This window comes from Vibrio sp. PBL-C16 (genome assembly GCF_034321865.1).
Classification (GTDB): Bacteria; Pseudomonadota; Gammaproteobacteria; order Enterobacterales; family Vibrionaceae; genus Vibrio; species Vibrio alginolyticus.
The window spans coordinates 2,364,184-2,421,854 of sequence record NZ_JAXLNY010000002.1 but is presented as its reverse complement, the minus strand read 5'-3'; the positions used below and the strand labels follow the sequence as shown (position 1 = coordinate 2,421,854).

The 57,671-nt window shown below is 45.0% G+C and carries 49 protein-coding genes and 1 pseudogene (2 of these 50 only partly in view); 34 read left to right on the top strand and 16 right to left on the bottom strand.

Features of this window, described 5'->3' with window-relative positions; genetic code table 11:
* From UQW94_RS19375 to tadA, 4 genes are all read left to right on the top strand, one after another.
* Positions 1-478 carry the 3' end of a hypothetical protein gene (locus tag UQW94_RS19375; RefSeq protein ID WP_149192386.1) on the top strand. 833 nt of this gene lie to the left of the window's left edge, so only the last 478 of its 1,311 coding nucleotides appear in the window; the start codon falls outside the window, past its left edge; its stop codon occupies positions 476-478.
* Entirely contained in the window at positions 468-881 is a 414-nt protein-coding gene (locus UQW94_RS19370; protein WP_017635696.1) for a type IV pilus modification PilV family protein, read from the top strand. Before UQW94_RS19375 ends, UQW94_RS19370 begins: the two co-directional genes overlap by 11 nt.
* 394 nt (positions 882-1,275) lie before the next feature.
* Complete coding sequence (locus UQW94_RS19365) at positions 1,276-2,835, top strand: AbgT family transporter (protein ID WP_005383758.1); 1,560 nt, start codon at positions 1,276-1,278, stop codon at positions 2,833-2,835.
* A gap of 251 nt (positions 2,836-3,086) precedes the next feature.
* Positions 3,087-3,596, top strand: coding sequence for a tRNA adenosine(34) deaminase TadA (tadA, locus tag UQW94_RS19360; protein WP_416153106.1), 510 nt, complete (start codon positions 3,087-3,089; stop codon positions 3,594-3,596).
* Between the two features lie 588 nt (positions 3,597-4,184).
* On the opposite strand, the gene mltF is transcribed toward tadA, so the two are convergent.
* The gene (mltF, locus tag UQW94_RS19355) at positions 4,185-5,762 is read right to left on the bottom strand and encodes a membrane-bound lytic murein transglycosylase MltF (RefSeq protein ID WP_031777268.1); all 1,578 of its coding nucleotides are present in this window, start codon (positions 5,760-5,762) and stop codon (positions 4,185-4,187) included.
* Positions 5,763-6,061: 299 nt separating this feature from the next.
* On the opposite strand from mltF, the gene purL reads away from it, so the two are divergent.
* Both purL and UQW94_RS19345 read left to right on the top strand, forming a co-directional pair.
* On the top strand, positions 6,062-9,955 hold the full coding sequence (gene purL, locus UQW94_RS19350; protein WP_322142493.1) for a phosphoribosylformylglycinamidine synthase: 3,894 nt from the start codon (positions 6,062-6,064) through the stop codon (positions 9,953-9,955).
* 295 nt (positions 9,956-10,250) lie between these two features.
* On the top strand, positions 10,251-10,559 hold the full coding sequence (locus UQW94_RS19345) for a DUF3622 domain-containing protein (protein WP_025998700.1): 309 nt from the start codon (positions 10,251-10,253) through the stop codon (positions 10,557-10,559).
* Positions 10,560-10,649: 90 nt separating this feature from the next.
* Here the strand turns inward: UQW94_RS19345 and UQW94_RS19340 are convergent, their stop codons facing one another.
* The 3 genes from UQW94_RS19340 to UQW94_RS19330 form a co-directional block, all read right to left on the bottom strand.
* Complete coding sequence (locus UQW94_RS19340) at positions 10,650-11,090, bottom strand: hypothetical protein (RefSeq protein ID WP_005381599.1); 441 nt, start codon at positions 11,088-11,090, stop codon at positions 10,650-10,652.
* Positions 11,091-11,208: 118 nt separating this feature from the next.
* Positions 11,209-13,395: a TonB-dependent receptor domain-containing protein gene (locus tag UQW94_RS19335; RefSeq protein ID WP_213866987.1), complete on the bottom strand. Its 2,187-nt coding sequence runs from the start codon at positions 13,393-13,395 to the stop codon at positions 11,209-11,211.
* A 264-nt stretch (positions 13,396-13,659) separates the two neighbouring features.
* A complete protein-coding gene (locus UQW94_RS19330; RefSeq protein ID WP_222712424.1) occupies positions 13,660-14,727 on the bottom strand; it encodes a succinylglutamate desuccinylase/aspartoacylase family protein in 1,068 nt (355 codons plus the stop codon).
* Positions 14,728-15,057: 330 nt separating this feature from the next.
* Between UQW94_RS19330 and UQW94_RS19325 the strand changes: the two genes are divergently transcribed.
* A complete protein-coding gene (locus UQW94_RS19325) occupies positions 15,058-15,597 on the top strand; it encodes a DUF3332 domain-containing protein (RefSeq protein WP_005381596.1) in 540 nt (179 codons plus the stop codon).
* Positions 15,598-15,661: 64 nt separating this feature from the next.
* Here UQW94_RS19325 and UQW94_RS19320 read toward each other — a convergent pair whose 3' ends face one another.
* Positions 15,662-17,134 (bottom strand): aminoacyl-histidine dipeptidase, encoded by a 1,473-nt coding sequence (locus tag UQW94_RS19320; protein WP_005381594.1) that lies wholly within the window; start codon positions 17,132-17,134, stop codon positions 15,662-15,664.
* A 1,024-nt stretch (positions 17,135-18,158) separates the two neighbouring features.
* On the opposite strand from UQW94_RS19320, the gene UQW94_RS19315 reads away from it, so the two are divergent.
* From UQW94_RS19315 to pgpA, 14 genes are all read left to right on the top strand, one after another.
* Entirely contained in the window at positions 18,159-19,448 is a 1,290-nt protein-coding gene (locus tag UQW94_RS19315) for an NCS2 family permease (RefSeq protein ID WP_213901722.1), read from the top strand.
* Positions 19,449-19,711: 263 nt separating this feature from the next.
* A complete protein-coding gene (tet(34), locus tag UQW94_RS19310; RefSeq protein WP_005381590.1) occupies positions 19,712-20,176 on the top strand; it encodes an oxytetracycline resistance phosphoribosyltransferase domain-containing protein Tet(34) in 465 nt (154 codons plus the stop codon).
* A 91-nt stretch (positions 20,177-20,267) separates the two neighbouring features.
* Entirely contained in the window at positions 20,268-21,515 is a 1,248-nt protein-coding gene (frsA, locus tag UQW94_RS19305; protein WP_005381586.1) for an esterase FrsA, read from the top strand.
* 115 nt (positions 21,516-21,630) lie between these two features.
* Complete coding sequence (gene crl, locus UQW94_RS19300; RefSeq protein ID WP_005381584.1) at positions 21,631-22,020, top strand: sigma factor-binding protein Crl; 390 nt, start codon at positions 21,631-21,633, stop codon at positions 22,018-22,020.
* 121 nt (positions 22,021-22,141) lie between these two features.
* The gene (gene proB, locus UQW94_RS19295) at positions 22,142-23,281 is read left to right on the top strand and encodes a glutamate 5-kinase (protein WP_005383771.1); all 1,140 of its coding nucleotides are present in this window, start codon (positions 22,142-22,144) and stop codon (positions 23,279-23,281) included.
* A gap of 17 nt (positions 23,282-23,298) precedes the next feature.
* On the top strand, positions 23,299-24,549 hold the full coding sequence (locus UQW94_RS19290) for a glutamate-5-semialdehyde dehydrogenase (protein ID WP_322142492.1): 1,251 nt from the start codon (positions 23,299-23,301) through the stop codon (positions 24,547-24,549).
* A 206-nt stretch (positions 24,550-24,755) separates the two neighbouring features.
* Positions 24,756-25,205: a transcriptional regulator NrdR gene (nrdR, locus tag UQW94_RS19285; protein ID WP_005381578.1), complete on the top strand. Its 450-nt coding sequence runs from the start codon at positions 24,756-24,758 to the stop codon at positions 25,203-25,205.
* Positions 25,206-25,212: 7 nt separating this feature from the next.
* Positions 25,213-26,340, top strand: coding sequence for a bifunctional diaminohydroxyphosphoribosylaminopyrimidine deaminase/5-amino-6-(5-phosphoribosylamino)uracil reductase RibD (gene ribD, locus UQW94_RS19280; protein ID WP_285385684.1), 1,128 nt, complete (start codon positions 25,213-25,215; stop codon positions 26,338-26,340).
* An 8-nt stretch (positions 26,341-26,348) separates the two neighbouring features.
* Positions 26,349-27,002 carry a riboflavin synthase gene (locus UQW94_RS19275; RefSeq protein ID WP_005381574.1) on the top strand — a complete coding sequence of 218 codons (654 nt, stop codon included), beginning with the start codon at positions 26,349-26,351 and terminating at the stop codon, positions 27,000-27,002.
* A 173-nt stretch (positions 27,003-27,175) separates the two neighbouring features.
* The gene (gene ribBA / locus UQW94_RS19270; RefSeq protein ID WP_258649173.1) at positions 27,176-28,285 is read left to right on the top strand and encodes a bifunctional 3,4-dihydroxy-2-butanone-4-phosphate synthase/GTP cyclohydrolase II; all 1,110 of its coding nucleotides are present in this window, start codon (positions 27,176-27,178) and stop codon (positions 28,283-28,285) included.
* Between the two features lie 169 nt (positions 28,286-28,454).
* Complete coding sequence (gene ribE / locus UQW94_RS19265; RefSeq protein WP_005381572.1) at positions 28,455-28,925, top strand: 6,7-dimethyl-8-ribityllumazine synthase; 471 nt, start codon at positions 28,455-28,457, stop codon at positions 28,923-28,925.
* Positions 28,925-29,392, top strand: coding sequence for a transcription antitermination factor NusB (gene nusB / locus UQW94_RS19260; protein ID WP_005381571.1), 468 nt, complete (start codon positions 28,925-28,927; stop codon positions 29,390-29,392). The genes ribE and nusB overlap by 1 nt, the downstream gene beginning before the upstream one ends.
* 78 nt (positions 29,393-29,470) lie before the next feature.
* Positions 29,471-30,436: a thiamine-phosphate kinase gene (gene thiL, locus UQW94_RS19255; RefSeq protein WP_213874901.1), complete on the top strand. Its 966-nt coding sequence runs from the start codon at positions 29,471-29,473 to the stop codon at positions 30,434-30,436.
* 91 nt (positions 30,437-30,527) lie between these two features.
* Positions 30,528-31,034, top strand: a complete 507-nt coding sequence (gene pgpA / locus UQW94_RS19250) for a phosphatidylglycerophosphatase A (protein ID WP_031780838.1) — start codon at positions 30,528-30,530, stop codon at positions 31,032-31,034.
* Positions 31,035-31,081: 47 nt separating this feature from the next.
* On the opposite strand, the gene dxs is transcribed toward pgpA, so the two are convergent.
* The 3 genes from dxs to xseB are packed head-to-tail and all read right to left on the bottom strand — an operon-like array spanning position 31,082 to position 34,116.
* Complete coding sequence (dxs, locus tag UQW94_RS19245) at positions 31,082-32,947, bottom strand: 1-deoxy-D-xylulose-5-phosphate synthase (protein WP_167415051.1); 1,866 nt, start codon at positions 32,945-32,947, stop codon at positions 31,082-31,084.
* A 20-nt stretch (positions 32,948-32,967) separates the two neighbouring features.
* Complete coding sequence (gene ispA / locus UQW94_RS19240) at positions 32,968-33,852, bottom strand: (2E,6E)-farnesyl diphosphate synthase (RefSeq protein WP_005383621.1); 885 nt, start codon at positions 33,850-33,852, stop codon at positions 32,968-32,970.
* Between the two features lie 21 nt (positions 33,853-33,873).
* On the bottom strand, positions 33,874-34,116 hold the full coding sequence (xseB, locus tag UQW94_RS19235; RefSeq protein WP_005381566.1) for an exodeoxyribonuclease VII small subunit: 243 nt from the start codon (positions 34,114-34,116) through the stop codon (positions 33,874-33,876).
* Between the two features lie 263 nt (positions 34,117-34,379).
* On the opposite strand from xseB, the gene pomA reads away from it, so the two are divergent.
* The 7 genes from pomA (at position 34,380) to rlmM (ending at position 41,274) form a co-directional block, all read left to right on the top strand.
* Positions 34,380-35,141, top strand: coding sequence for a flagellar motor protein PomA (gene pomA / locus UQW94_RS19230; protein ID WP_005381564.1), 762 nt, complete (start codon positions 34,380-34,382; stop codon positions 35,139-35,141).
* A 14-nt stretch (positions 35,142-35,155) separates the two neighbouring features.
* The gene (locus tag UQW94_RS19225) at positions 35,156-36,103 is read left to right on the top strand and encodes a flagellar motor protein MotB (RefSeq protein ID WP_005383619.1); all 948 of its coding nucleotides are present in this window, start codon (positions 35,156-35,158) and stop codon (positions 36,101-36,103) included.
* Between the two features lie 211 nt (positions 36,104-36,314).
* Complete coding sequence (gene thiI, locus UQW94_RS19220; RefSeq protein WP_005383617.1) at positions 36,315-37,763, top strand: tRNA uracil 4-sulfurtransferase ThiI; 1,449 nt, start codon at positions 36,315-36,317, stop codon at positions 37,761-37,763.
* Positions 37,764-38,273: 510 nt separating this feature from the next.
* The gene (locus UQW94_RS19215) at positions 38,274-39,194 is read left to right on the top strand and encodes a transcriptional regulator GcvA (protein ID WP_005383616.1); all 921 of its coding nucleotides are present in this window, start codon (positions 38,274-38,276) and stop codon (positions 39,192-39,194) included.
* A complete protein-coding gene (locus UQW94_RS19210) occupies positions 39,175-39,798 on the top strand; it encodes an alpha/beta fold hydrolase (RefSeq protein ID WP_005383614.1) in 624 nt (207 codons plus the stop codon). Before UQW94_RS19215 ends, UQW94_RS19210 begins: the two co-directional genes overlap by 20 nt.
* Entirely contained in the window at positions 39,788-40,186 is a 399-nt protein-coding gene (locus UQW94_RS19205; RefSeq protein ID WP_031780837.1) for a DUF423 domain-containing protein, read from the top strand. Before UQW94_RS19210 ends, UQW94_RS19205 begins: the two co-directional genes overlap by 11 nt.
* Positions 40,183-41,274, top strand: coding sequence for a 23S rRNA (cytidine(2498)-2'-O)-methyltransferase RlmM (gene rlmM, locus UQW94_RS19200; protein ID WP_017820611.1), 1,092 nt, complete (start codon positions 40,183-40,185; stop codon positions 41,272-41,274). Before UQW94_RS19205 ends, rlmM begins: the two co-directional genes overlap by 4 nt.
* Before the next feature lie 109 nt (positions 41,275-41,383).
* On the opposite strand, the gene xni is transcribed toward rlmM, so the two are convergent.
* From xni to queF, 5 genes and pseudogenes are all read right to left on the bottom strand, one after another.
* The gene (gene xni, locus UQW94_RS19195; RefSeq protein WP_054579049.1) at positions 41,384-42,166 is read right to left on the bottom strand and encodes a flap endonuclease Xni; all 783 of its coding nucleotides are present in this window, start codon (positions 42,164-42,166) and stop codon (positions 41,384-41,386) included.
* 58 nt (positions 42,167-42,224) lie between these two features.
* Complete coding sequence (ppnN, locus tag UQW94_RS19190) at positions 42,225-43,601, bottom strand: nucleotide 5'-monophosphate nucleosidase PpnN (RefSeq protein WP_005383611.1); 1,377 nt, start codon at positions 43,599-43,601, stop codon at positions 42,225-42,227.
* A gap of 291 nt (positions 43,602-43,892) precedes the next feature.
* A pseudogene (locus tag UQW94_RS19185) lies at positions 43,893-45,459 on the bottom strand (diguanylate cyclase).
* A 98-nt stretch (positions 45,460-45,557) separates the two neighbouring features.
* The gene (locus UQW94_RS19180) at positions 45,558-47,840 is read right to left on the bottom strand and encodes a tetratricopeptide repeat protein (RefSeq protein WP_017635678.1); all 2,283 of its coding nucleotides are present in this window, start codon (positions 47,838-47,840) and stop codon (positions 45,558-45,560) included.
* A gap of 164 nt (positions 47,841-48,004) precedes the next feature.
* On the bottom strand, positions 48,005-48,850 hold the full coding sequence (queF, locus tag UQW94_RS19175; RefSeq protein ID WP_322142491.1) for an NADPH-dependent 7-cyano-7-deazaguanine reductase QueF: 846 nt from the start codon (positions 48,848-48,850) through the stop codon (positions 48,005-48,007).
* Positions 48,851-48,958: 108 nt separating this feature from the next.
* Here queF and syd point away from each other — a divergent pair, with 108 nt between their 5' ends.
* Together syd and UQW94_RS19165 are read left to right on the top strand one after the other, a co-directional pair.
* Positions 48,959-49,504: a SecY-interacting protein gene (gene syd, locus UQW94_RS19170; protein ID WP_025768899.1), complete on the top strand. Its 546-nt coding sequence runs from the start codon at positions 48,959-48,961 to the stop codon at positions 49,502-49,504.
* A 2-nt stretch (positions 49,505-49,506) separates the two neighbouring features.
* Complete coding sequence (locus UQW94_RS19165) at positions 49,507-50,283, top strand: Zn-ribbon-containing protein (RefSeq protein ID WP_322142490.1); 777 nt, start codon at positions 49,507-49,509, stop codon at positions 50,281-50,283.
* A gap of 111 nt (positions 50,284-50,394) precedes the next feature.
* On the opposite strand, the gene UQW94_RS19160 is transcribed toward UQW94_RS19165, so the two are convergent.
* Genes UQW94_RS19160 through metN form a run of 3 tightly spaced genes read right to left on the bottom strand, consistent with a single transcriptional unit; the run spans position 50,395 to position 52,938 of the window.
* Positions 50,395-51,204 (bottom strand): MetQ/NlpA family lipoprotein, encoded by an 810-nt coding sequence (locus UQW94_RS19160; RefSeq protein WP_005381966.1) that lies wholly within the window; start codon positions 51,202-51,204, stop codon positions 50,395-50,397.
* 32 nt (positions 51,205-51,236) lie between these two features.
* Positions 51,237-51,914, bottom strand: a complete 678-nt coding sequence (locus UQW94_RS19155) for a methionine ABC transporter permease (RefSeq protein WP_005381964.1) — start codon at positions 51,912-51,914, stop codon at positions 51,237-51,239.
* Entirely contained in the window at positions 51,904-52,938 is a 1,035-nt protein-coding gene (gene metN, locus UQW94_RS19150) for a methionine ABC transporter ATP-binding protein MetN (protein WP_053306522.1), read from the bottom strand. The genes UQW94_RS19155 and metN overlap by 11 nt, the downstream gene beginning before the upstream one ends.
* A gap of 341 nt (positions 52,939-53,279) precedes the next feature.
* Here metN and gmhB point away from each other — a divergent pair, with 341 nt between their 5' ends.
* From gmhB to treC, 4 genes are all read left to right on the top strand, one after another.
* Positions 53,280-53,831: a D-glycero-beta-D-manno-heptose 1,7-bisphosphate 7-phosphatase gene (gene gmhB, locus UQW94_RS19145; protein ID WP_005381961.1), complete on the top strand. Its 552-nt coding sequence runs from the start codon at positions 53,280-53,282 to the stop codon at positions 53,829-53,831.
* 74 nt (positions 53,832-53,905) lie between these two features.
* Entirely contained in the window at positions 53,906-54,853 is a 948-nt protein-coding gene (gene treR, locus UQW94_RS19140) for a trehalose operon repressor TreR (RefSeq protein ID WP_322142489.1), read from the top strand.
* Positions 54,854-55,029: 176 nt separating this feature from the next.
* Complete coding sequence (gene treB, locus UQW94_RS19135; protein WP_005381959.1) at positions 55,030-56,454, top strand: PTS trehalose transporter subunit IIBC; 1,425 nt, start codon at positions 55,030-55,032, stop codon at positions 56,452-56,454.
* A gap of 87 nt (positions 56,455-56,541) precedes the next feature.
* Positions 56,542-57,671 carry the 5' portion of an alpha,alpha-phosphotrehalase gene (gene treC, locus UQW94_RS19130; RefSeq protein WP_322142488.1) on the top strand. 556 nt of this gene lie beyond the right edge of the window, so only the first 1,130 of its 1,686 coding nucleotides appear in the window; its start codon is at positions 56,542-56,544; its stop codon lies off the right edge, out of view.

Genomic DNA, 57,671 nt, shown 5'->3' with positions numbered 1-57,671 from the left:
TAAATCAGTTATCGAAAATGCTTTTAAGGAAGTAGATAAGGTTTGGATTACTGGTGACTGCGCCATTCACGGGAATTTAGCACTTCAAGGCAACCATGAGAAATATACGTTAGTTATTCAAGATGGTATTTTTATCAATACTGGTTCAACAACATTTCAGGGTTCGCTTTTTCATTTAGTCGATAAAACTAAACCACAGTTTGCTCCTGATGAGTTAAAAAGCTATTGGGAAAGTTTGTTCTCGAATGCTGATGGCTCACCGACTAATTTTACCATTGGTAAACAATATACTGATCTTACACAAACTGTTTATGTTGATGCAGGGGCATTTCACGCAACGGGTGGTTATGGTTTTGATACTGATGGGTTAAAAACCTCAATTGCGGGCTCAATGGAGTTACTATTTGATTCCAGCAAAAGACCTACAACAAGGAGAAATGATGTTCGTTGGCAAGAGGGAAGTTGGAATGCCAAGTAAACAACATGGTTTTAGTTTAATTGAAATAATGATTTCTTTTATTTTAATTGGTGTCGGTGCTCTTGGATTGGTTAAGTTGCAAGCTTACATTGAGCTGCGGGCAGATTACGCGATGCATAGCATTGAAGCGCTAAATCTTGCTGAGCAGAAATTAGAGTGGTTTCGTACGCGTGGGGCTATTTCTGCAGTCCCCTCGATGCCCGCCGCTAATTTTGATACAAATATTGTCTCTGGGGAAGATACTACGCACCCCTTGTATACTTTATCTTGGTCTGTGCCAACGGCAACTCTGTCGGGCGCACTTAAAACGATACATATGGAAGCTCTATGGCAAGATCGCCACGGTAAAATACAATCGGTAGAGCTGAAAACCATGATCTCTAAACATAGCGAATTTGATTAAATAGTCTAGGTTCCTGTTTTACGCCGATTCAATCAAAACCGATTGGAGTTCTGGATAAGGTGTTCACTGTCCGCGTTGCCCTTTTTATATTGAAGAGAATTATTTCTTGCTTCTCATCACGTATAGTTTCTTTTCTTAAAACTATCTATTCATCGCTCTATGCAACCTCTGTTTTTGCCAGCTCGTTTACTAAATGTATATGTTGATTTTTCCATAATGTTTCAGGCTTGTATCTTTGGTTTTGTTTTTTTGCAAAATATGTCTCCAATTATGAAAAAAAATCTAGAACCTTGTGCTTTCTCCATTAGTGTTTACTAGAATACTCGCTGGATAGTAGGCCGTTATAATTATTCAAATAGGCCTTGGCACCAACATCATTCACTATGGAGTTACCATGAGTAACCAAGCTGTAAATAAAGCACCATCATCGAAGCCGAGCGGGATGGAGCGCTTTTTAAACTTTATCGAGAGGACAGGTAACAAAATTCCTGATCCTGCGATTTTGTTCTTCTGGGCATTGATCATTACTTGGGCGGCGTCAGCACTTTTGTCGAATGTATCATTCGATCTTCCAAACCCTCGAACGGGCGAAGCTCTTACTATCACCAACTTACTTACGGGCGAAGCGCTAGCAAGTTTCCTTGCTAATATGGTGACGACGTTTACTGGCTTTGCGCCACTGGGTATCGTACTTGTCGCAATGCTAGGTGTGGGTGTTGCAGATTCTTCGGGTTTTATTACGACGGGTCTTAAGAAGATGCTGAACTTCACGCCAGCTAAGCTTCTTACTCCAATGCTTATTTTGGTTGCCATTGTATCGCATACTGCGGCAGATGCAGGCTATGTTCTGGTTATTCCTCTTGGCGGTATTATTTTCCATGCGGCAGGTCGTCACCCTCTAGCAGGTATTGCGGCAGCATTTGCAGGTGTATCTGGTGGCTTCTCTGCAAACTTTATCCCTTCAGGTATAGATCCACTACTAGCAGGCTTTACGCAAACTGCGGCGCAGGTTCTTGATCCTGAATACGTGGTTAACCCATTAGCGAACATCTTCTTTACTGGCCTATCTTCCATCATTATTGTAGCGATTGGTTGGTACGTGACAGAAAAAATCATTGAGCCTCGTTTGTCAAAAATGCCAATTGATGACGATGCGGAAACTGCGCCAAACCTAGGTTCATTTACTGAACTGGAATCAAAAGCATTCCGTTATGCAGGTTGGGCAATGATGGCGGGTATTGCTTTACTTGTTGCAGCGTTAATTCCAGAAACATCAGCACTACGCTCGCCTGAAGGTGAAATTACGGCCTTCTCAGCACCGATCATGAAGTCTATCGTTCCGCTGATCTTTATTCTGTTTATCATTCCTGGTTACGTTTACGGTAAAGTGTCTGGAACGTTCAAGACCAGCAACGACATTATCAAAGCGATGGCTGACACCATGTCAACCATGGGCGCATACATTGTAATGTCGTTCTTCTGTGCTCAGTTCTTATCTGCATTTGCTCAGTCAAACATCGGTACGATGCTAGCGTTGTATGGCGCAGAAGGCTTAAAAGCGATGAACCTACCAGGTGAAGTGACCATCATCGGTATGATCCTTCTAACCGCGTCTGTAAACCTACTTATTGGTTCGGCATCGGCAAAATGGGCTTTAATTGGTCCAATCTTAGTGCCAATGCTAATGGCGGTTGGTATCTCGCCTGAGCTGTCTCAAGCGGCTTACCGTGTGGGTGACTCTGTATCGAACATCATTTCGCCTCTAATGGTATTTTTCCCTCTTGTAGTGGTTTACTGTCAGCGTTATGTGAAGTCGGCTGGTATCGGTACGCTTGCGTCACTAATGATGCCATTCTCGATCGCAATGCTGATCGGTTGGTCTATCTTCCTAGTTGCTTATTGGATGGTAGGTATCCCACTAGGCATTCAAGCTCCTTACACTTACACCATGTAAAAACGTGTAGGGTGTGAAAGCCACTAATTGGCAGCCGAAAAGCGCAGGTCTTCGATCTGCGCTTTTTTTGTTCTCGCACAACGAACATCGATAGGTCTTGTAACTAGTTTTTTGGAGTTGCAAACTTTGTCCCGTGATGTGTCGCTGTAGTGAAACCGAAGTTGGTGATAAAATTCCCGACTTCAATCATTTTTGTTTCTTTGGAGCCTCCTTTGTCTAACCATCCGTTTACCCCTCAAGATGAATTGTTTATGCGCAGAGCGATGGAGCTTGCTGAGCAAGCAGAAGCTGAGGGGGAAGTACCTGTCGGTGCAGTGCTTGTCAAAGATGGTGAAATTATCGCTGAGGGCTGGAACCGCTCTATTGGCACCCATGACGCTACCGCACATGCTGAGATCCAAACACTGCGTAAAGCAGGCCAAAAGCTAGAAAATTACCGCCTTCTGGATACGACGTTATATGTAACACTTGAGCCATGCCCAATGTGTGCCGGAGCCTTATTGCATAGCCGCGTTAAGCGGGTTGTTTTTGGAGCGCCAGATTTAAAAGCTGGAGCAGCAGGAACAGTGCTTAATTTGTTTGAAAGTCAAGCCGCTTACCATTACGCCTTAATTGAAAAGGGGCTGCTAGAAGATGAGTGCCGTACTCAGCTACAAGCGTTTTTTAAGCGCCGCCGAAAGGAAATTAAAGCGAAGAAGCAAGCACAAAAAGCATTAGAAAATGGAGAGAGCGAACAAGGTAGTAGGAGTAGTGAGGGCTAGCAAACACCTACAACGTGGTAGATGTTTGCTTGGACGCACTAGTGATTGACTAAATGTACAAAAACACGATTACGTGAACTTACTTTCTTTTTCATACATGTCAGTTTACGTTTACGTCGGATAGCAGCTACTGTGTTATTTAAACGCTTTGACTGCACTCTACGTCTTCTCATATTCAAAACCTCCTGCAGACAAGACTTATACCAGTAAAGTGCGGCTCATCGATGCTTGGCAATAGGCTCGATAATCGCACTAAACATTGTATGGTTTAAACGTTCTTCATTTGACTTCTGCATTGCACAGAGCCAGCAAACAATTTCAATACGATGCTTAATAATAGGAGTGACGTTATTTCGGCAGAGTGTAGCCGAAAGCGCCGCTTCATCAAGTGAGCTAAACCATGTGGTTGTAAAGTAATCTGTTACAAAGCAATCAGTTTTACTAACGATGAAGAAAAGGCGACCAACCAAAGGAATGGTTGAGTGTGGTTGGTGTCACTCAGAATATTGGAGTCTAGATAAGTTTTCGTTAGGACTCAACAAAAATGACGAGCTTCATAGGCTCGTCATTTTTTAGTTTACCGCGGGTTTATTCTTCAATGCTTTCTTGTTCGGTGTCTTCTTCAACCGTGACGTCAGAAGCGCCAGAGACTTGTTCTACGACGGTCTCTACTGCGCCCGATATCAAAATGTCGGGGTTGAGCGGCGGAATCACTTGCAAGTCATCGCTATTCTCATCAATCGCTGGCTGTTGGCTGACATGACCAATGATGGATTGGTAGTAACGTCGAATATTTTCTACGTAATTACGCGCTTCATCGCCTCTGGCGTACCCATAGCGAGTTTGGCTGTAATAGCGCTTCTGACGCAGTAAAGGCAGCCTATCTTTTACATCGGCCCAAGCGTTCGGATCGCCACCTTGTGCTTTGGTGAGTCGTCGTGCGTCCATCATGTGGCCGTAACCAATATTGTATGAAGCTAACGCAAACCATATTTTTTCATGCTCGTTGATGCTATCAGGCACGCGACCTACAATGCGACGTAAGTACTCGACACCACCACGAACAGATTGCTCAGGGTCTAAACGGTTTGTTACCCCGACGCTTTTCGCTGTTGGCAGAGTAAGCATCATCATCCCCCTAACACCCGTTGGCGATTTTGCTGTTGGTTTCCAATGTGACTCTTGATAAGCCAATGCTGCAATTAAGCGCCAGTCGAACTCTTCGCTGTATTTTTGGAATAAAGGTGCCCATTTAGGCAATTTGTCATCCAGAGCTCGAATGAATGCGCGAGTATCAACGTAGTCAAATGCTTCAATATGACCAATGTACTTTTCTTCGAGGGTGGACAGTTCTCCTGATTGTTTGATGTTACCGAAAAACTCTATCAGCATCGCATACAAACTTTCGTCTTCAGAACGTCGAGTAAACCAAGATACTGGTTGATCTTCTGTAAGTTCAAACGCGAGCGCAAGATCGGGGTAAAGGCGTTGAGCAAGGGAAAGTTCCACCGAATCAGTCACAGTAAAACGTAACTCACCCGTCGATACGTATTTGAGTAAGTCTCTCGTGTCAGCATCACCAACAATTTCAAACTGAAGTTCTGGATACTGCTTCTTTAACGCTGTTAGGGTCGGAACATATTGCGATTGTTCAACGATCTTTAATGTTTGAGCGCCTGCATTTGTATCTTCGTCGGACTCGTCGTCTTTCGAGGCTTGGTATTCAATGAGTTGTTCGATATCACGTGGTCGAAGTTGCCCTTTTTTATATACCACTTGTTGGCTTACATAATAATAGGCAGGGCCTGGTCTAAATCGTTTGACTGCTTGTGACGTTTGATTTAAACCCGTAGCGATGATATCGATATCTCCTTTCTTAAGAGCAGGAAAAAGCTCAGCCTGGCGAAAGGCTGGTTTAATCTCGAGTTTGACGCCGAGCTGTTCCGCAAACTGACGCGCCAATTCGTAATCCAACCCTGCGGGACCATCGGGACCTATGTAGTAGGAAAGCTGATTGTTTAGCGTGCCAACACGAAGCACACCACGTTCTTGAATTTTTTCAAATTCACTTTTGGGCTCCGACTCAATCTGGCAAGCTGAGAGCAAAAGAACAGAAACTAAAATTAGAGCACTGCGCTTGAGCCGGTTGAAGTGACTTATTTGCATTAATAGGTACATCTTGGAAAATTTCTATTTGCCTTTATATCAAAGCGAGCTCATGGGGCAAAGTGAATCACACACTTATAACGTGACATTGTGTGTTTTATCGACATTTTAGTTGTAATTCAAATTTGACAAAAAAAATGACGCAAACGGTTGCTTTTGGTGTTACATCACAAAAACAATTACTATATAATGCGCTCGCAATGACGAGGTGGAATCGGCATAGGTTCGACAGGGCTTATTTTAAGTGTCTGAATTTATTCCAATATCACCTTAATCAATTGCATAAGAGACCTAAGCACATGAGAATTTTGCGTGGCTCCCCAGCTCTTTCTGAGTTTCGTGTTAATAAACTACTGGAACTTTGTCGTGAACAAGATCTGCCTGTAACTGGCATTTATGCCGAGTTTATGCACTTTGCCGATCTAAAGTCAGACCTTGATGACCAAGAGTTAGAAAAACTTGAAAAGTTACTAACTTACGGTCCAACCATCGAAGAGCATGAGCCTGAAGGTCTTCTACTTCTTGTCACGCCTCGTCCTGGCACTATCTCGCCTTGGTCTTCTAAATCTACCGATATCGCTGTTAACTGTGGCTTGGATAAAGTAAAACGTCTAGAGCGTGGTACGGCTTATTATGTCGAATCTTCAGTTGTTCTCTCAGAAGCTCAAGCTGACGCTGTTAAAGCGTTAATTCACGACCGCATGATGGAAACAGTATTCACAGAATTTGAAGCCGCATCAGCATTATTTACTGTTGCAGAGCCTAAGCCTGTCGCACATGTTGATATCTTAGTTGGCGGTCGTCTTGCGCTTGAAGAGGCAAACGTTTCCCTTGGCTTGGCACTCGCAGAAGATGAAATTGATTACTTGGTAGAGAACTTTACTAAGCTTGGGCGTAACCCAAACGACATTGAATTGATGATGTTTGCTCAGGCTAACTCAGAGCATTGTCGCCACAAAATTTTTAACGCAGATTGGACTATCGACGGGGTAGATCAACCTAAGTCTTTGTTCAAAATGATCAAAAACACTTTTGAAACGACACCTGACTATGTACTGTCTGCATACAAAGACAACGCAGCCGTTATGACAGGTTCTAAAGCGGGGCGTTTCTTCCCTGACCCTAAATCTCGTCAATACACGTACCACCATGAAGATACGCACATCTTGATGAAGGTAGAAACGCACAACCACCCAACGGCAATCTCTCCATGGCCGGGCGCATCGACTGGCTCAGGCGGTGAAATCCGTGACGAAGGCGCGACGGGTATCGGCGGTAAGCCAAAAGCGGGTCTGGTTGGTTTTACAACCTCTAACTTACGTATTCCTGGTTTTGAACAGCCATGGGAAACCGACTTCGGCAAGCCGGGTCGTATTGTAAATGCGTTAGACATCATGCTTGAAGGCCCTCTAGGAGGCGCGGCATTCAACAACGAATTTGGTCGTCCAAATCTATTGGGTTACTTCCGTACTTACGAAGAAAAAGTCACTTCTCATGCGGGTGAAGAAATTCGTGGTTACCACAAACCAATCATGATTGCTGGTGGTATGGGTAACATCCGCGATGAACACGTACAGAAGAAAGAGATCCCTGTGGGTGCGAGCCTAATCGTACTTGGTGGTCCGGCAATGAACATCGGTCTTGGTGGTGGTGCGGCATCTTCCATGGCATCTGGTCAGTCAGCAGAAGATCTGGACTTCGCTTCAGTACAGCGTGAAAACCCAGAGATGGAACGTCGCTGTCAGGAAGTGATCGACCGTTGTTGGCAGTTAGGCGACGACAACCCAATCGCATTTATCCACGATGTGGGTGCAGGCGGTATCTCTAACGCATTGCCTGAACTTGTCGACGACGGTGAGCGTGGCGGTAAGTTCCAATTACGCGATGTACCAAACGATGAGCCGGGCATGAGCCCACTGGAAATCTGGTGTAACGAATCACAGGAACGTTACGTTCTAGCGGTAGCGCCAGAAAACATGGAAGCATTCGACGCCATCTGTAAGCGTGAACGCGCACCGTATGCAGTGGTGGGTGTGGCGACAGAAGAGCGTCATCTAACGCTAGAAGATTCTCACTTCGACAATACGCCAATCGATATGCCAATGGATATCCTGCTTGGTAAGCCACCGAAGATGCACCGTGACGCAACCACACTAAAAGTGGAAAGCCCTGCCATTGTTCGTGATGGTATTGAGCTTAATGAAGCGGTGGATCGCGTACTTCGTCTTCCTGCTGTTGCAGAAAAAACATTCCTAATTACTATCGGTGACCGAACAGTAACGGGTCTGGTTGCTCGTGATCAAATGGTTGGTCCTTGGCAGGTACCAGTAGCAAACTGCGCAGTAACAGCGGCAAGCTACGACACTTACCATGGCGAAGCAATGTCGATGGGTGAGCGCACGCCAGTGGCATTACTAGACTTTGGAGCATCGGCTCGCCTAGCCGTTGGTGAGTCACTAACGAACATTGCGGCAACAGACATCGGTGATATTAAACACATTAAACTGTCTGCGAACTGGATGTCTCCAGCGGGTCACCCAGGTGAAGATGCGGGTCTTTACGAAGCAGTGAAAGCGGTTGGTGAAGAATTGTGTCCTGCGTTAGGTTTGACTATCCCAGTTGGTAAAGACTCCATGTCGATGAAAACCAAGTGGGAAGAAAACGGCGAGAGCAAAGAAGTCACTTCTCCACTGTCGTTAGTTATCACGGCATTTGGTCGTGTGGAAGACGTACGTAAGACCGTGACTCCACAACTACGCACTGACAAAGGAAAGACTTCTCTAGTTCTTGTTGACTTGGGTAACGGCAAAAACCGCTTAGGTGCGACAGCATTGGCACAAGTATACAAACAGCTGGGTGACAAACCTGCTGACGTAGATAATGCAGAGCAGCTAAAAGGCTTCTTTGATGCAATGCAAGCGTTAGTACGTGATGACAAGCTAGTGGCTTACCACGATAAAGGCGACGGCGGTCTTTTTGTTACACTGGCTGAGATGGCGTTCGCGGGTCACTGTGGCGTAAAAGCGAACATCGCAAAGCTGGGTGACGATGCGCTAGCCGTTCTATTTAACGAAGAGCTAGGTGCGGTTGTTCAAGTTAAGAATGATGATCTAGATTCAGTTCTATCTACTCTGGCGGCAAACGGCTTAGAGGCATGCTCACATGTGATTGGTTCTGTTGAAGCTTCAGACGACTTTGTTATCACTTCTGGTGATGCAGTTGTGCTTGAACGTTCACGTACCGAACTACGCGTTATCTGGGCTGAAACAACGCATAAGATGCAAAGTCTACGTGATAACCCAGCGTGTGCAGACCAAGAGCACGAAGCTAAGAAAGACAACTCTGACCCGGGTCTAAACGTTAAGCTCAGCTTCGACGTAAATGAAGACGTTGCAGCACCGTACATTGCGAAAGGTGCTAAACCTAAGATGGCAATCCTACGTGAGCAGGGCGTTAACTCCCACGTCGAAATGGCAGCAGCGTTTGACAGAGCAGGCTTTGAAGCAACCGACATCCATATGAGCGATATCCTAACGGGCCAAGCGGTACTGGATGAATACCATGGCCTAGTAGCTTGTGGTGGCTTCTCTTACGGCGACGTATTAGGTGCGGGTGAAGGTTGGGCTAAGTCTATCCTGTTTAACGCACAAGCTCGTGAACAGTTCCAAGCCTTCTTCAACCGTGAAGAGACGTTCTCTTTAGGTGTATGTAACGGTTGTCAGATGCTATCAAACCTGAAAGAGCTGATCCCAGGTGCAGACTTGTGGCCACGTTTTGTGCGCAACGAATCTGAGCGTTTTGAAGCGCGCTTTAGTCTAGTTGAAGTTCAGAAATCTGATTCTGTATTCTTCGACGGCATGGCTGGTTCGCGTATGCCAATCGCGGTTTCCCACGGAGAAGGGCGTGTAGAAGTACGTGATGCAGAGCACCTAGCAGCGATTGAAGCATCAGGTACGGTTGCGGTTCGTTACGTGGATAACCTCGGTAACCCAACACAACAATACCCGAACAACCCGAATGGTTCGCCAAACGCGATTACCGGTTTAACAACAGCAGACGGTCGCGTAACTATCATGATGCCTCACCCAGAGCGCGTATTCCGCACAGTTGCAAATTCTTGGGCTCCGGAAGGTTGGGGTGAAAATGGCGCTTGGATGCGTATGTTCCAAAATGCCCGTAAGAATATCGGTTAATTAACCAAAGGTTAATCTAGCTTAAGTAAAGCGTTGGTTGAGAGACCAGCGCTTTCTTTTTTCTTATCACTCTTTTTTCTTCGTCGCTCTTTCTAGTGACTTGGCGAAACGTTGCTTTGTTCTGCCTCTTCTTTGTCATCTATTATCTAGCGTAAAAAACTTGCAGCGTTTAGATTACTTTTATGCTCTAATACCGCGCTTACCAAGGGATGGTGTTAAACAGCTCAGCTTAGATGGAGTTATCAAGTTGACCGAATCCCTGATTGATCCCTAAATCCCTTAGGAAATGAAAGAAATGTCTAAGAATCCAAAATTTGCTATCCGCGTCACTGAAAAACGTAACGGCTGGAGCGCAGAAATCACTCGCCAAGTGACATCTCGTAAGACTGTAGTATCAAAGCGTGAAACAGGCTTTGACAGCGAAGAGAAAGCACAAGCTTGGGCTGAACAAGAACTGGCTGGATTTATCCAAAACCAAGTGGTTCGTAACGAGCGTAAAGCAGCGCAACGTCAAGAGCGTGAAGCAGAACAACTAGCGGCAAAAGTTCGTAAAGAAGAAGCCCGCAAAGCACGTGAAACCGAAGTAGACACTGACGAAGAATAAGTTTAAATCGGTGAGATGGTGACGTTACCCATCAAACAAATAGTGAAAATGCCCTGAGTTTTGTCTCAGGGCATTTTTTATTTATATCGGCTAAAAACAATCCGACGATACGGACAAGCTAAACGTGCCGTCTTCAGGGGCTGCAAATTGTTTATTGCCAGGAAGAAGGTGAGGGTTATTAGCATAAGTGCGATGTGTCGATTTGACCTTTGCAGAATGTCTTTCCGGTAAATCAAAGTGTTGTAAGCCGTCAGATAGATCGTTTGCTTCACCGTAGTCGAAATGTGTTGCGACGTCTTTGGGCTGCTTGGCGTAACGACAGTGATCCGGCTTACCATCTTCGTGCCAAGTTAAAGAGTTAGTTTTTGCATCTAGATTCAGGTTATTTGCTGTTGGCTGTGCGTAAAAATCTTCTGAAACTTGGTGCTTGCTTTGTTCTTGTAAGTAGTCTGCAATGTTCTCAGAAGCTTGCGCTAGGCTACCTACAGGGAAGAAGCAAATCAGAAGAAGCCGTGTTTTTAGATTGTTCATAATGTGTATGCAAGCAAAAGGAAATGATAATACTGATAAATAAAACGGCGTGCAATTATGGCCATTGGATACGATATAACAGGGCAGTTAATGTCTGCCCTGCATCTTTTAGGTATGGTTAGTATTGATAAGTGAGGTGCAGTTTGACTTCGCGACCAGGCGAAGGCACGCCATTAGATAGGTATGCTTCGTAGTAACGATCGGTTAAGTTTTTCACAACCGCGCCAATGCTCAAGCCTTCGACTTGTTGTATTTCCCAAACCACGTAAGCGTTTTGTAGCGTGTATTGCTCACTTGGCGATTTCACTTTTAAATTGTTACCGCTTGCCTTGGTTTTGGTTTGCGCATCATACCAACGGACTTCCCAGCCCGTACGTAAACCAGGAATCCATTCGTAACCTAAACCCAGATTAATGTTTAATGGCGGTACATCAGGATGATCATCATCTGAACCTGTAGAGTCAGATAGGCTACCTTTGTTTTTGCCGCGAATGTAACTTGCTGAGAAATTACTGTAGAAATCTTCAATCCGGTATTGTGAAATTAGCTCAAAGCCATAGTTTTTAAAGCCATCTAGGTTTGTATTCCAGCTTTGTAACTCAGTAGTATTTTTGTCGAGGTTTTCGCCCGTTCGTATATCAACTGTGTCGCTAACATCGTTATAGAACATAGTTAACTCTGTTGCGAGGTTATCGCGAGAGTTCACCAGCCCTTCCGTTAAGTTGATAACGCTTGCTTGATAAGCATGGATACGAGACACGTCCAGATTCAAAGCAGTAGCCGTAGCGGTAGCGCGCGCATATTGCACTGAGTAGATGTTATCAACGGTTGGTGCTTTTAAAGCGTAGGCGTAGGAGGCGTTTAAACGCGTATTATTGCTTGCATCAAAGTCGATATCCAAACGTGGGCTAAAGCCTTTATGCGTCGTTTCACCATAGTCATGTCCGGCAGCTGGATCATTATAATCCGGCGCTGCGTTCCCTTTTCCTTCACTCTTGATGTATTCGTAACGCAGAGAAGGTGTGATTGTTAGGCGGTCTGTTGCTTGATAGTGATCAGCAATGTAAGCGGCATAAATTGACTGCGTGCCAGATGGTTCGTAGTAAGGGGTGTACCAACCGTAGTTTTTCGCTTCATTACTGTCGTATGATGCGTTGAATACTAACGAGTCTCTATCGGTTTTTTGATATTGAAGCCCAGTGACTAGAGTGTGGTCTCCGAATTGTGCTTGGTTAAACACATCAACGTAGTCACGCTCGTAACTCAGCCATGACTCATGACCGTAACTGCCAACAGAAACGAACATTTTCTCGAATGCTACGTCAGGGCGAACCCAATGACGATCGTTTTCGGAACGTGCCATTTTGATATTGAAATCAATATACGGGTTAGTCGGCATGTAGTGGTAAGAGATGGTTGTGGTGTTGTCCGTGTATTTGTTATCGACGGTGTAAGCGTATTGGGCTTTTTCTAATGAGCCGTATTTCTTGATATTGTATTCGGTGATGTTAGGCATTTTTCCGCGGCGGTTAGCCCAAGGTTTACGACCTTCATCTTTGTAGCGAGTGTGGCTAATTTCAAACTCGTGATCGTTGTTTTCATAACCGACCTTTACGAGCATGTTTTCTTGCTCATAACCTGAGTAATCCAGCGTTTCACCACCTCCGACTTTAATGTCATCAGAATCTTTTACCGAGCCATTCGCTAGAAAATAAAAACCAGTATCGTTTTTACCATAGAGTGTTAGCGTGTAGGCGTTCTCATCGCCGTTGGTGTTGTATGCACTTGAGATGCGAGCACCAAAGTTTCTTTCGCCGTACAGGAGATCATCGACACTTTTGGTTTTAATGCGAATGGAGCCACCAAACTTCCCGTTGAGTGCTCGATAGTCGTGCGCGCCCTTGATAATTTCTGCTTCGCCAATTAAGAACGGATCAAAAAAGAAGGTACCGTAGCGGTATTGTTGAAAGCCAATTGGAGCGCCATCGACAAACACGGCGATATCGCTTGGATCATCAAAACCACGAATGTTAATACGTTCGCCACCAGAACGACCGCCACCATCTATTGATGCACCGGGAACGGCATCGATCATTGAGGCAAAATTAGAGTACTGTTGCTCTTCAATCTCTGACCAATTAATGGTGGTTTGCGCAGGCTCAGCAATGGTAATAGGTTTGGCATAACGAACGCCTATGACTTCAAGCTCTTCATTTGGCGCTGTCTCGGCATATGAATAAAGAGGGAAGAGCAAAGCCAGTGAAATGAGATTTACTTTGAATGGATGACTTTTTAATCGTTTCATATTGATGATTTATAGTGTTTTTATGAAGCTCGGATTATAAGAACATTATTACGATTAATAAATGATAATGAGATTAATTATCAAATGTGTTTTTGCGATGGATTGTAAAGTTTTTTATCCATTCGTGGAAACTACGATAAGTATCGTTAGCTTACATAAAACAAAAAGCCCAGCATCATGGATGCTGAGCTTATTGGCTTTTAAACAAGATAGTGCGAGCACTGTTGCTCCTTTTGAGCTAATCAGGCGCCTACTTGGTAGGAATTACTGAGTTTCTAACGGTATCTGTCCGGTGGTCAGCGGCTCGGCATCGAATTCAGTGAGGCCTTCAATATAGCTTTCGACTGCTTGCTCTAAAGCATTATCACCTTGGTTAAAATAGGCAAGGTGGAAAATTGCATCGCCTTCGTTCACCAATGGTAATGTTTGTTGACCGATAACCAAACCACGCTTCGGGGCTTTTAGTTCTATCTCATCATGACCAAGAGGAGAGCTAATATAAGCGAGCGTTTCCCCCTGTTCTACTTTGTCTCCCAGATTAACGACAGTACGCAAAATGCCGTTACCTGACGCGCGAACCCAGCTGGTGGACTTCGCTATGATAGGCTCAGGCAGCTTTTTCCTGCTCGCACGCAACATACCAATGGCTTGCATTACGCGCCGAACCCCGAGTACACCAGCGCTTATCGAAAGTGGATCAAAGCGCAATGCTTCGCCAGCCTCGTAGGTGAGCACTGGAATATCACATTTTTCTGCTTCACTGCGTAAAGAGCCATCACGCAATGCTGAATCAACAATCACTGGCGTTGCAAATGCTTGAGCAATACGCAGAGTTTCTGGGTTGCTTAAGTTTGCGCGGATCTGTGGTAAGTTCGTGCGATGAATTGCCCCTGTGTGTAGATCCAAAATGTAGTCACAACGCTTGGCAATGTTGTTAAAGAACCCGTGTGCCATACGAGATGCAAGTGCGCCTTTTTCACTGCCAGGAAAGCAACGGTTGAGATCTCGTCGGTCGGGCAAGTAACGAGATTTATGGATGAAACCAAAAACGTTAACGATAGGTACTGCAATGACAGTGCCTTTCAGTTTTTGTGGTTCCAGTTGGTTAATGATCTGACGAACGATTTCTACGCCATTAAGCTCATCACCATGGATAGCGGCATTCACCATTAACACTGGTCCTTCTTGTTTCCCATGGATGATTTCCACAGGAATAGATAAAGGCGAATGTGTATATAGCTTCGCTGCTTCAAATTCGATCTCTAATCGTTGTCCTGGTTGTATTTGATGTCCTAAGAGCTCAAACACTTTGCTTTTTTTACTTCTGGCCATAAACCATCTCTGTCAAATGCGTCATCAGCAATGTAACAATTGCTGCAAAATCGCACTAATCATTCTCATTAAGGACACGACAAATTACTTTAATCGTCATGCGTGAAATTTTGGTATGTGTGAAGTTTTTGTTTTCAATATGATCTTTTCTATCAGTTTAATACATAACAAGCCATAGAGAAGAGAGCGCAATAATAGCCTTAAAAAATGTGACTGTATTAAAAATAATACTGTTCATGGAGGACAAAAAAACGGACTTTTAACCCTACTTTTTATCCGATAATATCCGCGCCGAATTTGAGGTTTCACACTTTCTAACTAGAGGTTTTGATGAAAAAGGCAATTGCTAAAATTGGTGCATTGACTGCGGTAGCAGTTTCACTTTCAGGTTGCGTAGGTAGTAATGCCGTGACAGGTTATGTCATGGGGTTTAACTTGAAAGCTGTTGACAACCGTTACGCTCGAGGTGGCCTAAATATGCTTTTAGCGCCTGTTTATGGTGTCGCGATCGCAGCGGATTATATCGTGTTTAACTCTCTAGAATTTTGGACGGGTAAGAACCCGTTAAATGGTAAGCCACATATCTTCGATACAAAGGTAGATACTTACATTGATGTCAATCACCAGTTAGATAAGTCGTTAACGACGGCACCAATCGCACCATTAGCGGATAACCGTGTCATTGAGCAGGGGCGAATGCAGCAAATCGATGAGAACACTGTTCAAATGGATATTACTTACAGTAACGGTGAAAAGGCGACACTCATGGGTGTACGCGATGGTGAGTTTGTTACTTACTACATTGATGGTGAAGTTGCTGCACAAACCTCAATGGATGAATTAGCCGCTTACGCGCAAAACCGTGTGTAGTTGGGTTCAACTAAACCAAAAAAAGGGTGCCGTATGGCACCCTTTGTCATTTTTCGTGATTGAATTATGCTTTCTCTGGAATCGCTTCTAAAAGCGCGACCATCTGATCCCAGTACAACTGAACAGTATCAATCTTCACTTTCTCATCTGGAGAGTGAGGGAATTTTATTGTTGGACCGAAAGAAACCATATCCATGTGTGGGTATGGTTCTTTAAATAGGCCACACTCAAGACCAGCATGGATGACCATGATGTTCGGCTTATGACCGTAAATGCCTTCATACATATCACGGAAAATTGCCATGATCTCGGAATCTGCATCTGGCTTCCAGCCAGGGTAAGCGCCTGAGAACTGAATTTGTGCGCCTGCTAGCTCAGTAATCGAGCGCAGCATGCTTTCCACTTGGCTACGGCCAGAGTCAATGAGAGAACGAATCAAGCAAAGCACGGTGACTTTATTTTCTTCTGTGCTGATCACACCAACGTTTAGAGAAGTTTCAACAACGCCTTCCACCTCATCACTCATACGGATTACGCCGTTTGGACAAGCGTTAAGTGCCGCAATGAATCGTTGCTGATCGGCGATTGAAAATACTTGCGCGTCAGTCGTGATCGCTTCATTAAAGGTTACGATACCTGTTTCGATTTTACCCAATTCAGTTTTAAGCAGCTCAGTGTAGTGGTTGAACAGCTCAGCAAGTTTGTCTTGGTTTTCGACAGGAAGCGCGACAGTAACAAACGCTTCGCGAGGGATTGCATTACGTAAGCTACCACCACGGAATTCGACTAAACGTAAATCAAGCTCTTGAGCATGACCGGCAAGGAAACGACCAAGTAATTTGTTGGCATTACCGCGACCTGTGTGAATGTCACAACCTGAGTGACCACCTTTTAGGCCTTTCAGCGTCAGTTGGCGTGTTACAAAACCTGCAGGCGTTGATTCTCGAGAAATATCGAAAGTCATGGTGCCATCAACGCCACCTGCACAACCCATGTAGACTTCGCCTTCTTGCTCAGAGTCTGTATTTAGAAGAATCTCACCCTCTAACCAACCAGCTTCAAGGCCAAATGCGCCAGTCATGCCTGCTTCTTCATCAATCGTCAGCAGAACTTCGAGTGGACCGTGCTTAATATCTTTAGATGCCAATACAGCAAGGCAAGAAGCCATACCAATACCGTTATCTGCACCAAGCGTCGTGCCTTTCGCAGTTACCCATTCGCCATCGATGTAAGGTTGGATTGGATCTTTGGTGAAGTCGTGTTCAGTGTCTTCGTTTTTCTGCGGCACCATGTCGATGTGTGCTTGAAGTACAACAGCCTTCTTATTTTCCATTCCTGGTGTCGCGGGCTTTTTGATGAACACGTTACCGGTTGGATCACGGCGAACGTCAAAGCCTTGCTCTGTTGCCCAGTTGATAATGTACTGTGCTAATGCTTCTTCATGTTTCGATGGATGAGGGATAGAACAAATCTTATCGAAAAACTGCCAAAGTGGAGCAGGTGATAAGGTACTGATCTCAGAATGGAACTCAGACACGGAGGACTCCTTTTGATGTGCTTTGCCAAATATATACCGTAAAAATATTGTCAAGGTAGCATTAAATGCTAGACGATTTGGCCTTCAAATTGCCGTTAGCATACCACCAGATAAGGAGTACGAGTAGTCGCGATCACAAGGATTTCTCTCAGAACTGTCACAGTTTGTGAATACAATAACAAGCACTATGTGTTCTCTATCATATATTCTGAAAGTGGCTTTATTTTTTAATTCATAAAATTGTAATTTAATTACACATAAACTTTGATAAAGGTCAATTTGTGCATTTTTTGTGATTCCAATCACCAAAATGCTTGTAATTAAATTTCTTGGTGGTATATTTGTAACCAGCTTCTGAGAGAAGAATGAAATGCTCAAAGGATGAGTCCGTTTTATCGCCTCCAAGGAACCGAGAAATCAACGAATGTTTAATTGATTTAAAAGGTGATAGTTATGAAAGGTTTACCAAGTACAATGTTCTGGAATAGCAAGTCTGTTTACACCGGTAACTTTGTATACCCAACAAGCTTTGGCTACTAAGTGAAGTCAACGCATGTGACTCGAACAGTTTGTTCACCCCTATAAATTGGAATTTTTTTTTCAGTGATAGTGCTGACATGATTCACCGCCACCCAAATTGGGTGGCGTTTTTTTATCTCTATTTTCTCTTCCTGACTCACTTATTGCCATCAAAGTCTTCTTCTATTCCCCATTCTTCGGTTTTATCGACTTTTCCATCAAATCTGTTAGATACCATGTTTAAAATGGGCCTTTTTCATCTGAAAGTTTAGTACATTGCTCAGTTTTTATTCTCTTTTAGAGAACTGTGTTATCTGGGTTACCTATTGTTTTATAAGAATATATTTCTTTACTTGCTTTGATGGGTTAGAGAATGTGTTTCATATCCAAAGAAAAAAAACGCATTAGAGTGAAGATTCTATCTAGAATTTGCTATTTGATAACTTTATAATTCCCGCCAATCGATTACGCAACCGTTTACTTTTTACCTTTACAGGATTCGATCATGCTCGAGAGGCTTTTTAAACTCAGTGAAAATGGCACAAATGTGCGCACTGAGATCATTGCAGGTGTTACGACCTTCCTAACTATGGCTTACATTATTTTTGTAAACCCAGCGATCCTGTCGGATACCGGTATGGACCGTGGCGCCATTTTTGTCGCGACTTGTCTTGCTGCCGCAATCGGCTGTTTTATCATGGGATTTGTTGCCAATTACCCAATCGCACAGGCACCAGGAATGGGCCTGAACGCATTTTTTACTTACTCTGTTGTATTGGGAATGGGTTATACGTGGCAAGTTGCGTTGGCGGCTGTATTTGTTTCTGGCCTTCTGTTCATTCTTTTAAGCGTATTTAAGATCCGTGAGTGGATTATTAACTCGATCCCGCATTCTCTACGAACAGGTATTTCAGCTGGTATTGGTCTTTTCTTAGCGTTTATCGCATTAAAAAATGCAGGTATCGTCGTTGATAATACAGCGACATTAGTTTCTATGGGAGAGATCACATCATTGCCATCTGTATTGGCCGCGATTGGCTTCTTTCTTACGATTGCACTGGTTCACCGTGGTGTGAAAGGTGCGGTGATGATCGCCATTCTTGGCGTTACAGCGCTTGGTCTTCTATTTGGTGATGTGCAGTGGGGCGGTATTATGTCAACGCCACCAAGCATTGCGCCAACTTTCATGCAACTGGATTTCTCTGGTTTGTTTGAAGTAGGCATGATTTCCGTCGTATTTGCTTTCCTATTTGTCGATTTATTTGACACCGCAGGTACGCTCGTTGGCGTTTCTCAAAAAGCTGGTCTAACTGATGAGAATGGCAACATCCCTCGTTTAAACAAAGCGTTACTTGCAGACTCAACAGCAACGTCAGTAGGTGCATTACTTGGTACCTCCAACACGACATCTTATATTGAAAGCGTTTCTGGTGTAGCTGCGGGTGGGCGTACTGGTCTAACAGCCGTGGTTGTTGGTGTACTCTTCCTACTTGCTCTATTGTTCTCACCACTTGCGGGTATGATCCCTGCTTATGCAACGTCAGGTGCGCTATTCTATGTGGCGATCTTGATGCTGTCTGGGCTAGTAAGCATTGATTGGCGTGACCTAACTGAAGCGTCCCCAGTTGTTGTGACTTGTTTAGTTATGCCGCTAACATTCTCGATTGCAGAAGGTATCACGTTAGGCTTTATCGCATACGCGGCGATCAAGTTATTCAGCGGTAAGGGCCGTGAAGTGTCGATGAGTGTATGGGTGATGTCAGCCATCTTCATCGTTAAATACCTCGTCGGTTAATTTCTCGAGCAAAAAGCCAGTGTGGATTTATTCACGCTGGCTTTTTCTTTTTTACGTTGTTCACAGAAGACGGTTTTTCTGCGGAATAGGCAGAGAATTTTGATATCACCGTTGGTATTAGCGGTGTGTTTCGGTAGAATAATCGTTTGCGCAGCTTGAAATCCTCGTCTCCAAACATTTTGGAGAAGTTAGTGAGCATTCCGCTTTTGAGTGACTTCGCTAGATTTTGAGGATGCATATTTTCAAATTATTAGGTTATTACAATGAGTAAAAAATTCATTATCACTTGGGATGCAATGCAGACTTACTGCCGTGAACTGGCTGAAAAACAAATGCCAGCTGAGCAATGGAAAGGAATTTGGGCGGTAAGCCGCGGCGGTTTGGTTCCTGGCGCTATTTTGGCTCGTGAACTGGGTATTCGTTACGTTGATACAATCTGTATTTCAAGCTACGACCATGATCATCAGCGCGATATGACGGTACTAAAAGCACCTGAAGGTGATGGCGAAGGTTACCTAATCGTTGAAGACCTAGTAGACAGTGGTGATACAGCGCGCAAACTACGTGAGATGTATCCAAAAGCGAAAATGATCGCTGTGTGTGCGAAACCATCAGGCAAAGAGCTGCTGGATGATTACGTTGTAGATATTGCTCAAGACACTTGGATCGAGCAGCCTTGGGATATGTCAATCCAGTATGCTGAGCCAGTAAACCGCAAGCAAAAATAAACGCGGTTAAAGAATATTGAGAAATGCCCCTTTATAGGGGCATTTTTTTTATTATGATATTAAATCATGCTAATAGCCTAGGGTTCTTCCTATGTCTGAAGACGTCAGTAAAAATCTTTCCGAAACTTTGTTCGTGAAACATAAGCAAGCAAAAGAAACCTCCGCGCTTACCCAGTACATGCCGACCAGTAAAAAAATACTTGATGAACGAGAAGCGCAGGGTGATCGTGCTTGGTATCGTCATTTGCGTCGCTTGCAATGGGCTTGGCAAGGATTGTCTCCGATCGAAATGGAAGGCGTACTGTCTAAAATTGCTTCATCTTCTCACTCGCGAACCAATGATGATTGGTTAGACACTGTAATGGGTTATCACAGTGGTAACTGGACATTTGAGTGGATCAAGCTTGGTATGGATCATCAGAAGCGAGCAAATGAAATGCAAGGAGAAGAGGCAGCGGATGAACTCTTCACTGCTTCTTTGTGTTTTAGTATTGCAGGCTACCCACATTTAAAAAATGACAACTTGGCATCGCAAGCTCAAGTTCTGGCAAACAAAGCGTATTCTGACGGCGCAGAAAAAACTAAGTACACCATCAAGCAAATTGAAGTGCCTTACCAAAATCGCAAAATCATCGCGAACCTCCATTTACCAAGAACGGATAAACAGTTGCCTGTGGTAATGGTGAGCGCTGGTTTGGATACCCTACAAACCGACATGTGGCGTTTGTTCCGTAATCGTCTTGCACCGCGAGATATTGCGATGTTAACCGTGGACATGCCTTCGGTAGGGCATAGCTCTCACTGGCCCTTGACCGAGAATTCAAGTTGCCTACATCAAGCGGTATTGAATGAGCTTTACTCGCTACCTTGGGTTGATCATCACAAAGTGGGGTTAGTTGGGTTTCGTTTTGGTGGTAATGCCATGATCAGACTCTCTTTTGTCGAGCAAGAAAAGATCAAAGCTTGTGTCGCTCTAGGCGCACCCGTACATGATATTTTTACTTCCCCTCAGAAGTTGCAAAAAATGCCGAAGATGTACTTAGATCTTTTGGCTTCCCGTTTGGGGAAAAATGCGGTTGATATTAATAGCATGGCTGGTCAGATGATGGCGTGGTCATTGAAGGTTCAGGGCTTCCTGAGCAGTCGAAAAACCAAAGTGCCTATTTTGGCTTTGAGTCTTGAAGGCGATCCAGTGTCGCCACACAGTGATAATCAACTTGTTGCTCTATTTAGCCAGTATGGTAGAGCGAAAAAAATCAGTTCCAAAACAATTACAAAAGGATATGAGCAATCCCTCGATTTAGCCATAAAGTGGCTAGAAGATGAATTATTAGGGTGACAATTCTCCTAAATTAGTTAAGAGTGATATATCTGAGCAAAAAATAAGCTCATGATAATTAAAAATAATAATCATTCTTGGGTGTTTACTTTTAACTATGAAAACGGAGATTCATATGTCAGAGACGACTCAGGGCCCGACTCACTTTCGCTTGATGTCAAAGTTGAAGGCGATAGGACCTTACCTGCGCGAACCACAATCGCAAGAAGGGCGCTATTATTTTGATTGTTTATCTGTATGTGTAGACGACAAAAAATCGCCTGAGAAGCGTGAATTTTGGGGCTGGTGGATGGATTTGGAATCCATCGAGGGAGGCTTTACTGCTAAATATCATATTGGCAAGTACAACAAAGAAGGGCAATGGGTATCTGAAGCCCTTCCCAAAAAAGTGGTAGAGGAAGTGTATCTCACGCAGAGCACATTCCATCAAAAGCTGGTTGATACTTTAGAAGAACACTTCAAATTAGAAGTCGAATATCACACGGAGTCTTTCGATTTCGCTTAATTTGGTTGTTTTCATTTAATACCAAACAAAAAGGTGCGAAAACGCACCTTTTCTCTTGTTAATTCCCTATTTGATTGTTAAAACATCTTCTCTTTATTTGTTTTTCACTTCAGAAGACATCATGACAACGAATCAACAAAATGCAGTTGTTTCACAACCACAAACTGTCGTTGTGAAACTGGGTACAAGTGTGCTGACAGGCGGCACTCTGGCACTCGACCGTGCACACATGGTTGAGTTAGCACGCCAGTGTGCTGAGCTTAAAAAACAAGGCCATTCAATCGTAATGGTTTCGTCTGGTGCGATTGCAGCAGGCCGTGAGCATCTTGGTTACCCCGCATTGCCCAACGAGATGGCGAGTAAGCAGTTACTTGCCGCGGTGGGGCAGAGCCGCTTGATTCAAACATGGGAGTCTTTGTTTGGTATTTATGGTATCAAGATCGGCCAAATGTTACTAACCCGTGCCGATTTAGAAGATCGTGAGCGATTCCTTAACGCGCGTGACACTATTAATGCGCTCGTCGCGAACGATATTGTTCCTATCGTAAACGAAAATGATGCCGTTGCGACTAGCGAGATTAAAGTTGGCGATAACGACAACCTTTCCGCTTTGGTAGGCATTTTATGTGGTGCAGATAAGCTCTTGCTTTTAACGGACCAAAAAGGTCTGTTTACTGCTGACCCTCGTAAAGATCCGAACGCAGAGCTTATCAAGGAAGTAAAAACCATCGACGACACGCTGCGTAAAATCGCAGGTGGAAGCGGTACAACATTGGGTACTGGTGGTATGGCAACGAAGCTGCAAGCCGCAGACATCGCTCGCCGCGCAGGTATCGAGGTTATTATTGCTGCTGGTAGTGCGCCGAATGTTATCTTTGACTCTTTAAGTGCTGAACCTCAGGGTACGCGCTTCCTACCTTGCGCTGAAGCCTTAGAGAACCGTAAACGCTGGATTCTAGCGGGACCTGCGGCATCGGGCGACATCGTTATTGATGATGGTGCAGTCAATGCTGTGGTCGGCAAGGGCAGTAGCCTACTTGCTAAAGGGGTCATCAAAGTTAGTGGTGACTTCGCACGAGGCGAAGTGGCGCGTGTAACAAACGCTCACGGTAAGTTGGTGGCTCGTGGCATCAGCGCCTACTCAAGTGATGACCTAACTAAAATTACGGGCAAACACAGTAAAGATATCATCTCTATTTTGGGTCATGATTATGGCTCTGAGGTGATTCACCGCGATGATTTGGTCGTCATTCAGGAATAGAATTAGAGGGAAGCAAAGTGGATTTAACGAATATGGGTAAAGCTGCTAAAGATGCAGCTTTCGAATTAGCGACAGCGTCAACTGCGCAAAAGAACCAAGCATTAGCCATCATCGCTGATGAGCTAGAAGCAAACTCTGCTGCTATTTTGGCGGCAAACGCTAAAGACATCGAACTTGGCCTTGAAGCGGGTTTAACCGATGCGCTGCTCGATCGCCTTTTGCTTAATGAAGAACGACTGACTGCAATTGCGAATGATGTTCGCAACGTCATTAGCTTGAACGATCCTGTAGGCAGCGAAATAGACAGTAAGGTACTGGAAAATGGGATGTCACTGTCTCGTCGTCGTGTGCCGCTTGGTGTCGTGGGCGTAATTTATGAAGCGCGTCCAAACGTAACCATTGATATTGCAGCGTTGTGCTTGAAAACCGGCAACGCAAGCATTTTACGTGGTGGCAAAGAGACCTTTTTCTCGAATATGGAATTAGTGAAGGTTATTCAGTCTGCGCTCGCAAAGGCGAACCTTCCAGCCGCTTCTGTGCAGTACATTGAAAAACCAGATCGTGAGCTTGTTTCTCAATTGCTTAAGTTGGACGATTACGTCGACATGATCATTCCACGCGGTGGTGCTGGCCTACACAAAATGTGTAAAGAAAACAGCACGATTCCGGTGATTATTGGAGGCTTTGGTATCAGCCATATCTTTGTCGACGAATCCGCTGATCTAAAGAAATCCCTGAATGTGGTTGAGAACTCTAAAGTTCAACGTCCATCTGCGTGTAACTCATTAGATACGCTGCTCGTGCATGAAAAAATTGCAGCGCAATTCCTACCAATGATCGTAGAGCGCATGAGCGATAAAGTGACCTTCGTGACAGAGCCTAAGGCAAAAGCACTGATGGCTCAAGCAACACAAATTCGCGATGCTGTTGAGGGTGACTTTGATACGGAATGGTTGAGTTACACTCTTAGTGTAAAAGTTGTGTCTGATGTGAAAGATGCCATTGATCATATGCGTGTCCATAACGCGAGCCACTCAGATGCGATCATGACCAATAGTTTGGAAAACTCAGAACTGTTCATCAATTCTGTCGGTTCGGCGGCGGTTTATGTGAATGCTTCAACGCGCTTTACAGACGGTGCGCAATTTGGCCTTGGTGCAGAAGTCGCAGTATCTACGCAAAAGCTACATGCACGCGGTCCGATGGGCTTAGAAGAGCTAACTAGCTACAAGTGGGTTGGTAAAGCGAACTACTTAGCACGCAGTTAACACATTCGACGAGATCTTGAGTGAAAAAGGGGCCTTTGCGCCCCTTTTTGTTTTGTCTAACATACCAATTCCGCTACACTACATGAGCTTTTATTTCGGTTTGAAAGCGTTATACCCAAATAGCTTTAATAGAGTCCGTATAACCATGAACGCGTGGTTATCCGTGATTGCTCATGAGGTTATTTTGGTATAGATATGGAGGTGATATGCATTGTCCTTTTTGTTCCGAGAACGATACCAAAGTTATTGATTCCCGCTTAGTGGCTGATGGCCATCAAGTTCGACGTCGCCGTCAGTGCTTGGCGTGTAGCGAGCGTTTCACTACGTTTGAAAGCGCAGAGTTAGTGATGCCTAAAGTGATCAAATCGAATGGCAACCGTGAACCATTTGATGAAGATAAAATGGTTGGCGGTATTCAACGCGCTTTAGAGAAACGCCCAGTGAGTGCCGATTCTATAGAGTTAGCGATCAGTATGATCAAATCACAACTGCGTGCGACGGGTGAGCGAGAGGTTCCGAGTGAAATGATTGGTAATTTAGTCATGGACCAGCTCAAAGAGCTCGATAAGGTGGCTTACATTCGTTTCGCTTCCGTTTACCGCAGCTTTGAAGATATTCGCGAATTTGGCGAAGAGATTGCCCGCCTAGAAGACTGAGTAGCTCATGACTCAACACACTCCTGAAAGAGCGTTTTCTGATTTAGATTTCGCCATGATGTCACGAGCTATTAAGTTAGCGAAACGTGGCATTTACACCACCGCCCCTAATCCAAATGTAGGGTGTGTCATCGTTCGTGATGAAGAAATTGTCGGTGAAGGCTATCACCATCGTGCTGGTGAGCCGCATGCCGAAGTGCACGCGATGCGCATGGCGGGTGAAAAAGCAGCTGGTGCAACCGCTTATGTGACGCTAGAACCTTGCTCTCATTACGGCCGTACACCGCCATGTGCCGAAGGGCTGATTAAAGCCAAAGTGGCACGTGTGGTTTGCGCCATGGTAGACCCAAACCCGAAAGTTGCAGGTCGCGGCATCCAGATGTTACGTGATGCCGGAATTGAAGTTCAAATCGGCTTGTTAGAGCAAGATGCCCTTGCCCTTAACCCTGGTTTTATAAAGTACATGCGCACAGGCATGCCGTTTGTTCAATTAAAAATGGCAGCCAGTTTGGATGGGCAAAGCGCACTCAATAATGGTCAGAGCCAATGGATCACCTCCCCAGCGGCCCGCCAAGATGTGCAGCGTTATCGAGCAATGAGTGGTGGCATTCTTTCTACTAGCAAAACGGTGATTGATGATAATGCATCACTCAACGTGCGCTGGGATGACTTACCTAATAGTGTTCAAGCGCAGTATTTACAAGAAGAGCTTCGTCAACCAGTACGTGTAATCTTAGATCGTCAGAACCATTTAACTGATGCGCTCAAGCTGTTCCATACCGATGGAGAGCGAGTTATTGTTCGCTCTGATGGAGACTGTATCCCTCTATTGGACAGCGCTGACCAAATTGACTTATCAACGACATTAAAACGTATCTCTGATGAGCACCATATCAATCACTTATGGGTTGAAGCTGGAGCTACGCTAGCGAGTGCGATGATAAAGGCTAACCTTGTAGATGAGCTCATTGTTTACCTTGCGCCAAAACTCATGGGCAGCGATGGTCGGGGGCTTATCGGTGCTTTAGGGTTAAGCGCTATGGCTGACGTCATAGATTTAAACATTACAGACGTTCGTATGGTTGGGGTAGACATTCGCATCACCGCCACCATAAAACGTAATGAAATTAGATAAGAAATAGTATGTTTACAGGAATAGTAGAAGCAGTTGGCAAGTTAGCTGCGATTACGCCGAAGGGCGAAGACATCACCGTCACGGTTGAAACGGGTACGCTTGATATGTCAGACGTTAAGTTAGGCGATAGCATTGCGACCAATGGTGTTTGCTTAACGGTAGTTGACTTCGGAAGCCACTATTACAGTGCTGATCTGTCATTAGAAACCTTGAAGAAAACTGGGTTTGCTGAATACCAAGTAGGCGATAAGGTGAATCTAGAAAAAGCCATGTTGCCAACAACGCGATTGGGTGGACATATCGTTTCTGGCCATGTCGATGGGGTTGGTGAAATTGTCGAACGCAATTCAGTTGGCCGTGCGATAGAGTTTTGGGTTGCAATGCCTGCGGAAATTAGCAAGTACGTTGCAGAGAAAGGCTCGATTACTGTTGATGGTATTAGCCTAACCGTCAACGACTTACGTAAAAATGCTTTTAAGCTGACGATCGTTCCTCATACGAGTGAAGAAACTACGATTGACCAGTTTCAAGTGGGGCGCAAAGTCAACTTAGAAGTTGATGTACTTGCGCGTTATATGGAGCGTTTACTGCAAGGACAACAAGAAGATAAGGCCGAGTCTCGTATCACGATGGACTTTTTACAGCAAAACGGTTTTGCATAAGTCTTGGGAGTGGCTGCGTGAGGCATGCGATAAAGAGCAGACTCACAGAACACCGCGAGATTCATTGACTTGCTTAATGCAAAGCTCAAACTATTGACCTAACTAGCATTCACTGCAACGTAATTTTTCATTGCTGTCGCAATAACAAATTTAGAATAACGGGATAACAGACTATGCCAATCAGTACGCCACAAGAAATTATTGATGATATTCGCGCAGGCAAAATGGTCATCCTAATGGATGATGAAGACCGCGAGAATGAAGGTGACTTGATCATGGCTGCCGAGCATATTACGCCGGAAGCCATCAACTTTATGGCAACCTATGGCCGTGGCCTGATTTGTTTAACCATGACCAAAGATCGTTGCGAAAGTCTAGGTCTGCCACCAATGGTGCAAGACAATAATGCGCAATACACCACCAACTTTACTGTTTCGATTGAGGCAGCAGAAGGGGTAACGACTGGTATTTCAGCCGCAGATCGCGCACGTACCGTTCAAGCAGCAGTCGCGCCAAACGCTAAAGCTGCGGATTTGGTGCAGCCTGGTCACATCTTCCCTCTCGCAGCTCAAGACGGCGGTGTACTGACTCGCGCAGGTCACACTGAAGCTGGCTGTGATTTGGCTCGTCTTGCTGGTTTAGAGCCAGCATCGGTGATTGTTGAGATCTTAAATGACGACGGCACGATGGCTCGTCGCCCAGATCTAGAGATCTTTGCAGAGAAGCACGGTATTAAATTGGGCACTATTGCCGACCTAATTGAGTACCGCAATAACACTGAGACAACGATTGAACGTGTGGCACAGTGCAAGTTACCGACAGAGTTTGGTGAGTTCACGTTAGTCACTTACAAAGACACCATTGATAACCAAGTGCACTACGCAATGTGCAAGGGCGATTTGAAAGAAAAAGCGCCACTGGTTCGCGTACATCTTCAAGACGTTTTTACCGACTTACTACGTAGCGATCGTAATGCAGAGCGCAGCTGGACACTAGATAAGGCAATGAAACGCATTGGTGAAGAGGGCGGTGTGTTGGTTGTTCTTGGCCATGAAGAATCGACTGATCTACTTATTCATCGCGTGAAGATGTTCGAAGCGCAAGACAAAGGTGAAGCACCAACGCTTGCTAAAAAACAAGGCACGTCTCGCCGTGTTGGCGTTGGTTCACAGATTCTTGCGGATCTCGGTGTACATGATATGCGTCTTCTGTCATCGACCAACAAAAAGTACCACGCGTTAGGTGGTTTTGGTCTGAACGTTGTTGAGTACGTCTGCGAGTAACAACCGAACAATAAGTTCCTAGTCTTTGACGTGCTTAACTCGTCAATGGCTAGGAACCGGTGATTTGCCTCCAATTTCCATTAGATATTGCTCACAAATTTGTGCTAGAATCCGGCGATTCTCACTTGATGAACATATTTCACTTATAAATAGAGTTAAAGGAAAGCTTATGAAAGTGATCGAGGGTGGCTTCCCAGCGCCAAATGCAAAAATTGCTATCGTTATTTCTCGTTTCAACAGTTTTATTAACGAAAGCCTACTTTCTGGTGCGATCGATACACTAAAGCGTCACGGACAAGTAAGCGAAGACAACATCACGGTTGTGCGTTGTCCAGGTGCCGTAGAACTACCTCTAGTAGCTCAGCGTGTTGCTAAAACTGGCAAATTCGACGCTATTGTTTCTCTAGGGTCTGTTATTCGCGGTGGAACGCCTCACTTTGACTATGTTTGTAGTGAAATGAACAAAGGTCTAGCACAAGTGTCTATGGAATTCAGCATTCCAGTAGCATTTGGTGTTTTGACTGTTGATACGATCGATCAAGCGATTGAACGCGCAGGAACCAAGGCTGGTAATAAAGGTGCAGAGGCTGCACTAAGCGCACTTGAAATGATTAATGTACTATCTGAAATTGATTCCTAATGGGGGCCAGTGTGAAACCAGCCGCACGTCGTAACGCACGTCAATTCGCTCTACAGGCGATCTACTCATGGCAAATTACTAAAGAGAATGTTGCCAAGATTGAAGAACAGTTTTTGTCTGGCGACAAATACGATGAAGAAGAACTTCATGCATCTGAGCCAGCGCTTGCTGCTCCAGAGACAGACGTAGCTTACTTCCGTGAACTATTAAGCGGTGTTGTACTTAGCCACGCTGAGCTAGATAGCAAAATTCGTCCATACATCTCTCGTCCTATGCAGGATTTAGATATGATGGAACTTGCTCTTCTTCGCCTTGCTATGTACGAGATGACTCGTCGCGAAGATGTTCCTTACAAAGTTGTTATCAATGAAGCGATTGAACTTGCAAAAGTTTTCGCAGCAGAAGATAGCCACAAGTTTGTGAATGGTGTACTTGATAAAGCAGCACCTCACATTCGTAAGAAATAACGATTTCTTCAATGAAAAGGTCAGCACATGCTGACCTTTTTTGTATCAAAAGCTTTTACATCAAAAAGTAAGTGAATTATGTCTGGTGAATTTAATCTGATAGACAAGTACTTCGTCGGTCGTCAGAGCCAACGTAAAGATGTCCATCTAGCCGCTGGTGATGATTGCGCTTTGGTCAAAGCGCCAGCTAATGTTCAGATTGCGATTAGCACGGATACATTGGTAGCTGGAACGCATTTCTTAGCCGACGCGAACCCAGCATGGGTCGCACACAAAGCATTGGCTTCTAACATTAGTGATTTGGCGGCGATGGGCGCAACGCCTGCGTGGGTGAGCTTTGCATTAACGATGCCTGAGCCAGATGAAGAATGGCTTGCTCCTTTCTGTGATGCATTTTTCGAACTGGCTGATTACTATGGTATTCAGTTAATAGGCGGTGATACCACCAAAGGGCCATTGTGTCTGACACTCACGGTGCAAGGTTTTGTACCTGAAGACAAAGCGCTCACGCGATCCGGAGCCAAGCCTGGGGATTGGGTATACGTAACGGGAAACCTTGGCGATGCAAAAGCTGGCTTGGATGTGATTCTAGATGACTCTCTGCGCAGCAGAGCCGGCGCGGAAGCACTAGAGCGAGCTCATTACCTTAGTTCGCCTCGTGTGCTCGCTGGTCAGGCTCTGGTTGGCTTAGCCTCGTCGGCGATTGATATCTCAGATGGTTTAGTCTCTGATATTAAGCACATTTTACAGCGATCTCAGGTTGGGGTGAGTATTGATGTCTCTCAGCTACCGATCTCTTCAGAATTAGTTCAGTTTTTAGATGATAAGATCAGCGCGCAGCAGTATGCTTTAGCAAGTGGCGAAGAATACGAGTTGTGTTTTACCGTGCCGGAGCAAAATCGAGGCTCGTTACAAAGCGCTTTATCTCATACTGGCTGTAAGGTCACATGTATTGGTCAAATCCGACCAAATGGAACCTTCGAGCTGCATGATAACAATCAACCACTTGATTGGGACTTAAGTGGCTTCGACCACTTTAAATGATCTGAGCTAAGCTCTAGCCAAGAGCCTGTTACTATTGAGCAACTCACAGGCATGACGATTGAAACCAAACTAGCAGTATAGGTTTAAGGATATGACCAACCCTCTTTCTCTGATTTCATTAAAGAACCCGTGGCATCTATTGGCGACGGGTTTTGGCAGTGGATTATCCCCGTTTATCCCTGGAACAATGGGCACACTGGCGGCCGTGCCTTTCTTTTTGTTGTTGGCACAATTACCATTTACGGCGTATGTCATTGTTGTTCTGATTTCGTGTGTGATCGGCATTCAAATATGCCAAGTGACCTCTGCAGACATGAAAGTTCATGATCATGGTTCAATCGTATGGGATGAGTTTGCAGGCTTTTGGATTACGATGAGCATTGTACCTGCACTGAATATTCCACTCACTGAATGGAAGTGGTTGATCACTGGCTTCATCTTATTTCGTTTTTTCGATATGGTAAAACCTTGGCCAATTGGGTGGCTAGATAAGCGAGTTCACGGTGGGCTGGGTATTATGGTTGATGATATCGTGGCGGGAGTTATGGCCGGTGTTGCCCTGTTTCTAGTCGCAAAATATGCGGGCTGGATGAATTAAACGTTGACCGTAAAAAAAGGGATGCTATGAGCATCCCTTTTTACATTCTATTTTGCTAAATAATCCAAGATGGATTTTTCAATTCCTTTTGCATCGAGACCAAGCTCTTCATGCAGTTCATCTTGTGTTCCCTGATGAATAAACTCATCTGGTAAACCTAGGTTCAACACAGGTTTAATGATTTTATCTTTCATCATGAACTCAACGACACCAGCACCAGCACCACCCGCGATAACATTTTCTTCTAACGTCACGAGCACGTCATGATCTGCGGCTAGTTGACGAATCAATGCCTCATCGAGCGGCTTCACAAAGCGCATATCAGCAACAGTGGCGTTAAGGTATTCTGCCGCTTCTAGCGCGTTACCCAAGAAAGTACCAAAGTTCAGAATAGCAACTTTTTCACCTTGGCGAACCATGCGTCCTTTACCGATTTCTAAAGCCGTAAACTCAGTTTCGATTTCTACGCCCATGCCGCTACCACGAGGGTATCGAACCGCACTCGGGCCAGAATGCTTATGGCCAGTGTAAAGCATTTGTCGGCACTCGTTTTCGTCGCTTGGCGCCATGATCACCATGTTCGGAATACAGCGCATAAAGCTCAAATCGAACGCACCTTGGTGAGTTTGACCATCTGCGCCAACGAGACCTGCGCGGTCGATCGCAAACATCACTGGTAAGTCCATGATCGCGATGTCGTGGATCAATTGGTCATAACCACGTTGCAAGAAAGTCGAATAGATAGCAACGATTGGATGATCGCCCGCAATTGCCATGCCTGTTGCCAGTGTCACTGCGTGCTGCTCAGCAATCGCCACATCAAAGTATTGATCTGGGTACTCTTTTGAGAAACGCACCATACCTGATCCTTCGCGCATTGCTGGCGTAATTGCCATTAGCTTAGGATCTTGGGCCGCCATGTCACATAAAAAGTCACCGAAGATCTTTGAGTAAGTTGGCTTACCGCCACTGCTCTTCGGTAAGCTATTGTTTGCCGGTGCGAACTTCGGCACTGCATGGTAGCCGATAGGATCTTTCTCGGCAGGCTCATAACCTTTGCCTTTCTTGGTCATGATGTGTAGGAATTGAGGACCTTTGAGCTCACGCATATTTTTCAGCGTTTTGACGAGTTCATTGACGTCGTGCCCATCAACCGGGCCAATGTAATTAAAGCCGAACTCTTCGAACAGAGTACCAGGCACCACCATGCCTTTTAGGTGCTCTTCCGTACGGCGAACCAACTCTTTAATAGGTGGAACACCAGACAGCACTTTCTTACCGCCTTCACGGATAGAAGTGTATAAGCTACCAGAAAGTACCTTTGCAAGGTGGTTATTCAGGGCGCCGACGTTTTCTGAAATCGACATTTCGTTGTCGTTCAAAATCACCAACATATCAGGATGAACGTCGCCAGCGTGGTTCATGGCTTCGAATGCCATGCCTGCTGTAATTGCGCCATCACCAATCACACTGACGATTTTGCGACCTTTACCTTCTTTTTGTGCGCTGATGGCCATGCCAAGACCTGCACTAATCGATGTCGAAGAGTGGCCGACAGATAAGGTGTCATATTCACTTTCTTCACGCCAAGGGAAAGGGTGTAGACCATCCTTTTGGCGAATTGTTGGCATTTTATCGCGACGTCCGGTGAGGATTTTATGCGGGTAAGCCTGATGACCAACATCCCAGATCAATTTGTCGATAGGGGTGTTGTAAACATAATGCAGAGCGACAGTTAGCTCCACGGTGCCTAAGCCAGACGCTAAGTGTCCGCTAGATTGGCTCACTGAATTTAGCAGATACGTTCGCAGTTCATCACACAGATTTGGTAATGTTTCTTTCGGAAGAAGACGTAATTCTTCCGGTGTATTTGCTAACGCCAGTGTTGGGTACTTTGAAATATCAAGAGTCATATAAATGCGCGCTTATAGTGTTAATTTTTGCGCTCGATGACATATCGGGCGAACTCTTCGAGTAACTGAGTATTGTATGGGATAGCTTCCAATGCTTGAAGTGCTTCCTGTAACAGAGTGTGAGCTTTCTCTATGGCTCCCTCTAAACCCAGCAGGGAAGGATAAGTGCTCTTATTCAGACCTTGGTCGGAACCTTGAGGCTTACCCAGTGTTTCTGTGTCACTGATGATATCAAGAATATCGTCTTGAACCTGAAACGCCAAACCAATTGCTTTTGAGTAGCGCTCCAAGTGAGGTAGAACCTCGATACCTTTCTCACCAGCAGCTAATGCACCTAATTTTACCGCACAATCAATCAGAGCTCCGGTTTTTTTACGGTGTATCTCTTCCATTTCTTCAAGAGAAACTTGGCGATTTTCCGCGCCTAAATCTAAGGCTTGCCCTACACACATGCCGCTGGCACCAGAGGAATGCGCTAAGGCTTTGATCATGTTGATGCGTTGAGCTTCAGCCGCCGGGCTTAATTGACCATCAGCAATAATAGTGAAGGCAAGAGTTTGTAGTGCGTCACCTGTCAGTATTGCGGTTGCTTCATCAAACTTAATATGACAAGTTGGTTGACCTCGACGCAGTTCATCATCGTCCATGGCTGGCAGATCATCATGAATGAGTGAGTAGGCATGTATACATTCGATAGCAGCGGCGGGGGTGTCTAAGTCTTCAGGTTTACAGCCGAGCATTTGACCTGTGATGTAAACAAGAAAAGGGCGAACGCGTTTTCCACCTAGCAAAAGGCCGTATTTCATTGCTTGAATCAATGGCTGCTCTTGATATGGAAGCTGATCGAGCCACAAATTCAATTGCTGATTGTTTCTTTGTTGAAAAGACGTCAATGTCTGTTGCATCACATTGCTCACTACTGATTGTTATTCTGAATCTGGTTTGAAGTCACTCAGTGGTGCTTCATCATCTTCACTAAGAAGAATGCTCACGCGCTGTTCGGCGTCGCTTAATTTAGTTTGGCCTGCACGAGCTAAGGCAATGCCTCGTTCAAACTTACGCAGGGCATCATCTAGAGCAAGATCGCCATTTTCTAATTGATCAACCAAGCTATCAAGCTCTTCAATGGTTGCTTCAAAGGTCATGTTTTCTGGTTTCTTGACCGCCATCTTTTTTCTGCCTTAATCAAGCCTCGGGTAAGATGCACGAAAGTTACCTTAGCCTAGTAACTTGGTCAAATTTAACCTTATATAATTGTCACAAAATTAGCGTTCAACGAGTCTAAGCTGTGAAACCCCATATTTTGGTTGAGGTTGTTAAGTGTAATTTGTGATCCATTAGCTAAGATTTTTCTAAAAATTCTGCGCGAGTTGTCGATACAGGTAATAATCCGCCCAATGGCAGTATTTGAGTATAGCGTGAGGAGTGCTTTGTGGATTTAGCAACCCTATTAGGTTTGATTGGTGGTTTTGCATTCGTCATTATGGCGATGGTGCTTGGTGGCAGCATCGGCATGTTTGTCGATGTCACGTCGATCCTTATTGTCGTTGGCGGCTCAATATTCGTCGTGTTGATGAAGTTCACAATGGGACAGTTTTTTGGTGCGACAAAGATTGCTGGCAAAGCCTTCATGTTTAAAGCGGATGAACCCGAAGACCTGATCGCAAAAATTGTGGAAATGGCCGATGCGGCGCGTAAAGGTGGTTTTCTTGCTCTTGAAGAGATGGAAATAAACAACACATTCATGCAGAAAGGCATTGATCTACTGGTTGATGGCCATGATGCCGACGTTGTGAGAGCGGCACTCAAAAAAGACATCGCGCTTACGGATGAACGACATACGCAAGGTACTGGCGTATTTCGCGCCTTTGGCGACGTTGCTCCTGCGATGGGAATGATTGGCACCTTGGTTGGTCTTGTTGCGATGCTTTCAAACATGGATGACCCTAAAGCGATTGGACCAGCAATGGCCGTTGCACTCTTGACCACATTGTATGGCGCGATCCTGTCTAATATGGTGTTTTTCCCTATTGCGGATAAGCTTTCTCTTCGTCGTGACCAAGAAACGCTAAATCGCCGTTTGATCATGGATGGCGTATTAGCGATTCAAGATGGCCAAAACCCGCGAGTGATCGATAGTTACTTGAAGAACTACCTCAATGAAGGTAAACGTGCCCTTGAGATTGACGAGTAACTTGGAGAGTCGTGATGGATGATGAAGATAACAAATGCGATTGTCCGCCACCCGGTCTCCCGTTATGGATGGGGACATTCGCGGACTTAATGTCGCTACTGATGTGTTTCTTTGTTCTTCTACTCTCGTTTTCTGAGATGGATGTACTGAAGTTCAAACAAATTGCAGGATCAATGAAATTTGCCTTCGGTGTGCAAAATCAGCTTGAAGTGAAAGACATTCCCAAAGGTACTAGCATTATTGCCCAAGAGTTTCGACCGGGTCGGCCGGAACCAACTCCGATTGATGTCATCATGCAGCAAACCATGGACATCACTCAGCAGACGCTCGAATTTCATGAAGGGGAGTCTGATCGAGCTGGTGGCACAAAACGTGATGAAGGCAAGTTAACGGGTGGGCAATCGCCAGAAACGTCAACTCAAAACAATGAATCTGCCGAAGCGGACATGCAGCAACAGCAATCTAAAGAGATGTCGCAAGAGATGGAAACCTTGATGGAAAGCATCAAGAAAGCCTTAGAGCGAGAGATTGAACAAGGCGCCATTGAAGTTGAAAACCTCGGTCAGCAGATTGTTATACGTATGCGTGAAAAAGGTGCATTCCCAGAAGGTTCGGCCTTCTTGCAGCCTAAGTTTCGCCCTTTAGTTCGTCAGATTGCAGAGCTAGTAAAAGATGTGCCAGGCATTGTTCGAGTATCTGGCCATACAGACAATCGACCGCTAGATTCGGAACTTTATCGTTCTAACTGGGATCTCTCTTCTCAGCGCGCAGTATCAGTCGCGCAAGAGATGGAGAAAGTGAGAGGCTTCTCTCATCAACGTTTAAGAGTACGAGGCATGGCGGATACGGAGCCCTTGTTACCGAATGATTCTGATGACAATCGCGCACTTAACCGACGGGTTGAAATCAGCATTATGCAAGGCGAGCCTCTCTACAGTGAAGAAGTGCCGGTAATTCAATAACTAGGCTTTAGTTTTAAGTCAGTAAAGAGACAAGAAAGCGAGCAGATTGCTCGCTTTTTTTGTTTTTCCAATCCGCTTGGGTGTATAATCTTGCGCCTTAAAAGTGAGCTCAGACTACTTTTTGTGACTGAAACGCGGTTTTACTGCGTATGAAGTATTGAAGTTGAGTGTCACTCTTTGTTGATTGCGAAACTAACCTGCGAATTAGACTATGAAATTTATTGTAAAGCCCCATCCAGAAATTTTTGTAAAAAGTGAATCTGTGCGTAAGCGCTTCACAAAGATTTTAGAGTGCAACATTCGTAACATCATTAAGAGCCGCACGGAGTCTGTCGCGGTATTTAACCGTCGTGATCACATTGAAGTGACCTCTGAGAGTAACGAATTCCACGCTGAAGTTCTTGAGGTTTTGACTCATACACCAGGCATTCACCACGTACTGGAAGTGAAGCAAACTGAATTTAAAGACTTGCACGATATCTTCGAGCAAGTGCTAGAACTCAACCGTGCTGCACTCGAAAATAAAACCTTTGTTGTACGTGCGAAGCGTCGTGGCAAGCATGACTTTACCTCCATTGAACTAGAGCGTTATGTAGGCGGTGGTTTAAATCAAGCGATTGAAAGCGCTAGTGTTAAGCTACGAAACCCAGACGTGACGATCAAGGTAGAAGTCTCGAACGACAAGCTAAACCAAGTATTGTCTCGTCATAAAGGCCTAGGTGGTTTCCCTCTGGGTACGCAAGAAGACGTGTTAAGCCTGATCTCGGGTGGTTTCGACTCTGGTGTTTCAAGCTATCTTCATATCAAGCGTGGTTCAAAAGTACATTACTGCTTCTTTAACTTAGGTGGTCCAGCACACGAAATCGGCGTTAAGCAGGTTTCTCACTACCTATGGAACAAATACGGTTCTTCAGCAAAAGTACGTTTTATCTCAGTTGATTTCGAACCTGTGGTTGCGGAAATCCTAGAGAAAGTCGATGACGGCCAAATGGGCGTGATCTTGAAGCGTATGTTTATGCGTGCAGCAGGCATGATCGCTCAGAAGATGAAGATCGAAGCATTGGTAACAGGTGAAGCGCTAGGTCAAGTATCGAGCCAAACGCTAACCAATCTACGCCATATCGACAACGTAACTGACACGCTGATTCTGCGTCCACTTATCAACTGGGATAAAGAAGACATCATCAATCTAGCACGTGAAATCGGCACAGAAGATTTCGCAAAGACAATGCCAGAATACTGTGGTGTTATCTCTAAGAAGCCAACCGTGAAAGCGGTGAAAGGCAAGCTAGAAGCTGAAGAAGAGAAATTCGACTTTAGTATCCTTGAGCAAGTGGTTCAAGAAGCTCGCATGATGGACATTCGTGATATCGCGAAAGAGTCTGAGCAAGCCGCACCAGAAGTAGAGCAAGTTCAAGCGGTAGAAGAGCACGCGGTTGTGCTAGATATTCGTAGTCCTGAAGAGGAAGACGATAACCCACTTGAAATCGAAGGTGTGGATGTGAAACATATCCCTTTCTACAAGCTGGGTACACAGTTTGGTGACTTAGACCAGTCTAAGACATACTTACTTTACTGTGACCGCGGTGTGATGAGCCGTCTGCAAGCGCTTTACTTGCAAGAGCAAGGCTTCAGCAACGTAAAAGTTTACCGTCCATAGCTGACTGATAAAATACGTTAAAAGGCGCAAATTGAGACATCAATTTGCGCCTTTTTTGTTTTTGATCGCGTTACAGACAACCATTACTTAGCATAATGTTGAGGCTTATCGCAAAGCCATACACTTTGTGTTGATATAACGATAATTAATCCGAAAGAAGAGTAATAAAGTGATATTGCTGCCAGATATGCGGATGAGATTTTTGATAGATAAAAAAACACCGCCTAATTTAGGCGGTGTAACAAATTTGACAGACAGGTCAAAAATAAATACAGGAAGTATATGTTTTGTCACAGGGAGTGTGGACAAAACATTATGGTAGAAATCTACCTAACTCGAAATACGAGTTTGCAAACACAACATCGCAACAACGAAGCCAATTGATTTCCAAAGAAATCAAGCCGTTCAGGCCCGTGTTGCGGGGTGAAATATAGAATTTATCTGGCTGTTCGACAACGGACATTTTATAATGTTTCAGATTAAAAAAACTAATCCTATTAGAGGTCCCATATGTCTCGCAGATTGCCTCCATTAAATTCGCTTCGAGTCTTCGAAGCGGCTGCTCGTCATCTCAGTTTTACACGAGCAGCAGAAGAGTTATTTGTTACTCAAGCCGCGGTCAGTCACCAGATTAAAGCGCTTGAAGAGTTCTTATCATTGAAGCTCTTCCGTCGACGTAATCGTTCTTTGTTGTTAACAGAAGAAGGCCAAAGTTACTTTCTCGATATCAAAGATATTTTCACCTCGATTGCGGAAGCGACAGATAAGGTGTTGGAACGTAGCGAAAAAGGGGCATTGACGATTAGCCTACCGCCGAGTTTTGCTATCCAATGGCTTGTACCTCGTTTGGCCGATTTTAATGCTCAAGAGCCCGATATCGATGTACGTATTAAAGCCGTAGATATGGATGAAGGCTCACTGACTGATGATGTTGATGTGGCGATCTACTATGGCCGTGGGAACTGGCCAGGTTTGCGAGCAGATAAATTGTACCAAGAGTTTTTGATCCCACTTTGTTCACCTTCATTACTTTTGGGTAACAAACCATTAGAATCTTTAAGTGACCTCAAATTACATACTTTGTTACACGATACTTCGCGTAAAGACTGGAAGCAGTTTGCTCGTCATTACAACATTGAAGGCATCAACGTAAACCACGGTCCTATTTTTAGTCACTCAACGATGGTGCTACAGGCTGCTGCGCACGGTCAGGGGGTCGCGCTCGGTAACAACGTACTCGCCAAACCTGAAATGGAAGCCGGACGACTCATTGCACCATTCGACGAGGTGTTGATATCTAAGAATGCATTCTATGTGGTGTGTCATGAACAGCAGGCAGATATGGGCCGAATCGCAACGTTTAGAGACTGGATGTTAGCAACCGCGAGAAAAGAACAAGAGGAAGTATTGGATGAATCACTGGATAGCTGAGGGGCCTGAAAACGGACCGCTGTTTATTTTTGCTCACGGCGCAGGTGCGGGGATGGAGCATGACTTCATGACAGCTGTCGCCAAAGGATTAGTGGAGCAAGGTATTCGTGTAGTGCGTTTTAATTTCCCTTACATGGTGAAACGTTCGGAAGATGGCAAAAAGCGTCCGCCCGATCGCGCGCCAAAGTTGCTCGAAGCATACAGCGAAGTGATCGCTCACTTTACTTCTTCTCCCGTGGTTATTGGTGGTAAGTCAATGGGCGGTCGTATGTCGAGCTTGTTGGCTGAAAATGAGCTGGTGGCGGGCATTGCCTGTTTAGGGTTTCCATTTCACCCGCCAGGAAAGCCAGAGAAATACAAAGGCGAGCACTTAGCAACCATTGAGAAACCTACGCTGATTCTGCAAGGGGAACGAGACACCTTTGGTAAGCGTGAGGAATTCGATGATTTCGTCCTTTCGTCACAAGTAACGGTGAGCTTTTTACCTGATGGTGACCACAGCTTCAAACCGCGCAAGATCTCAGGTCATACTGAAGTGGGTAACATTGCACTCGCGATAGAGCAGTTAGCGGCGTTTATAAAAGAGGTGTACAGTGAAAAGTAAGTGGTTACTCTCATTCTCTGGATTGTCTGGGCTGATTTCGGTCGCTCTTGGAGCATTTGCTGCTCATGGGCTAAAAGCGACACTGGCCCCTTATTTGCTCGGTGTATTTGAGACCGGAGTTCTGTATCAATTTATTCACACGTTGGCGATTGTGTTTTGTGCCATTCTGCTTCTGCTCAATTTGGGACAAAAAGCACAAAAATATTTTTTCATTGCGGCGATTTGCTTTATTATCGGCATCTTTTGTTTTAGCGGCAGTCTTTACGCGCTGGCGCTGACGGGCATTAAGTGGTTGGGGCCAATTACTCCTGTGGGAGGATTACTGTTCATGATTGGTTGGTGTCTGTTCTTTTTTGCTGCGTTCAATATCAAAGAGGTCTCCAAGTGAAACAACTAATGCTCTATTGCCGTTCTGGCTTTGAGAAAGAGTGTGCTGGTGAAATTCAGGACAAAGCGACACAGTTGGAAGTGTATGGCTTCCCTCGTGTGAAGAGAAACTCAGGTTATGTTGTCTTCGAGTGTTACCAAGATGGAGATGCCGACAAACTTGCGAGAGGTTTAGACTTTAAGTCTTTAATTTTTGCTCGACAAATGTTTGCGGTAGCAGCTGAGTTTCAATCGTTGCCAAGTGATGACCGCATTAGTCCAATTTTGAATGAACTAGCAGACATTGAAGCATTCCCTCGTTGTGGTGATTTGAGAATTGAAACGCCAGATACAAATGAAGCGAAAGAGCTACTGAAATTCTGCCGTAAGTTTACCGTCCCAATGCGTCAAGCGTTGCGCGGCAAAGGCTTAATGCTGAACAAAGATAACGCGAAAAAACCAGTACTGCACATTTGCTTTGTTGAGCCTGGCCACTGTTACGTTGGTTACTCTTACACTGACAACAACTCACAGTTCTTCATGGGTATCCCTCGCCTTAAATTCCCAGCAGACGCTCCAAGTCGTTCAACACTTAAACTGGAAGAAGCATTTCATGTCTTTATTCCACGTGAAGAGTGGGATGAGCGTTTGGCACCAGGTATGTGGGGTGTGGATTTAGGTGCATGTCCAGGCGGTTGGACGTACCAATTAGTGAAGCGCTCAATGTTCGTTCACTGCGTTGATAACGGCATGATGGCAGATAGTTTGATGGAAACTGGCCAGATCAAGCACCATATGGTGGATGGCTTTAAGTTCGAACCAGACCGCAAGAACGTAACATGGATTGTTTGTGACATGGTGGAAAAGCCAGCTCGTGTTGCTCACCTGATGGGACAGTGGCTGTTAAAAGGTTGGGCAAAAGAGGCCATCTTTAACCTTAAGCTGCCAATGAAAGGGCGTTATGACGAAGTGCTGCAAGACCTTGAAAATCTGAAGCAGTTCCTCATTGATAATAAGGTAAAGTTCAAGCTACAAGCTAAACATTTGTATCATGATCGTGAAGAGATCACGATTCATATCCAATGTCTGTCGAATATTTCACCTTACTAACTTTATTCCCCGAGTCTTTTGGGAATAGTGATTAGAATAGAAAAAGCGCCTTCAAATGGCGCTTTTTTAATATCTGCCGGATTTCATGGTGTGAAACTACCATCGGACACTACTCCGCTTTGTTTGGCCCTAAAAAGCGAATATCTTGCAAGTTAAAGCCTAGTTCTATATCGCACTTTAAAGCGGCGACGCGTTTACATAAACGAGCAGACTCAATGTGCTCATCCAATTTTTTACGGTATTTCGGTACGAGATCTTCACTAGCGTAGGCAGCTTCAATACTCTCAAACTGAGTGAGAATCTCTTTCGCTGCTTTCGGGCCAATTCCAGGTACGCCCGGAACCTGGCTAGAGCTTATCCCTGTTAATCCCCAGTAATCCGCTAGTTGACTTGGTTTTACGCCGAACTCTTTTTCGATAAATGGTTCATCTAACCAACGATGTTGGAAATAATCACGGATTTGTAGGGTAGGGGAAAGTAGCTGGCAGTAACCTTTGTCTGTTGAAACGATGGTGACTTTTTCACCATGGCTGGCCACTTTCGTTGCGAGTGTAGCAACCAAATCATCTGCTTCATCGCCTTCAGACAGCAATGAATCAATACCTTGCTCCCACCACGCTTGTTGAATCGCATCTAACCCTTGCAGTAATGGCTGAGGCATTGGTTTTCGGTTTTGCTTATAGTCAGGGAGAATTTCAGCGCGCCAACCTCTGTCTTGTTCGTGGTGATCAAAAACCGCGATGATGTGTGTCGGGTTGGCCTCTGACAGAATGCGAGTGAGGGTTCTTTGCGTTGTGCTTATGGTTCTTGCTATGTCGGTTGGATCTGGTTGTGCTGAGTGCACTCGGCGGATCAGGTTTAGGGCATCAATGATAACAAGATGAATAGACATAATGACTTAGCAATAAAAAAGGGGCGTAATGCCCCTAGTGTAACGAATGCTAGCCTGACTATCGACCACCAATTTCCGGGTGAGCGATTCGATAACACGGTTCGTAGTCTGAACCGCCAGGTAATTTCATTCGGTGCTGTTCGACAAAGTCTTTTAGCAACTTATCGAGTTTTTTCATGAGGACTGCGTCGCCATGAATGGTGAAAGGCCCTCTCCGTTCTATTTCTCGAATACCTTCAGCCTTTACGTTACCTGCAACTATGCCAGAGAAGGCTTGACGCAAGTTGGCCGCTAAAACTTGCGGTTCTTGATCTAGGCTTAAATCCAATTGTTCCATCGACTCATGAGTAGGTTCAAATGGCAGTTGGAAGTTTGGCTCAATTTTCAATGACCAGTTAAAGCTGTACGCATCGCCTTTCTCTTTTCGGTGAAGGCGTACCGAGTCCATGGAGCGTTTCATAATACGAGCGACTTCTGCCGGGTCGTCAATGATGATCTCGTAGTGCTTTTGCCCTTCCTCACCAAGTGTGTCGCGAATGAACTCATCAATAGAGCGGAAGTACTCTTCACTCTCTTTTGGTCCTGTTAATACGATAGGCATTGGCTGATCGGCGTTATCCGGGTGCATCATGATGCCAAGAATGTACAGTAGCTCTTCCGCTGTGCCCGGGCCACCTGGGAAAATAACGATACCATGAGCCATACGGACGAAGGCTTCCAAGCGCTTTTCGATGTCGGGCATGATGACCAGTTCATTTACTATTGGGTTTGGTGGCTCGGCCGCAATAATCGAGGGCTCGGTTAAACCAAGATAACGTTGCTGAGTATAACGTTGCTTTGCGTGCCCAATCGCTGCACCTTTCATCGGCCCTTCCATTGCGCCAGGGCCGCAACCTGTACAGATGTTAAGTTCACGCAGGCCCAGTTCGTTACCCACTTCACGTGTGTACTGATACTCCACTCCATTGATAGAGTGACCACCCCAACATACGACAAGATTCGGTGCGATACCTGGAGTTAATGCTCTTGCATTACGAAGAATGCCGAATACGAGGTTCGTAATGTGAATTGGGTTAGTAAGGTTGAGCCGTTGGGCGTCTGCCAAATGCATGTTTACGTAAACGATATCACGCAATACGGAGAACAGATGCTCTTGGATACCTTTAATTATTTCGCCGTCAACAAAAGCGTGCTCTGGCGGATTAGTCAGCTCAAGCTTAATACCACGCTCACGACGCACGACGTTGACATCAAACGATTGGTATTTATCGAGCAGTTCTTTCGAGTTATCGGTATGGCTACCGGAGTTCAACACCGCTAATGTGCAATTACGGTACAACTGATAAAGTTCACTCGAGGCTGTGTTCTTTAAGCGCTCTACTTCTAGTTGAGATAGCAAGTCCATGCTACCAGCGGGGCTTATATGGGTAATCATAACGCCTCCTTGTGTTGCATTAATTTGAGGGAAAGTACCAACTTACCTTTTTGGTGTTATACGTATGGTTTGATGAAAGGTAGTTGGCCGATTTGGTTTTATGGTTATCAACTCCCAAGCAACCTCAAGATGATACATTTGCCTTTTATAAATACATCATCTTGAAGTGACTTGGGTTTTTACAGCTTAGCAGACTAAAAGGGAAGAAATGTGATAACTCGTTGAAAATGGGTGGTTATAAAGCGTAGATTGCACCAAATTTGGTTTGTTTGCTCGCTTTTTGTACGAATTCTAGCTCCAGTTAAGCTGGTTTGTTCCACGTTTTTTAGCGTCCGCAAGCATCTTGCCAAGACGATCGAGCACATACTCTGGCGTATCGGACTCTTTGAAAGACGTCGATACAGCAGCTAAGGTAATCATGATATTTTGCTCACGGAACTTAAAGGGTAATTGGCTAATATCACGCTGGATATGCTTAATCAGATCCAGTGTGTATTCTTCAGATTGTTCCGGGACGAGTAGAATGAACTCCTCGCCACCAAAGCGAGCCACTGTTTCCGTTTCTGATACGCGCTTGTTAATAGTACGAGCGATAATCTTCAGCGCTTTATCGCCAGCCGTATAACCATAGCTATCATTCACCGCTTTGAAATTGTCTACATCAAACAGCACAACACGAAGGTTTTGCTGAGAGCGAATCCAACGGCGATACTCTAGCTCTAGTCGATCGTTAAATGCAGTGCGGTTATAAACTTTAGTCAGCGGGTCGAGCAACATACGCTGAGCTTGGTCATCTAAGCGTCGACGATAATCTTGCGTAGTTTCAAATACCGCTTCGAGTTGGTTCTTACTGTAACTTAACCGTTCTTGCAGCGCTTGCTCTCGCTCTTCCGTCATTTTCAGTCGCTCTGTCAGCGACGCCATTTTTTCGAGAAGAGGCGTGATTTCTTTTTTCACAACCGCGATATCTTGAGCTTGATTAAGTGACTTTTGGCTTAATTCAACCAAGCTGTTCATTTCTGTGTTGAGCTCTTGGCGGTGTTCAAAGTAGGTATGATGCTGGTCGACGTTCTGATGAACGGTTTTTAGGTTACTTGCGAGAGAAGTGTTCAGCTGATCAAGGAATTGGCTAGACGCCTCGCGCTCGAACTTTGTTGCTTCGACAACCAATTTCAGCGTTGAGAGCGTAAGCTCAATGAGAGACTCGGCACTCACGCCAAGGAGCAACTTAGCGCGAATATCCAGCAATCTATCGCCTGATTCTCCCTCGAAATCCAGCTCTGTAATAGTATGTTGGAGGTCGCTGGCTAAGCACTCAAGCTGAGAATCTGTCGGGATTGTTTTCAAATTCGCTAAGATGTAGACGTGAATTAGACGTGATGATTTTCAGAGCGCGTTCGTAAATACTCAGTAGCTTAGTGGCTTGATCAGCTTTATTGCTGGCGTGAACTTCAGAGAAACTCATCAGGTTCCGTAGTTCACGTTTTAACTGCGCAGGTAAGCCCGTGACACGTTGCAGTGTTTCAGCACTGTGCTTGATTTGTTCGTCAAGGTAACCGTTTTGTTTATCCATCGTCTTCGACTGCTGTTTGAGCATCCTCTCTAATACCGCTAAACGCGGGATAAGAGTGCTGATATCTTTTTGATGTTGCAGCTCTTGTTGGATTTCAAATAGGTAGTTGGATACCTGAGTATTCGAACCCTGGCAAGCTGAAGACAATGATGCCACAACGCGTTTAAGAACTTGTTGTTCACGTTTGAATTTGAGTGAAGTATCACGATGAGTCAGTCTGAGTTGGTCAAGTTGACAACTCAGCTGATGCAGCTGCGACTGAATATCGGATTCCAAGATTCCCATGAAGTGACTACGGTTAAGTCCATGTACTACTGACAATTATCTGATAATAACAAAAAACTTTATAGCGTCATTAGTTATTACGTTCAACAGGCGTTTAATTATCCATTTTTTAATATTTTCTTGATGTCGTCCTCATTCTTGTAGGACGAATGGATCTTGATCAGGCCTTGGCTAATGGCATGTTGACAGGCAGTTCTTATGTTACCTGTTGCAAAGCTAGCAGCAGGCGCATTATCGATGGCTTTTAAGAACACCCAGTGGCTTTGCTTATCCTTCAAGCTGACTTCTCGTGCGATGTGAGTCGCAAGCAACAACAGATCGAGTAATTCCTCATCGTTAATTGCAGTGTAGGCTCGGGGTAAGAACGGATAATCACTGATGCCCATACGAATAATACGATTGACGTTGTGCTGCTGAGCGAACTCATCCACCCAAGTCTGGAATTTTTCGAACATGACTTCGGCAGAAGCATCACGGTCAGCGTTCGGTTCTATATAGAGTAAGTTCGCATCTGAGAAATGGTAAAGACGCGACGGTTTTTCTATTTTTTCCGCAAGGAAGTCGCCAAATGCCCGTTCTAGTTCTAGACCTGCCTTATAGCCGTTATGGACGTACATGCTTCGTAAGAATGGCAAATCGATCATAACAAAGCGTAGGCGATCATTAAGTGGTTCGTGGATCAATTCACCCATTTGCCATTGCTCGAAAGTTTCGCTCGACTTTTTCAATGAGCGAGAAAGCTTAACATTCAGCATACGCAAGTTACGTAAACGAGAGCGAGAGTGGGTGAAGAGGTCGTTACGCAGTTTTTCGATTTCACTTGCTTGGCGCTGCATAATGACACCACGGCGCATAATGAACAAAAACATGACCAAGACAGTAATAAACAATGCAAATGAGATTTTCTGGAATTTACGATGCTCTCTTTCCACTTGCTCTAAGCGTTCTGATTGACCGATGTAATGGATGGTTTGTTCGGCAAATTCTTTTTGCTGACGGAACGCATCCTCACTGATTTGGTTAAGCTGCTTTTGTTCTAGACGAACGAGGTTGGTGTATTTTTTATAAGCTTGCAGAGAAAGTTTGTATTCGCCTGCCTGCTCGTAACCCAACCCAAGTAAACGGTATGACTGCTGCTTAATGAAGTTGTTATTTTCAGGTGACTTTTCAGCAAGCGCTAACGCCAGCTTAGCATTAGTAATGACGTCTTTACTGTCATTTTGATGATAAGCCAGACCTGACTGAAGCAGGGCAGCCTTTGCTTCAAGCTTAGGAATATTGGTGTATTCTAAAAGCTCTTTAGAGCGGTCTAAGTACTGCTCTGCTAGCGCGTAGTTATAGAGTTGTAGGTAGGTAGCCGCCAAGCTTAAGCGAATTTTAATGATTCTATTGATGTTCTTACTGGTACTTTCATGGTCAAGCACGTTGAAGTAATGCACTAACGCAAGGTTAAACTTACCCTGATAAAAGTAGATGTCGCCCATTTGCTCTAGGACGTCCGCTAGGATCGGAGAGCTAGGGTAAGAGTCATAAAAATCTGCGGCTTGAGATAAGTATTCGATCGCTTTGTCGTACACTCGTCGCTCCTGGAAGAGCCTAGCCAAAAGGCGATTCACTTTTGCTAATCTTGCACCACTGTTACTTTCAATAGATTGCCAATAACCGTATAGCAGTTCTGACAAAGCCAAATTGTATTTCTTGCTATTGAGGTAAAACTCGCCGACGGCAGTGTAGTAGTCGATCAAGGCTAACTCAGAGCGGCTATCGTCAAGCATGGTCTTTGCTTCAGAGTACAAGTTTTCCGCTTTAATGATATCGCCACTATGTGAAGCGAGGAGTGCTCTTTGCATCACTAGTCGGTAGCGAACGCTGTCGGTGCGTTGTAATACGGCATCGGCTTCATCGAGCTGTTGTTCAATTTGGTTAAGCGTGTCTTCCGCTTTTGAGTAGTTTTCGTCGTACATCCAAATCATTTGGTTGCGCATCAGCTGGAGATCTAAGTCCATGTACGGCAATTGATATTCTTGCGCTAAGCGTTCCGCTTTATTTAGGTGCTCGATAGCCGAACGAACATTACCCATGGCGTAATCTGCCTGAGCGATAATCTTGTGCGCTTCGATGGTGCTGCTTGGTGTGCGAACGCTACGATCTGTTTCGTCGCGAGACATGGCTGAAGGGCTGTCACTTTCTTTGCGTTCTGTTAGCTCACGCTGTGACAAATAGTTGGTTGCCGCTTGTTTTGCTTGTGATGGTTCTATTTCCGCCAATTGTTGTGCTTCGTTGAGTAACGCGGACGATAAAATGGTTGCATGAAGTGGCTGTACAAACAGCAAGCAAAGAAAGCCAATCAATTTGAATAGACGCGAACTGTCCCAAAACATCCTTTCGTTCCCTCGAACTGTTTTTAGATATGGCGATAACGGCGAAAAGCCTCAATTAGCCGTTTAAATGCGGGTTGAAGCCATTTGATATAGTAACATGCTTGGACAATAAAAACGTCCGGCAACCCTTTAGATTGCCGAACTTATTTCTGTTGCCTATGCGCTTACTGACGAGCCATACGGTGATTGTGAGCTGGCTTATCTTGTTCCGTTGAGCGGTAAGGGTTGATATCCAAGCCTCCACGGCGCGTATAGCGGGCAAATACGGTCAGTTTGCTTGGTTGGCAGTATTTCATTAGATCCGTAAAAATACGCTCTACACACTGTTCGTGGAACTCATTGTGCTCGCGGAAAGACACTAAGTAACGTAACAGCTTCTCACGAGCTATTTTTGCGCCTTGGTAGCGAATTTCTACACTGCCCCAGTCGGGTTGGTTAGTGATCAAACAGTTTGATTTCAATAGGTGGCTATGTAGCACCTCTTCAACTTGTATTTCACCTGCCGCACCTTCAAGCAAATCGGCATCGAAATCGTAACTGGTGATGTTAATGTCTTGGTCATCAATACATTCACCGTCCATTGTTACGATAGGTTGATTGGTATAGTGGGTCACTGGATTCACCTCAACCAGCACCTTTTCACCTGCGCATTCAGAAAGGTCTTGTGTTAAACGCTCAGTCACTTCTTCCCAGCTTGCAAAGCGGGTTTGGTTATAGCTGTTTAAGTACAGTTTGAAAGACTTCGATTCAATCAAGTTTGCGCTGGTGGCTGGAATGTATACTTCGCCAACGGCCACTTGTGGTAAACCTTTACTATTTAACCAAGACAGTTCGTACAGCGTCCAAATGTCGTGCCCCATGAAAGGCAGAGTATCGCCTAACTGGAGGTCATCTCGGTTCAGGCTGCGAGGGACTGGTTGCAGCAAGCTTGGGTCATACTGGTTCGCATACTCGGTCGTTTTACCTAGTGTTAAGCCAGCAAGCTCTTTAGCGTCAGAATATTTGCTCATACTTTGTGGTCGTTTTCGATTAGAATGGCGAGAATTTTACTGAATCCGCTGGTCAATTGCCATCCGGCAAGCACGGCTATCTGATAAATAAGGAATGAGGAGACCTTCATGACCCCAAACGTTACTCAGGCGCTACAAGAGTTCAGCCTGCGCTACCAACAAGCTTGGCAAGCTAAGCACAATGAGTTGCCAAGCAGTGAAGAGCTTGCAGAGCTTGTTTCTCCTTGTGTCGAAGAGAAGCGTGATGGAAAGGTGCTTTGGAAAGCGGTCGCACGTGATGAAATGGCCGATTTCACCAATGTGGAAAATGCGATTGAGTTGTCACTGCAAGATGATGTTAAAGCCTTTTATGGTTCTCAATACTGCGCTGATATGGAGGCAACTTGGCAAGGTAATTCGTTGACGCTGCTGCAAGTCTGGAGCGATGACGATTTCGTGCGTCTACAAGAAAATATTCTTGGTCATTTGGTGACGCAGCGCCGCTTGAAACTTAAACCAACAGTATTTATCGCAGCGACAGATGAGGAAATGGATGTGATTTCTATTTGTAACCTCACTGGCAATGTGATTCTAGAGCGTTTGGGCACCTCTAAACGTGATGTATTGGCAGATTCATTGGTTGAGTTCTTGAATAAGTTAGAGGCTGCCGTCTAAGTATGTATGTTATTGAGTTGCAGTTTGAGTGTTTTGATAACACCACCGTCAGCGCGGTAGACAAAGCCATTAATGGCTTGATGGATGCTCTGCGTTACAACGGCCAAGTATTAGGTCGTGAATTCCCGATAGTGATGGGAGAAGGTGAATTTTTCGTTCGTGTTGTTTGCCCAGAACAAGACAGCTTGCATCCACGTTATCACTCAGATTTCGTCAAAGTGTGCATGAACCGTTTGTCGGATGCGTCTTTGCTTGCACCGAAAATGCGTATGCTGGGGCGTGATTTGAATTCAGAACAAGCAGCCGAAGAAGAGACACCTAGCTGGCAAGTGTTGTACACGACTTATGTTCATACGTGTTCGCCTTTGCGAAGTGGTGAAACCCTGTTGCCAATTCCTTTGTATCGTAATGAGCCAACACTTAATGGAGACCATAAAGCCGTCATTAAGTGGCAGACTGAGTGGCAAGCGTGTGATGAAATCCAAATGGCAGGGGGCTGCCGAGCGGAACATGCGGCGCTGCACGAAATTTGCGATGTGGATAGTGTGCTGTTTCGCCGAGGTTGGGACTTACGTGGCCGTATCGAATACATCACGAAGATCCCTACGTACTATTACCAGTATCGTGTCGGTGGTCAGTCGCTGGAGAGCGAGAAAGCGCGCAAGTGTCCAAAATGCGATGGCGAGTGGCTACTCGATGAGCCACTACATGACATATTTCATTTTAAGTGTGATGACTGCAGAATCGTGTCGAATATCTCTTGGGACCATCTTAAGTAGCGAATTGAAGCTACTTAAATGGGTAGATAGACAAATAGAAAGGGCTGATGTTTTCACCTCAGCCCTTTTGTGTTTAGAACGTTGTTTTCAGTCATGTTTTGAAAAGTGGGATTACCAACCTTTCACAACACCGCCTTTGAACAGTTCTTTTGCCGCTTCGTAAACTTCTTCCGTTTGGTAAGCTTTTACGAAGTTTTGTACGTTTTGCGCATTAACATTTTCTTCGCGAGCGACAATTAGGTTTACGTATGGTGAGTCTTTATCTTCAACGAACACGCCGTCACGCTCTGGCGATAGGTCGATAGAGCTTGCGTAAGTGGTGTTGATGATAGATAGCGTTACGTCATCCAGTGAACGTGGAAGCTGTGGGGCTTCTAGTTCAATGATTTCGATATTTTTAGGGTTGCCTACGATGTCACGTACTGTAGCGAGTAGACCAACGCCATCACGTAGCGTAATTAAACCTTGCTGCTCAAGAAGCAGTAGTGAGCGACCTAGGTTAGTTGGGTCGTTTGGTACTGCGATGCGTGCGCCATCTTGAATTTCATCAATTGATTTTACTTGCTTTGAGTAACCAGCAATAGGGTAAACGAATGAGTTACCCGCGATAGCCAGTTTGTAGCCGCGGTCTTTCACTTGTTGGTCTAGGTATGGTTTGTGCTGGAACGCATTCGCGTCTACTGAACCATCATCCAGAGCGGCGTTTGGTGTTACGTAATCGGTAAATGTTACTAGCTCAACGTCTAGGTTGTATTTCTCTTTTGCTACTTTAGCGGCAACTTCGGCTACTTGTGCTTCAGCACCAGCAATAACGCCAACTTTTACTTTGTTTACGTCTACTTCTTTGTCGCCGCAACCCGCTAGAGCAAGAGCAGAGGCGGCCGTTGCTACAGTCAAAAGACCTTTAAGGCTAAATTTCATCTTTATCTCCTTATAATTTGTATTTTTGATGCTTATCTGTGGTCTACACGGCGCACCACTGCGTCGCCGATAGACTGAATAATCTGTACTAGAACAATCAACATCACGACAGTCACGGCCATGATAGTTACATCGTAGCGGTGGAAACCGTAACGAATGGCTACGTCACCTAGGCCGCCGCCGCCTACCGTACCCGCCATAGCTGAGTAGCTAACGAGAGTGACCAAGGTAATCGTTACTGAGTTAACAATAGTCGGCATTGCTTCAGGTAGTAGAACTTTTGTGATGATCTGTGTTGGTGTCGCCCCCATTGACTGCGCTGCTTCCACCAAGCCTGTCGGTACTTCTAATAAAGCACCTTCAATAAGACGAGCGACAAAAGGAATGGCGCCAATAGTCAGTGGGACGATTGCTGCGGTTGTACCGATAAAGGTTCCAACCAGCATTTTTGTCACTGGAATAATCGCAACCATCAGTACGAGGAATGGCACAGAACGACCAATGTTAACGATAGCGCCTAAGCCGCTATTTAGGCTGGTGTTTTCAAGTAGGCCGCCTTTCTTAGTAATATGGAGGATTACGCCTAATGGAATACCCACAGCAAAGCCGACTAATCCGGCAACCGCAACCATGTAAAGCGTTTCCCACGTTGCACCTAAAAGTAGTTTGCTGTTTAAACTCAGCCATTCAGAAATCGTATTAAAGGACATAACCAAGTACCTCTACTTTTACGTTGTGCTTACGCAGATATTCAAGAGCTGCGTTGTCATCTTCTTCGTTACCAAATAGCTCTGCGACCATCATGCCGAATTTCACGCCACCAGCGTAATCAAGGTCGGAACTCAAAATACTCACATCAATATTGTATTTACGAGAAATTTGCGACATTAACGGTGCATCGACGGTTGCGCCAGTAAACTCTAAGCGAACCAACGGGTAGCTGCCATCAACACGCTCTGCTTGCAGACGAGCTTGGTAATCTTCAGGAATGGAAAGATCCAGCGTTGAGCGAATGAATTGGTGTGCCAGCTCTGTCTTAGGGTGCGCAAAAATATCGCCAACGGTGCCTTTTTCCACCAGCTCACCACCACCGATGATTGCTACTTCGTGACAGATGCTTTTTACGACTTCCATTTCGTGAGTGATAAGTAAAATCGTGATGTTGAGTTTGCGGTTGATCTCTTTCAATAACTCAAGGATAGATTGAGTTGTTGCTGGATCTAGTGCACTAGTGGCCTCATCACAAAGCAGCACGCTAGGATCGGATGCCAATGCACGAGCAATTGCCACACGCTGTTTTTGTCCGCCACTTAAGTTAGATGGGTAGCTCTCGTGTTTGTCGGCTAAGCCTACAAGCTTTAGCAACTCAGTTACTTTTGCTGTGATTTGCGATTTGTCTTTACCTGCCAGTTCTAGTGGCAGTGCTACATTATCAAACACAGTACGAGACGAAAGCAGGTTAAAGTGCTGGAAGATCATGCCAATGTTACGGCGTGTTTCGACTAGTTGTTTTTTGCTGAGTTTGGTTAGATCTACACCATCAACGATGATGGAACCAGAGGTCGGTGCTTCTAGCATGTTGACACAGCGAATCAGCGTACTTTTACCAGCACCTGATGAACCGATAACACCAAAGATGGTGCCTTTGTCGATGTGTAGGTTAATGTCTTTCAGGGCAAGGATTTCCTTACTGCCTTGGTAGAACACTTTATTGACGTTTTTTATTTCTATCATGTTTCAACCTGCCCAAAGATACGGGGAACTTCGCTGTCAAAAACGGCCTTTGACAGAACTTAATGTTGAGCTTTATCTCAATTTTCAGTTGATGCTATGGGTTAAGCAGAATGAAGTCAATAGATATTTTTACGTCTAGACGTCTAAATGTATGGATGTTCTGTTTTGAAACGAAGATGTATAGATAACAAGCAGGGGGTAGACGGCGGGGCACCCTCAGATTTACCGATTCTTGCCCAACAAATCAACCGTTTTGTCGAGGCCTAGAATGAATTAGATAGTGTTGAAGTTTATAAGGTATGTAATAATCTGATTAAACCGAGTTAATAGAGAAATACGTTTTGGCAAAACCTGCTGTTTTTATCGATCGTGATGGCGTGATAAACGTTGACCACGGCTACGTTCATGACGAACATGATTTTGAGTACATTGATGGTGTATTTGAAGCGACGAAAGCGCTAAAAGATAAAGGCTACCTTCTAGTGTTAGTGACGAATCAATCGGGCATCGCACGCGGTAAATTCAGTGAAGACCGTTTCTTGTCTCTGACTCAATGGATGGATTGGAACTTTGCTGATAATGGTGTTGAGTTCGATGGTATCTATTACTGTCCACATCATCCAGAACATGGCATTGGCGAGTACAAGCAAGATTGTGAGTGCCGTAAGCCAAAACCAGGCATGTTCATTTCTGCGCGTGACTTCTTGAAGATCGACATGGAGAAATCTGTGATGATCGGCGATAAAGCTGAAGACATGATGGCAGCAGAAGCGGCAGGCGTTGGCACTAAGATTTTGGTTCGCACTGGTAAGCCAGTAACGGAACAGGGCGAAGCCATTGCAACGGTAGTATTAGATAGCATTGCAGATGTGCCTGCGTACTTAAACAAGTAATCTTCATTACTGACTGAGATAAGGGAAGCCACTGCTTCCCTTTTGTTTGATTCCTTCTTTTAATCTGAACACTTATGAGCAAAAAACTCACCATTCTTGATATCGCAAAATTGGCAGGCGTGGGCAAATCGACAGTAAGCCGTGTGCTTACTAACGATCCAAAAGTGAAACCCCAAACGCGAGAGAAGGTTGAGCAAATCATTCGTGAATCTGGTTATGTGCCGTCCAAATCTGCGCAATCAATGCGTGGCGGCAGCCAAAAAGTTATTGGGGTTATCATCTCCCGTTTAGATTCACCATCAGAAAATCGCGCCGTTGGTACAATGCTCAATGCTTTGTATTCCGCTGGTTATGATGCGGTGATCATGGAGAGCCAATTCGATCGCGATAAAACCAATGAACATTTGGATGTGCTTAAACGTCGCAACGTCGATGGGGTGATCGTGTTTGGCTTTACTGGATGTGATGAGCGAGCATTGGCAGAGTGGGGTAATCGTATCGTTGTGATCGCGATGGACACGCAATTGGTTTCTTCGATCAACTACGACAACCAAGGTGTGATAGACATGGCTTTGTCTCATCTTGAGCAGCAATCTTTATCTCGCATTGCTTATATTGGTGTTGACCCTGAAGACAAAACCACTGGCTTAGCTCGTCTAAATGCTTATAAAGCTTGGTGTCAACGCAAACAAATTACACCTTGTTTCCAGACGGGTAAGTTGAGCCATGAAAGTGCTTATCAGTTGGTAGACAAAGTCCTTCAATCTGACACTCAGGCCATCGTGTGCGCCAGTGACACCATCGCGTTGGGCGTGATTAAGCGTCTTCAAGAGTTAGGACGTGAAGACGTGGTTGTGACAGGTGTTGGAGGTAATGAATTGCTCTCTTTCCTTTTCCCTAAAGTATTTAGTGTCGACCCAGGTTATACCCTTGCAGGTGAGAAGTCCGCTAACATGCTGATCAATCAATTAAATGGCGATGAGGAAGTGGTTCACTTTACTCAACAGCCTATCGTTTGTTAATCCACACTAAAACGATCTGCTCTAAAATTATACTGTGATCATTCTCAATTAATGGGACTGTTCCCATTTTGTTTTTTGCCTTCGGATGGCAATATTAAAATTAAGAAATGGGAATGTTCCCATTTATAAAAACAAAATGATGAATCGAATGTATCCAATACAGGGTGGACAAAGTTATGAGTAAGATTGCGCGTAAAGACGTGGAGCGTCTTATTGAGCTGGTCGGGGGGCCGGACAACATTGCCAGTGTAAGTCACTGTTTAACTCGCTTGCGTTTTGTTCTAAATGATACGGACAAAGCAGATACGAAACAGTTAGAAGCATTACCGATGGTGAAGGGCTGTTTTACCAACGCAGGCCAGTTCCAAGTGGTTATCGGTACTGAAGTGGATGAAGTTTACAAGGTACTGATCGGACTGACGGGTAAAAGTGAAGCCAGCAAAGACGAAGCGAAGAACGCTGCTCGTCAAAACATGAATATCGTTGAGCGTGGTATTTCCCACCTTGCAGAAATCTTTGTACCACTGCTACCTGCGATCATTACCGGTGGTCTGATCCTTGGTTTCCGTAACGTGATTGGCGACATCAAGATGTTTGATGGTCAAACGCTAACGGAAATCAGCCAGTTTTGGGCAACGGTACACTCTTTCTTATGGCTGATTGGTGAGGCGATCTTCTTCTTCCTACCGGTTGGCGTGTGTTGGTCGACAGTGAAAAAGCTCGGCGGTACTCCGATTCTGGGTATCACGCTTGGTGTAACATTGGTTTCGCCACAGTTGATGAACGCCTACCTGATTGGTAAGCAAGTACCCGAAGTGTGGGACTTTGGCTTATTTGCCATCGAGAAAGTGGGCTATCAGGCGCAAGTGATTCCAGCAATGCTTGCTGGTATGGCTCTGGCGTTTATTGAAACCAACTTAAAACGCATCATTCCGTCTTACCTTTACCTAGTGGTCGTGCCGTTTGTCTCAATCATTGTGTCTGTGATTCTTGCGCACTCTATCATTGGTCCATTCGGTCGTATGTTGGGTGACGGCGTGGCATTCGCAGCAAAAGCAGCCATGACGGGTGACTTCGCAATGATTGGCTCAACCATCTTCGGCTTCCTATACGCGCCATTGGTCATTACTGGTATTCACCACACCACCAACGCGGTTGACCTTCAATTAATGCAAGAGCTAGGCGGCACGCCAATTTGGCCTCTGATTGCGCTTTCAAATATTGCTCAAGCGTCTGCGGTCGTCGGCATCATTATCATCAGTAAAAAACACGGCGAGCGTGATATCTCAGTGCCTGCGGCTATCTCTGCTTACCTTGGCGTGACTGAACCGGCGATGTACGGCATCAACTTGAAATACAAGTTCCCAATGTTGAGCGCGATGATCGGTAGTGCGTGTGCTGCTGCTATTTGTGGTAGTGCGGGCGTAATGGCGAACGGTATCGGTGTGGGCGGTTTGCCGGGCATCTTGTCTATCCAACCGCAGTTCTGGGGCATTTTTGCTTTGGCTATGTTAGTCGCAATGCTGGTACCTGCTGCATTAACGTTAATTCTTTATAAGCGTGCACAAGCCAAAGGTGAGCTTGAGCCTGCAAACGCGTAATTCTATTTGAGGCAGTGACTTGGCTGCCTCCTCCTATTTTTCTTTTCAAATTTTAAGTTTCCGATTACTGGTAAGTGAGTGTTAGAAATGGCTATGACCAAGCATGATGAGAGCTGGTGGAAAACCGCAACCATCTATCAAATTTACCCAAAAAGCTTTTGTGACAGTGGCAGTAAAGGCACGGGCGACATCAAAGGGATCATTTCTAAGCTGGATTATCTTAAGCATCTTGGTGTGGATGCGATTTGGCTGACGCCGGTTTACCAATCGCCAATGATCGACAACGGTTATGACATCTCCGATTACTACTCGATCAACCCTGAGTTCGGCACGATGCAAGACTTTGATACTTTGCTAGCAGAAGCGCATCAGTTGGGTATTCGTATCATCATGGACATTGTAGTGAACCACACGTCGACAGAACACAAGTGGTTCCAATCCGCACTGGGTGATAAAAACAGCCCATACCGTGATTACTACATCTGGAAAGATCCGGTAGATGGTGCTGAACCAAACAACTGGCAATCAAAGTTTGGTGGCAACGCTTGGGCGCTGGATGAAAAAACAGGCCAGTACTATTTGCACCTTTTTGCTAAAGAGCAAGCGGACTTAAACTGGGAAAACCCAGTAGTGCGTGAAGAAGTGAAAGAAGTCATCAGCTTCTGGGCAGAAAAAGGAGTGGATGGTTTCCGTCTCGACGTTATCAACCTGATTTCCAAGCAGCAAGATTTTCCAAGTGATGATATTGGTGATGGTCGCCGCTTCTACACCGACGGCCCACGTGTGCACGAATACCTTCAAGAGATTAGCGAATCTGTGTTTCAAAAATACGGCAGCGTGACGGTGGGTGAAATGTCTTCCACCACACTAGAGCACTGCCAGCAATATTCTTCGCTAGACGGCAAAGAGCTATCCATGGTGTTCAACTTCCATCATCTGAAAGTCGATTATCCAAATGGTGAAAAATGGACCAAAGCGCCGTTTGATTTCATTCAGTTAAAACAGATCTTCAATCATTGGCAAACGGGCTTAAATGGCAAAGGGTGGGGGGCGCTGTTCTGGTGTAACCACGACCAGCCACGCGTTGTGAGCCGATTAGGTAACGACGAGCAATACCGTGTTGAATCTGCCAAGATGCTTGCTGCATCAGTGCACATGATGCAAGGCACACCTTATGTTTACCAGGGGGAAGAGATCGGCATGACCAACCCGGGTTA

Bases quoted from the DNA above. Each gene is read 5' to 3' on its own strand.
- UQW94_RS19225 (WP_005383619.1), top strand. From the start codon at position 35,156: ATGGATGATGAAGATAACAAATGCGATTGTCCGCCACCCGGTCTCCCG.
- UQW94_RS19180 (WP_017635678.1), bottom strand. From the start codon at position 47,840: ATGTTTTGGGACAGTTCGCGTCTATTCAAATTGATTGGCTTTCTTTGC.
- crl (WP_005381584.1), top strand. From the start codon at position 21,631: ATGTCAGAGACGACTCAGGGCCCGACTCACTTTCGCTTGATGTCAAAG.
- UQW94_RS19215 (WP_005383616.1), top strand. From the start codon at position 38,274: ATGTCTCGCAGATTGCCTCCATTAAATTCGCTTCGAGTCTTCGAAGCG.
- UQW94_RS19330 (WP_222712424.1), bottom strand. From the start codon at position 14,727: ATGGCCAGAAGTAAAAAAAGCAAAGTGTTTGAGCTCTTAGGACATCAA.
- UQW94_RS19325 (WP_005381596.1), top strand. From the start codon at position 15,058: ATGAAAAAGGCAATTGCTAAAATTGGTGCATTGACTGCGGTAGCAGTT.
- ribE (WP_005381572.1), top strand. From the start codon at position 28,455: ATGAAAGTGATCGAGGGTGGCTTCCCAGCGCCAAATGCAAAAATTGCT.
- UQW94_RS19365 (WP_005383758.1), top strand. From the start codon at position 1,276: ATGAGTAACCAAGCTGTAAATAAAGCACCATCATCGAAGCCGAGCGGG.
- UQW94_RS19345 (WP_025998700.1), top strand. From the start codon at position 10,251: ATGTCTAAGAATCCAAAATTTGCTATCCGCGTCACTGAAAAACGTAAC.
- syd (WP_025768899.1), top strand. From the start codon at position 48,959: ATGACCCCAAACGTTACTCAGGCGCTACAAGAGTTCAGCCTGCGCTAC.
- thiL (WP_213874901.1), top strand. From the start codon at position 29,471: ATGTCTGGTGAATTTAATCTGATAGACAAGTACTTCGTCGGTCGTCAG.
- UQW94_RS19155 (WP_005381964.1), bottom strand. From the start codon at position 51,914: ATGTCCTTTAATACGATTTCTGAATGGCTGAGTTTAAACAGCAAACTA.
- UQW94_RS19335 (WP_213866987.1), bottom strand. From the start codon at position 13,395: ATGAAACGATTAAAAAGTCATCCATTCAAAGTAAATCTCATTTCACTG.
- UQW94_RS19340 (WP_005381599.1), bottom strand. From the start codon at position 11,090: ATGAACAATCTAAAAACACGGCTTCTTCTGATTTGCTTCTTCCCTGTA.
- purL (WP_322142493.1), top strand. From the start codon at position 6,062: ATGAGAATTTTGCGTGGCTCCCCAGCTCTTTCTGAGTTTCGTGTTAAT.
- treB (WP_005381959.1), top strand. From the start codon at position 55,030: ATGAGTAAGATTGCGCGTAAAGACGTGGAGCGTCTTATTGAGCTGGTC.
- ribD (WP_285385684.1), top strand. From the start codon at position 25,213: ATGACTCAACACACTCCTGAAAGAGCGTTTTCTGATTTAGATTTCGCC.
- mltF (WP_031777268.1), bottom strand. From the start codon at position 5,762: ATGCAAATAAGTCACTTCAACCGGCTCAAGCGCAGTGCTCTAATTTTA.
- UQW94_RS19370 (WP_017635696.1), top strand. From the start codon at position 468: ATGCCAAGTAAACAACATGGTTTTAGTTTAATTGAAATAATGATTTCT.
- UQW94_RS19165 (WP_322142490.1), top strand. From the start codon at position 49,507: ATGTATGTTATTGAGTTGCAGTTTGAGTGTTTTGATAACACCACCGTC.
- UQW94_RS19275 (WP_005381574.1), top strand. From the start codon at position 26,349: ATGTTTACAGGAATAGTAGAAGCAGTTGGCAAGTTAGCTGCGATTACG.
- dxs (WP_167415051.1), bottom strand. From the start codon at position 32,947: ATGACTCTTGATATTTCAAAGTACCCAACACTGGCGTTAGCAAATACA.
- ispA (WP_005383621.1), bottom strand. From the start codon at position 33,852: ATGCAACAGACATTGACGTCTTTTCAACAAAGAAACAATCAGCAATTG.
- pgpA (WP_031780838.1), top strand. From the start codon at position 30,528: ATGACCAACCCTCTTTCTCTGATTTCATTAAAGAACCCGTGGCATCTA.
- tadA (WP_416153106.1), top strand. From the start codon at position 3,087: ATGCGCAGAGCGATGGAGCTTGCTGAGCAAGCAGAAGCTGAGGGGGAA.
- proB (WP_005383771.1), top strand. From the start codon at position 22,142: ATGACAACGAATCAACAAAATGCAGTTGTTTCACAACCACAAACTGTC.
- thiI (WP_005383617.1), top strand. From the start codon at position 36,315: ATGAAATTTATTGTAAAGCCCCATCCAGAAATTTTTGTAAAAAGTGAA.
- ribBA (WP_258649173.1), top strand. From the start codon at position 27,176: ATGCCAATCAGTACGCCACAAGAAATTATTGATGATATTCGCGCAGGC.
- UQW94_RS19315 (WP_213901722.1), top strand. From the start codon at position 18,159: ATGCTCGAGAGGCTTTTTAAACTCAGTGAAAATGGCACAAATGTGCGC.
- frsA (WP_005381586.1), top strand. From the start codon at position 20,268: ATGTCTGAAGACGTCAGTAAAAATCTTTCCGAAACTTTGTTCGTGAAA.
- xseB (WP_005381566.1), bottom strand. From the start codon at position 34,116: ATGGCGGTCAAGAAACCAGAAAACATGACCTTTGAAGCAACCATTGAA.
- nrdR (WP_005381578.1), top strand. From the start codon at position 24,756: ATGCATTGTCCTTTTTGTTCCGAGAACGATACCAAAGTTATTGATTCC.
- ppnN (WP_005383611.1), bottom strand. From the start codon at position 43,601: ATGATTACCCATATAAGCCCCGCTGGTAGCATGGACTTGCTATCTCAA.
- UQW94_RS19210 (WP_005383614.1), top strand. From the start codon at position 39,175: ATGAATCACTGGATAGCTGAGGGGCCTGAAAACGGACCGCTGTTTATT.
- metN (WP_053306522.1), bottom strand. From the start codon at position 52,938: ATGATAGAAATAAAAAACGTCAATAAAGTGTTCTACCAAGGCAGTAAG.
- xni (WP_054579049.1), bottom strand. From the start codon at position 42,166: ATGTCTATTCATCTTGTTATCATTGATGCCCTAAACCTGATCCGCCGA.
- UQW94_RS19160 (WP_005381966.1), bottom strand. From the start codon at position 51,204: ATGAAATTTAGCCTTAAAGGTCTTTTGACTGTAGCAACGGCCGCCTCT.
- nusB (WP_005381571.1), top strand. From the start codon at position 28,925: ATGGGGGCCAGTGTGAAACCAGCCGCACGTCGTAACGCACGTCAATTC.
- queF (WP_322142491.1), bottom strand. From the start codon at position 48,850: ATGAGCAAATATTCTGACGCTAAAGAGCTTGCTGGCTTAACACTAGGT.
- treR (WP_322142489.1), top strand. From the start codon at position 53,906: ATGAGCAAAAAACTCACCATTCTTGATATCGCAAAATTGGCAGGCGTG.